The 57,671-nt window shown below is 35.0% G+C and carries 52 protein-coding genes (1 of these 52 cut by a window edge); 28 read left to right on the top strand and 24 right to left on the bottom strand.

Annotated features, from left to right (window positions below; genetic code table 11):
• From B0A66_RS03605 to B0A66_RS03560, 10 genes are all read right to left on the bottom strand, one after another.
• Positions 1 to 115, bottom strand: partial view of a beta-ketoacyl-[acyl-carrier-protein] synthase family protein gene (locus B0A66_RS03605; RefSeq protein ID WP_165766575.1) — the 5' portion only. It extends 1,130 nt beyond the left edge of the window; 115 of the gene's 1,245 nt are visible here — the first part of the coding sequence; its start codon is at positions 113 to 115; its stop codon lies beyond the left edge, outside the window.
• Positions 116 to 134: 19 nt separating this feature from the next.
• Positions 135 to 890, bottom strand: coding sequence for a 3-oxoacyl-ACP reductase FabG (gene fabG, locus B0A66_RS03600; RefSeq protein WP_089048484.1), 756 nt, complete (start codon positions 888 to 890; stop codon positions 135 to 137).
• A 65-nt stretch (positions 891 to 955) separates the two neighbouring features.
• Positions 956 to 1,834 (bottom strand): MBL fold metallo-hydrolase, encoded by an 879-nt coding sequence (locus tag B0A66_RS03595; protein ID WP_089048483.1) that lies wholly within the window; start codon positions 1,832 to 1,834, stop codon positions 956 to 958.
• Between the two features lie 12 nt (positions 1,835 to 1,846).
• Positions 1,847 to 2,839: a 3-oxoacyl-ACP synthase III family protein gene (locus B0A66_RS03590; RefSeq protein ID WP_089048482.1), complete on the bottom strand. Its 993-nt coding sequence runs from the start codon at positions 2,837 to 2,839 to the stop codon at positions 1,847 to 1,849.
• A gap of 7 nt (positions 2,840 to 2,846) precedes the next feature.
• The gene (locus tag B0A66_RS03585; protein ID WP_089048481.1) at positions 2,847 to 3,872 is read right to left on the bottom strand and encodes a diiron oxygenase; all 1,026 of its coding nucleotides are present in this window, start codon (positions 3,870 to 3,872) and stop codon (positions 2,847 to 2,849) included.
• Complete coding sequence (locus tag B0A66_RS03580; RefSeq protein WP_089048480.1) at positions 3,865 to 5,361, bottom strand: phytoene desaturase family protein; 1,497 nt, start codon at positions 5,359 to 5,361, stop codon at positions 3,865 to 3,867. Before B0A66_RS03580 ends, B0A66_RS03585 begins: the two co-directional genes overlap by 8 nt.
• Positions 5,362 to 5,415: 54 nt before the next feature.
• Positions 5,416 to 5,664 (bottom strand): acyl carrier protein, encoded by a 249-nt coding sequence (locus B0A66_RS03575; protein ID WP_089048479.1) that lies wholly within the window; start codon positions 5,662 to 5,664, stop codon positions 5,416 to 5,418.
• Between the two features lie 11 nt (positions 5,665 to 5,675).
• Positions 5,676 to 6,707, bottom strand: coding sequence for a 3-oxoacyl-ACP synthase III family protein (locus tag B0A66_RS03570; protein WP_089048478.1), 1,032 nt, complete (start codon positions 6,705 to 6,707; stop codon positions 5,676 to 5,678).
• The gene (locus B0A66_RS03565; RefSeq protein WP_123868199.1) at positions 6,697 to 7,599 is read right to left on the bottom strand and encodes a hypothetical protein; all 903 of its coding nucleotides are present in this window, start codon (positions 7,597 to 7,599) and stop codon (positions 6,697 to 6,699) included. Before B0A66_RS03565 ends, B0A66_RS03570 begins: the two co-directional genes overlap by 11 nt.
• 12 nt (positions 7,600 to 7,611) lie before the next feature.
• Positions 7,612 to 9,171 carry an AMP-binding protein gene (locus B0A66_RS03560; protein WP_089048476.1) on the bottom strand — a complete coding sequence of 520 codons (1,560 nt, stop codon included), beginning with the start codon at positions 9,169 to 9,171 and terminating at the stop codon, positions 7,612 to 7,614.
• 839 nt (positions 9,172 to 10,010) lie between these two features.
• On the opposite strand from B0A66_RS03560, the gene metG reads away from it, so the two are divergent.
• The 9 genes from metG to B0A66_RS03510 all read left to right on the top strand — a co-directional run bounded on the left by metG (position 10,011) and on the right by B0A66_RS03510 (position 19,148).
• Positions 10,011 to 12,068: a methionine--tRNA ligase gene (gene metG / locus B0A66_RS03555; protein WP_089048475.1), complete on the top strand. Its 2,058-nt coding sequence runs from the start codon at positions 10,011 to 10,013 to the stop codon at positions 12,066 to 12,068.
• Positions 12,069 to 12,847: 779 nt separating this feature from the next.
• On the top strand, positions 12,848 to 14,335 hold the full coding sequence (locus tag B0A66_RS03545; protein WP_089048474.1) for a hypothetical protein: 1,488 nt from the start codon (positions 12,848 to 12,850) through the stop codon (positions 14,333 to 14,335).
• 21 nt (positions 14,336 to 14,356) lie between these two features.
• Complete coding sequence (locus tag B0A66_RS03540) at positions 14,357 to 15,109, top strand: hypothetical protein (RefSeq protein WP_089048473.1); 753 nt, start codon at positions 14,357 to 14,359, stop codon at positions 15,107 to 15,109.
• Positions 15,110 to 15,143: 34 nt separating this feature from the next.
• The gene (locus tag B0A66_RS03535) at positions 15,144 to 16,049 is read left to right on the top strand and encodes a DMT family transporter (protein ID WP_089048472.1); all 906 of its coding nucleotides are present in this window, start codon (positions 15,144 to 15,146) and stop codon (positions 16,047 to 16,049) included.
• Positions 16,050 to 16,099: 50 nt separating this feature from the next.
• Positions 16,100 to 16,807, top strand: coding sequence for an HAD family hydrolase (locus B0A66_RS03530; protein WP_089048471.1), 708 nt, complete (start codon positions 16,100 to 16,102; stop codon positions 16,805 to 16,807).
• Positions 16,807 to 17,436 (top strand): chloramphenicol acetyltransferase, encoded by a 630-nt coding sequence (locus B0A66_RS03525; RefSeq protein ID WP_089048470.1) that lies wholly within the window; start codon positions 16,807 to 16,809, stop codon positions 17,434 to 17,436. Before B0A66_RS03530 ends, B0A66_RS03525 begins: the two co-directional genes overlap by 1 nt.
• A gap of 138 nt (positions 17,437 to 17,574) precedes the next feature.
• Entirely contained in the window at positions 17,575 to 18,093 is a 519-nt protein-coding gene (locus tag B0A66_RS03520; RefSeq protein ID WP_089048469.1) for a ferritin, read from the top strand.
• 80 nt (positions 18,094 to 18,173) lie between these two features.
• Entirely contained in the window at positions 18,174 to 18,359 is a 186-nt protein-coding gene (locus B0A66_RS03515) for a hypothetical protein (protein ID WP_089048468.1), read from the top strand.
• 96 nt (positions 18,360 to 18,455) lie between these two features.
• Positions 18,456 to 19,148, top strand: coding sequence for a DUF2461 domain-containing protein (locus B0A66_RS03510; RefSeq protein ID WP_089048467.1), 693 nt, complete (start codon positions 18,456 to 18,458; stop codon positions 19,146 to 19,148).
• A 284-nt stretch (positions 19,149 to 19,432) separates the two neighbouring features.
• Here B0A66_RS03510 and B0A66_RS03505 read toward each other — a convergent pair whose 3' ends face one another.
• Positions 19,433 to 19,765, bottom strand: a complete 333-nt coding sequence (locus tag B0A66_RS03505) for a single-stranded DNA-binding protein (RefSeq protein WP_089048466.1) — start codon at positions 19,763 to 19,765, stop codon at positions 19,433 to 19,435.
• 175 nt (positions 19,766 to 19,940) lie between these two features.
• Between B0A66_RS03505 and B0A66_RS03500 the strand changes: the two genes are divergently transcribed.
• The 3 genes from B0A66_RS03500 to B0A66_RS03490 are packed head-to-tail and all read left to right on the top strand — an operon-like array spanning position 19,941 to position 24,219.
• On the top strand, positions 19,941 to 21,470 hold the full coding sequence (locus B0A66_RS03500; RefSeq protein ID WP_089048465.1) for a carbon-nitrogen hydrolase family protein: 1,530 nt from the start codon (positions 19,941 to 19,943) through the stop codon (positions 21,468 to 21,470).
• Positions 21,467 to 21,814 (top strand): hypothetical protein, encoded by a 348-nt coding sequence (locus B0A66_RS03495; protein WP_089048464.1) that lies wholly within the window; start codon positions 21,467 to 21,469, stop codon positions 21,812 to 21,814. The genes B0A66_RS03500 and B0A66_RS03495 overlap by 4 nt, the downstream gene beginning before the upstream one ends.
• 11 nt (positions 21,815 to 21,825) lie before the next feature.
• Positions 21,826 to 24,219 carry a M28 family peptidase gene (locus B0A66_RS03490; protein WP_089048463.1) on the top strand — a complete coding sequence of 798 codons (2,394 nt, stop codon included), beginning with the start codon at positions 21,826 to 21,828 and terminating at the stop codon, positions 24,217 to 24,219.
• A gap of 58 nt (positions 24,220 to 24,277) precedes the next feature.
• Here B0A66_RS03490 and B0A66_RS03485 read toward each other — a convergent pair whose 3' ends face one another.
• The gene (locus tag B0A66_RS03485) at positions 24,278 to 24,673 is read right to left on the bottom strand and encodes a rhodanese-like domain-containing protein (protein WP_089048462.1); all 396 of its coding nucleotides are present in this window, start codon (positions 24,671 to 24,673) and stop codon (positions 24,278 to 24,280) included.
• Positions 24,674 to 24,819: 146 nt separating this feature from the next.
• Here B0A66_RS03485 and B0A66_RS03480 point away from each other — a divergent pair, with 146 nt between their 5' ends.
• From B0A66_RS03480 to B0A66_RS03440, 9 genes are all read left to right on the top strand, one after another.
• Entirely contained in the window at positions 24,820 to 25,722 is a 903-nt protein-coding gene (locus tag B0A66_RS03480; RefSeq protein ID WP_089048461.1) for a LysR family transcriptional regulator, read from the top strand.
• Positions 25,707 to 26,156 carry a GNAT family N-acetyltransferase gene (locus B0A66_RS03475; protein ID WP_089048460.1) on the top strand — a complete coding sequence of 150 codons (450 nt, stop codon included), beginning with the start codon at positions 25,707 to 25,709 and terminating at the stop codon, positions 26,154 to 26,156. Before B0A66_RS03480 ends, B0A66_RS03475 begins: the two co-directional genes overlap by 16 nt.
• 70 nt (positions 26,157 to 26,226) lie before the next feature.
• Positions 26,227 to 27,051 (top strand): NAD-dependent epimerase/dehydratase family protein, encoded by an 825-nt coding sequence (locus B0A66_RS03470; RefSeq protein WP_089048459.1) that lies wholly within the window; start codon positions 26,227 to 26,229, stop codon positions 27,049 to 27,051.
• 26 nt (positions 27,052 to 27,077) lie between these two features.
• Positions 27,078 to 27,554, top strand: coding sequence for a methylated-DNA--[protein]-cysteine S-methyltransferase (locus B0A66_RS03465; RefSeq protein ID WP_089048458.1), 477 nt, complete (start codon positions 27,078 to 27,080; stop codon positions 27,552 to 27,554).
• Between the two features lie 95 nt (positions 27,555 to 27,649).
• A complete protein-coding gene (locus tag B0A66_RS03460; RefSeq protein ID WP_089048457.1) occupies positions 27,650 to 28,363 on the top strand; it encodes a 3'-5' exonuclease in 714 nt (237 codons plus the stop codon).
• Positions 28,364 to 28,393: 30 nt separating this feature from the next.
• Entirely contained in the window at positions 28,394 to 29,833 is a 1,440-nt protein-coding gene (locus tag B0A66_RS03455; protein ID WP_089048456.1) for a nucleoside recognition domain-containing protein, read from the top strand.
• Positions 29,834 to 30,993: 1,160 nt separating this feature from the next.
• Positions 30,994 to 31,455: an IS200/IS605 family transposase gene (gene tnpA, locus B0A66_RS03450; protein WP_089048455.1), complete on the top strand. Its 462-nt coding sequence runs from the start codon at positions 30,994 to 30,996 to the stop codon at positions 31,453 to 31,455.
• 4 nt (positions 31,456 to 31,459) lie between these two features.
• Positions 31,460 to 32,209, top strand: coding sequence for a hypothetical protein (locus tag B0A66_RS03445; RefSeq protein WP_089048454.1), 750 nt, complete (start codon positions 31,460 to 31,462; stop codon positions 32,207 to 32,209).
• 72 nt (positions 32,210 to 32,281) lie between these two features.
• Positions 32,282 to 33,886: a fumarate hydratase gene (locus B0A66_RS03440; protein WP_089048453.1), complete on the top strand. Its 1,605-nt coding sequence runs from the start codon at positions 32,282 to 32,284 to the stop codon at positions 33,884 to 33,886.
• A gap of 64 nt (positions 33,887 to 33,950) precedes the next feature.
• Here the strand turns inward: B0A66_RS03440 and B0A66_RS03435 are convergent, their stop codons facing one another.
• Both B0A66_RS03435 and dinB read right to left on the bottom strand, forming a co-directional pair.
• Positions 33,951 to 34,445 (bottom strand): PAS domain-containing protein, encoded by a 495-nt coding sequence (locus B0A66_RS03435; protein WP_089048664.1) that lies wholly within the window; start codon positions 34,443 to 34,445, stop codon positions 33,951 to 33,953.
• Positions 34,446 to 34,548: 103 nt separating this feature from the next.
• Positions 34,549 to 35,631 carry a DNA polymerase IV gene (gene dinB / locus B0A66_RS03430; RefSeq protein ID WP_089048452.1) on the bottom strand — a complete coding sequence of 361 codons (1,083 nt, stop codon included), beginning with the start codon at positions 35,629 to 35,631 and terminating at the stop codon, positions 34,549 to 34,551.
• Positions 35,632 to 35,768: 137 nt separating this feature from the next.
• Here dinB and B0A66_RS03425 point away from each other — a divergent pair, with 137 nt between their 5' ends.
• Together B0A66_RS03425 and B0A66_RS03420 are read left to right on the top strand one after the other, a co-directional pair.
• The gene (locus B0A66_RS03425; RefSeq protein WP_089048451.1) at positions 35,769 to 36,503 is read left to right on the top strand and encodes a metallophosphoesterase family protein; all 735 of its coding nucleotides are present in this window, start codon (positions 35,769 to 35,771) and stop codon (positions 36,501 to 36,503) included.
• A 43-nt stretch (positions 36,504 to 36,546) separates the two neighbouring features.
• Positions 36,547 to 37,074: a DUF6646 family protein gene (locus tag B0A66_RS03420; protein WP_089048450.1), complete on the top strand. Its 528-nt coding sequence runs from the start codon at positions 36,547 to 36,549 to the stop codon at positions 37,072 to 37,074.
• Between the two features lie 81 nt (positions 37,075 to 37,155).
• Here the strand turns inward: B0A66_RS03420 and B0A66_RS03415 are convergent, their stop codons facing one another.
• The gene (locus tag B0A66_RS03415; protein ID WP_089048449.1) at positions 37,156 to 38,043 is read right to left on the bottom strand and encodes an SAM hydrolase/SAM-dependent halogenase family protein; all 888 of its coding nucleotides are present in this window, start codon (positions 38,041 to 38,043) and stop codon (positions 37,156 to 37,158) included.
• 210 nt (positions 38,044 to 38,253) lie between these two features.
• On the opposite strand from B0A66_RS03415, the gene B0A66_RS03410 reads away from it, so the two are divergent.
• Complete coding sequence (locus B0A66_RS03410) at positions 38,254 to 40,908, top strand: TonB-dependent receptor (protein ID WP_089048448.1); 2,655 nt, start codon at positions 38,254 to 38,256, stop codon at positions 40,906 to 40,908.
• 108 nt (positions 40,909 to 41,016) lie between these two features.
• Here the strand turns inward: B0A66_RS03410 and B0A66_RS03405 are convergent, their stop codons facing one another.
• The 6 genes from B0A66_RS03405 to B0A66_RS03380 all read right to left on the bottom strand — a co-directional run bounded on the left by B0A66_RS03405 (position 41,017) and on the right by B0A66_RS03380 (position 50,074).
• Positions 41,017 to 43,797 carry a M4 family metallopeptidase gene (locus B0A66_RS03405; protein WP_089048447.1) on the bottom strand — a complete coding sequence of 927 codons (2,781 nt, stop codon included), beginning with the start codon at positions 43,795 to 43,797 and terminating at the stop codon, positions 41,017 to 41,019.
• A 361-nt stretch (positions 43,798 to 44,158) separates the two neighbouring features.
• The gene (locus B0A66_RS03400) at positions 44,159 to 44,815 is read right to left on the bottom strand and encodes a 3-oxoacid CoA-transferase subunit B (RefSeq protein ID WP_089048446.1); all 657 of its coding nucleotides are present in this window, start codon (positions 44,813 to 44,815) and stop codon (positions 44,159 to 44,161) included.
• 105 nt (positions 44,816 to 44,920) lie between these two features.
• A complete protein-coding gene (locus tag B0A66_RS03395) occupies positions 44,921 to 45,622 on the bottom strand; it encodes a CoA transferase subunit A (protein ID WP_089048445.1) in 702 nt (233 codons plus the stop codon).
• A gap of 325 nt (positions 45,623 to 45,947) precedes the next feature.
• Positions 45,948 to 48,248, bottom strand: a complete 2,301-nt coding sequence (locus B0A66_RS03390; protein WP_089048444.1) for a penicillin-binding protein 1A — start codon at positions 48,246 to 48,248, stop codon at positions 45,948 to 45,950.
• A 10-nt stretch (positions 48,249 to 48,258) separates the two neighbouring features.
• Complete coding sequence (locus tag B0A66_RS03385) at positions 48,259 to 48,738, bottom strand: gliding motility lipoprotein GldH (RefSeq protein ID WP_089048443.1); 480 nt, start codon at positions 48,736 to 48,738, stop codon at positions 48,259 to 48,261.
• The gene (locus B0A66_RS03380; protein ID WP_089048442.1) at positions 48,722 to 50,074 is read right to left on the bottom strand and encodes a PSP1 domain-containing protein; all 1,353 of its coding nucleotides are present in this window, start codon (positions 50,072 to 50,074) and stop codon (positions 48,722 to 48,724) included. Before B0A66_RS03380 ends, B0A66_RS03385 begins: the two co-directional genes overlap by 17 nt.
• Positions 50,075 to 50,427: 353 nt before the next feature.
• On the opposite strand from B0A66_RS03380, the gene B0A66_RS03375 reads away from it, so the two are divergent.
• The 4 genes from B0A66_RS03375 to B0A66_RS03360 all read left to right on the top strand — a co-directional run bounded on the left by B0A66_RS03375 (position 50,428) and on the right by B0A66_RS03360 (position 54,645).
• On the top strand, positions 50,428 to 51,603 hold the full coding sequence (locus tag B0A66_RS03375; protein WP_089048441.1) for an ankyrin repeat domain-containing protein: 1,176 nt from the start codon (positions 50,428 to 50,430) through the stop codon (positions 51,601 to 51,603).
• Between the two features lie 31 nt (positions 51,604 to 51,634).
• The gene (locus B0A66_RS03370; RefSeq protein ID WP_089048440.1) at positions 51,635 to 52,978 is read left to right on the top strand and encodes an ankyrin repeat domain-containing protein; all 1,344 of its coding nucleotides are present in this window, start codon (positions 51,635 to 51,637) and stop codon (positions 52,976 to 52,978) included.
• Positions 52,979 to 53,050: 72 nt separating this feature from the next.
• Entirely contained in the window at positions 53,051 to 53,593 is a 543-nt protein-coding gene (locus B0A66_RS03365; protein ID WP_089048439.1) for a hypothetical protein, read from the top strand.
• Positions 53,594 to 53,613: 20 nt separating this feature from the next.
• Positions 53,614 to 54,645 (top strand): oxidoreductase, encoded by a 1,032-nt coding sequence (locus tag B0A66_RS03360; protein ID WP_089048438.1) that lies wholly within the window; start codon positions 53,614 to 53,616, stop codon positions 54,643 to 54,645.
• A gap of 80 nt (positions 54,646 to 54,725) precedes the next feature.
• Here B0A66_RS03360 and B0A66_RS03355 read toward each other — a convergent pair whose 3' ends face one another.
• Genes B0A66_RS03355 through trhO form a run of 3 tightly spaced genes read right to left on the bottom strand, consistent with a single transcriptional unit; the run spans position 54,726 to position 57,562 of the window.
• A complete protein-coding gene (locus B0A66_RS03355; protein ID WP_059116976.1) occupies positions 54,726 to 54,956 on the bottom strand; it encodes a ferredoxin in 231 nt (76 codons plus the stop codon).
• Positions 54,956 to 56,197, bottom strand: a complete 1,242-nt coding sequence (locus B0A66_RS03350) for a peptidase U32 family protein (protein WP_089048437.1) — start codon at positions 56,195 to 56,197, stop codon at positions 54,956 to 54,958. Before B0A66_RS03350 ends, B0A66_RS03355 begins: the two co-directional genes overlap by 1 nt.
• Positions 56,198 to 56,203: 6 nt before the next feature.
• A complete protein-coding gene (gene trhO / locus B0A66_RS03345) occupies positions 56,204 to 57,562 on the bottom strand; it encodes an oxygen-dependent tRNA uridine(34) hydroxylase TrhO (protein WP_089048436.1) in 1,359 nt (452 codons plus the stop codon).
• Positions 57,563 to 57,671 lie beyond the last annotated feature (109 nt).

Below are 57,671 nucleotides of genomic sequence, written 5' to 3'. Positions count from 1 at the left end.
GCTTCGTTAAATCTCTGACAGCACTTTGTCCGTTGAGTAATTTTTCCCAAAAGATTTCTTTATTACAGGACAATGGACTTACAATTCCCATTCCTGTTACCACAACTCTTTTCATTTCTCGCATTTTTGATTTCTTATAATGTTAATCCTCCATCAATGACGAAGGTCTGGCCTGTAATGTAATTGCTGTTTTCAGAACATAGAAATACTACCAAATTTGCTACCTCAGCTGTAGTTCCCATTCGCTTCATTGGAATCATCTGGTCTATCTTCTTTTTATCCTGTTCATTCATTTTTGCTACCATTTCCGTATCAATAAATCCAGGTGCTACTGCGTTTACCTGCAAATTAAATTTGGCAAATTCCATTGCAAGTGTTTTGGTTAATGAAATTATTGCCGCTTTGGTTGCGCCATAATTGGCTTGTCCTACTGCACCTCTTATTCCGGAAACAGATGATACATTAATGATTTTTGAATTTTTCTTTCTGATGAATGCTTTTATGACCGCTTTAGAAAGAAAGTAGGTTCCATTGAGATTGGTATCCATTACATCTTTCCACATTGCAGTTGTCATGCTAAAAAAAGGAGCATCTGCCGTAATACCCGCATTATTTACCAATCCGTATAAAGAACCTAAAGGTGATTTTTCTATTTCTGAAACCAAGGCTTTAGACTGCTCTTCGTCCTTAACATCTGCCTGATATAAAGCCGCTTTTCCGGGAAACTGTTGCAATAATTCCTGTAAAAAAAACATTGCAGTTTCTTTTCCGTAATTATATGTAAACGACACCGAAGCTCCTGCTGAAAGCAGTTGCAAAACAATTGCCTTCCCTATTCCTCTTCCTCCTCCTGTAACCAAAAAATGTTTGTCTGTTAAATCAATAAGCATATTAAAAAATTAAATATTATTTTAAGGAAACTATACGATGTTCTCCTTGTTTTCAACTCCGCTATTTAGATAAATGCCTCTGTTTGCAGGTTGTGCAGTAATACTTCTATACTCTTTCTGTATACATTATCCGGAATAAAAGAATGATCCATTTTTTTGTATTTTTTGGTAATCATATCGACCAATTGTTCCAATGATAATTTATTCTTGAGATCCGAAATAAGCTTTACGAATTCATCATAACCCCGTAAGCTATGAACGGCTGCCATTTCTGCATCAGAATCTGTAAGTACTCCGTTGTGTCCCAGTGCTATTACATCAGGTTTTAAAGAACTCAGTTTATTAATACTGTCAATAAATTTCCCTACATGATCGAATGCCAGTGGAAACCACTTTTTTTCGTCAATTTTTTCTCCTAACGAATCTGAAACAAAAAGAATATTGCTTTCTTTATGATACAAACTTGTAGAACATGAACTGTGTCCCGGTGTATAGATAATCTCCCATGTTCCTATACTGGTTTCTATTGGTTGATTGTCCTTTACAATTACAAAAGGAATTTCCTGCAGATCTGATGGAAACTCAATAATGTCTTTATCAAATATCACAGCATTTAACTGGCGTATCTTTTTTACATACTTTTCATTTCGGAAATTTTTTACTGCATCTTCAGAAGCATATAATTGTACATTTTCCAAATAAGGATAAATAGATTCTATCGCTCCACAATGATCGTAATGTGAATGCGTAATAAACCAATGCTTTATCAGTGATAAATCTGAAACATGATGTTTTAGTTGTGATATTACTATTGCTACATCTCGGGTTAACCCTCCTTCTACCAATGCATATTCATCATCCCCCTTGATGAGATATACAGGATTGGAGGGTGTCCCTAAAATGGCAAAATGATCTTGTACTGTGCCTACTTTGTTGATCCACATAATTTTTTCTTTTTAGAATTTATATAAAATGCTTCCCCAGGTTGCCCCTGAACCATACCCAATAATCAGAGCCAGTTTTCCTTCCCGTTCTTCTTGCGGAACTTCTGCCATATATTCACTTAGCGTAATAGGTAGAGAGCCCGAAGCTATATTTCCATATCTATCTACATTTATTCTGACTTTATCTCTTGGAATCTTTAGGTTCTCAATCAAAGCGTCCAAAATTCTCATATTAGGCTGATGCGGAATAATTACATCTATATCTTCAATAGTCAGTTTGTTTTTTTCTAAAGTCTGAAGCGTTATTTCTATCAGTTTTTCTACAGCATGACGAAACATGTTTTTTCCATTCATTCGAAAATAAGAACACGTATCCTCATCGCCATTAAATGTCTTTCCTGCGGTTCCGGGACTTTCTGTCCAAAGCAGTTGAAAATAGTTCCCATCGGCATGAATTGAAGAATCCAGAATTCCTTTATTTTTTTTTTCAGAGGCGCTCAATACAACTGCACCCGCACCGTCTCCTAACAAAATAGACAGGTTTCTGCCTTCATCAGAATAGTCCATTCTTTTTGACAAAACTTCTCCACAGCAAACGAGGATATTCTTGTATTTTCCTGTCGAAATAAACTGCTCGGCGATTGTCATTCCGTAAATAAGTCCGCTACATTGTGCCCTAATATCAAACACAGGAATATTACCTTTTAAGAATAATAAAGATTGTACTAAACACGCTTGCGACGGATCATGATAGTCAGGACTTAATGTATTGACAATTAACATATCAATATCTGCCGCAGAAAGTCCTGATTTTTGAATAGCATCATAACAGGCATTTGCCATAAGCATACTCGTACTTTCTGTTTCAGAAATATGATGTCTGGTATGAACCCCTGTTCGCTCTTCAATAAATTCTTCTGTTGTATTTATCCAGCTCACGATCGTTTTATTGTCTATAATTCGTGTGGGTAAAATATGTCCAAAGCCGGATATGATAGTATTCATTTTCTAATTAATTATAATTTTTATTCATGACATTGTCTATATCCAGATCTTTATCTGTTTTCCTCTTAAAGTATTCTACCGCCTCTTTTACATCTTCTTCGAATCCGTTCTCTTTCCATATTTTCATATTTTCGGCATTTTCCGGATCACATATTCCCAGTTCTACAAAATACCTCATCATAGGTGCAATAATTACAGCATTGATTTTCTTTCTATTTTCAGAATTTACTACAGTAGTTATTAATTGATTATAATCCCTAAATGCTCTATTTTCAAAACCAACACGAGCATATACTACAAGACTGGAAACTGCCATATCCAGCATACTTCGAATCATGGGTGCTGTAATTTCCTGTGCTTCCTTTATAAATTCAGGAACTATGTCTATAAATTCACGAATCATATTTTTACCCCACTCAATATGTCTTGCTTCTTCTTTATGATGCTCTACAGCAATAGCTCTGGACAAAACCGAAATTCCTTTGTCATTGCAGTCTTCCATTGCATTATTTTCTGCCAGCCATTCTATTAATATAGTCAGGTAAACTGCTTTAAGAGGAAATTCAGACATAGCTGCATTGTGGCTGTATATTTCTCTTAAATTTAAAGCGATAGGAAAGGGCGTAATTTTAAAATGAGTCATCGCTTTCCTAAAAACCATAGCGTGTACTATCTCTTCTTTACAGAAATGATGCATATAGGTTACCACATCCGGAAACTTTTTTAAAGTACCATGATTTATGATTTTCATATAATACTCGGATACCAGATTTTCAAAAACAATAAAAGTGTACCACCATGCTCCTGTTTCATATACAGAGAGCAAACGTCTTTCTTCTTCCGAAGCCATATCATAATAGCGTGTTCCGTATATCGCAATGTTTTCTCTCTTTTTTAACCACACTCCTTCAATAGGTTCATCCCAGGGATGATCAAGAAGAAGGCTCATCTGCTTTTTCTCAGAGGCTTTATTAAGTTTCTCGAGAAGAAGTGAGAATTTTGGACTTATTTTTTTTTTCTTTAAATCATCCATGTACTAATACTTTTTTGTTGTTTAGCAATAAGCCTTGAGTAAAACCAAAACACATCGCAGATTCATAACCTGGTCCAGACACCCAGCTGCTTACCAGTTTAATTTTTTGGTTAGGAAAATTATTGAGCAATCCAAGATGTGTTTTTGGTAATACTTTATAGGCAAATGCTGACCCTTGGGTCGATAATGTGTATTTATAGTTGGTTTTTGGTGTTGACGATTCTACGTAAATCAGGTTTCCTTCTAGTTTTGGAAAAGTCTGATATACTCTTTTAATGATTTGTTCCTGAACTTTCTCTTTTCGCTCTATATATTCTTTTTCTGAAAGAGGAAACCACTTATCGCCATGATCTAAAACGACAAACTGAATGATATAACCTCCCGAAGCATCGATTTTGTGATAATTGGTAACGCTGAGGGTAAGCATATCATAATAAGCATCTGTAAAAAAATCATCTTCGCTAAAATGGTCACCGGTATCTGATACTAAGAGAAATTCTGAACAAGTAATTCCTAATTCTTCTGGAGGAACAGACGTAACGGCATAAACACCAAAATGTCCCCAGCCAATTTTATAACTGTCTACTGTTTTCAAAAAACTATCTTCTACATTCTCTTTCCCCAACATCTTTACCACATCGTTTGGCGAACAAGTAGCTATAATTCTTTGTGCTTTTATTAGTTTTTTCTTTGTTCTCACCTGCATAAAATCTCCTTCATCTTCTATTTCGTAGACAGGATTTTTCTTCAAAATTTGTCCTCCACGATTTAAGAACTCTTTTAGTAAAACATCCGAAAGATGCTGACCTGTTCCTTTTATATACGACTGACCTCCATAAAATGCGGCATATAAAAAATGCAAAAAATAAAAGGCATTTACTTCGTGAGAAACTGCTCCCAAATAGATAGCTACAGCACTTAAAACTTCTACAATTTCTTCCCCTTTGAATAGTTTATTGTAATATTCTCTAGTGGTCAGTTTCGATAAAAAACGACTTTCTCTTAAAAGGTCTTTGTTTAGTTTGTACTCATCGAGCATCATTCTTGCAAACATATAATGCTGATAACCATGCGAAAGAATATCTTCAAATAGTTTTTCTATTCCCTGTGCTTCATCTGGAAAATTAAAAAGAAGCGTTTCCTTAATTTTTTCGGGATCTGAAGGAAGGGCAATAAACTTACCTCTAAAAACTATTGTAGTAAGTTCTTCATAAAAATGAAACTCATCGATTAATGATTGAAGCCCTAAACGATCTAAAGCATTCCAGAGATTACCTGAATCCTTATTTAACCCTGTAACTTTATGCTGACTGCAGTCAAAATGAAACTTTCTTTTGTTTCTGTAAAAACTGGTAACATAACCTCCAACTTTATGATGCGCTTCGCTAATAATAACAGAACGTCCTTCAGTTACAGCTGTCAATCCATACATCAATCCGCTAAGTCCTGCTCCTATAACTAATTCGTCACTGTGTAAAGTTTCAATCATATATCGATTTGTATTTTTTAATAAAAAGTCAGTATCATTAGATTATTCAAAAATCTAATTAGCCAGTTCTTCATTTAGTATTGCTACAATATCTTTTGGAGTCGTCATCTTTATCAAAATCTCTTCATCCAGACTTACTTCAAAATTTCGTTCTAATTCAACCAGAACTTCCAATCCCATCAAAGATGTTACACCCATCTCATTAGACAAGTCTGTATCCGGGCTTAAATCCTTAACATCACACTCTGCGATATCTGCAATAATTCCGTACACTTTTTCATAAACTTCTTCTTGATTTTCCATAATATTCTTTTTTAAAAATTAATATTCTCAATATTCCAGACTTGAGCTCCAAATCCCCAACCAATACTTGCCCCCGCTATTACGATAGTATTATTGGGACTTATTTTTCCATTCTTCAGCGCCGTATACAACGTCAATGGTGTTGATGCAGAACTTAAGCAACTGTATTTTTCTACCGTATTGGTATATTTGTCGCTTTTGATACCAATTCCCATCGCCCACATTTTTAGCAATAAAGGCGATGGCTGATGAAAGACAAAATGATCAATATCTTCCAAAGACAAATTGGCTCTTTCTATAGCTTTGAGCGCTACCACAGGTACATTTTGCGGAACAAAAGTCTGCATGAGAGCAGGTCCGTTTTCTTCTAATGTAAAATAGGGTCTAATCTCCTCCTTATTTGTATTTCCCAAAGGTGGCCTCCACTGCAGTGTCGCTATTTCATTATGCATTGGAATACTTTTATAATAAGCTGCCAGCATACTTCCTTTATTTTCTGATTGTCCCACAACAACAGCTCCTGATCCGTCACCAAATAATGTAGACGAAGATGATCGAAAGTCTGCTAAAATGGTAAACGTTTCTGAAGAACATACCAAAACATTTTTATACATTCCTGCTTCTACATAATCAGATGCAATTTGCAATGCTACCATGAATGAAATACAAGTTTGGTTGACTTCTAATGTCATTGTAGCATTACTGCATTGCAGTTCGGTTTTAAGATAATCTGACAAACCGGGGAAAATCCTTTCCGGATTTTTATCAGACCATCCTGTGATTGTACATGATGTTGCTATAATCAAATCAATATCCTTTACAGCAAGACCTGCCTTGTCAATCGCTTTTAGAGAAGCATCTTTTGCTAATACAGAACAAGATTCTCCTAATGCTGCATCAATCATGTAACGTCCTTTTATCCCCCAAAGACGTTCCCAGTTTTTAGGAACATTTGGAATCTCCGAAAAAGGAGGTGTATTGTTATCGCAATATTTTTGAGGAATAGAAATAGCAACACTTTTTATAGCCGACTTAATTTTCATTTCTTGATATTTTTAAAACAGAATAATAACATGAAAATGGATTAAATGACACGAAAGCGTAATGCTCTAAATTTTTAAATTCATTCCAGTTTTTTCTAACATTACACGGTATTGTATGCATGGCCAAAGACTCTCTTTCAGCATTACCCAAAATAGATCTCTCTGCATTATCTTCTCTATGCTCCTTAAACCAATAGTCCACAAGTACTGGTACTTCTTTTCCCTGCAAAGAATTCGTAATTACGTTCAGCTGTTTATTTATTTCTTTTACAACATCAGGATCGTAATTCCATTGCAATCGAAAAAGTAAATCTTTCTCCAGCAAATCTTTATTATTTGCATTGAACTCAAAACTTGCTTTTTTTAAAACAAAAGGCATTAGCGGATAGTTTTTCAGCATCAAACTTGCATCACTTTTTTTAAGGAGCATGATGCTTATACCATCTGGAATACTAAATCCGTTATAGTAATCTTTTAGCGTATTGGAGAATTTATTGGTTTGCAATAAAAGAGCGTATTTGCATTTTGTTTTGGTCATGAAATTGGAAGCGATTTGCATCATATTTCCCCAATCTGTATAAAATGTCTCGAAAACAAAAGCATTTTCTGCATCCAGACTTTTCTGAACATGATACCCAACTCCCGGAGCAGATGTATTTTTCTTAGCTGTTGTTTCATATAAACATATTGAAGAATTTATAATCACTCCTATTTCCGTAACATCAATATTATTTCTTTCTATAATTTCTTCGCAGATACTTTCAACCCATTCGTATAACATATTATCAGGTTCTGACTCATAAACATTACACCTATAACCCATTTTCATTTTCTCCATTTTACCTTTGATATTAAAACCCGGTATTTGGCAGATTACATCTATTATTTCCACTTAATTTTTAATTTACATTATCTCAACAAGATGCCTTTTGCTTATTTTTCCATTACTGTTTCTTGGAAGTTCATTTATAAACAAAATTTTTGACGGTAGCTTGTAACTAGACAAACTACATTTGAGTACTTTATAGATCTTATCCTGTACCTCTTTTTCTTCGGTTCCTTCCTTATTTACAACATATAAAATTGGAACATGAAACTCATTTTCATCCAAATGAGCCGTCAGTGTGCATTCGCTAACTTCGGGTATTTTGTTTAAAACAATATTTTCAATTTCCCAAGGACTAACCCAACGCCCATTTACTTTAAACAAATCGTCTTTTCTGCCATGATACAAATAAGTTCCCTGTTTGGTTCGCGAACATAAATCTCCGGACAAATACCATTCGTCTTTGTATTTTTCGTTGTTTGTTTTAGGCATATTCCAATAAGAGCTAAGTGTATTAACAGGCGGATATACACACATTTCTCCTATTTCGTCATAACCTTCAATTTCTCTCTCCGGATTATCTGTTTGGCATATTTTTACCTGGTACCCTTCTACCGGTATTCCTAAAGTAGTTTCATTGGTTTCAATAGTCCTGTAATCACACAAAAAGATGTGCCCAATTTCAGTAGAACCTATCCCGTTTACGATTGTCTTTCCGTAGCGTTCTTTCCATTTTTTCGTTATGGCATTCGGCAAATTTGCTCCGGCAGAAACAAATAATCGTATTTTGCTAAACTCTTTTGGAGAAAATTTCTCTTCGTTTTGCAAAATATCCAAATAGACTTTGGGTGTCGCAAAAAAAATAGTTGGCTTATACAGACAAATATTCATTTTCAAATTATCGATCGAAAACCATTCTTTATCTACAACTACAGAGGCTCCTATTAACAAGGGAAAAAACAAACTATTTCCGAGTCCATATCCAAAAAACATTTTAGCTATCGACAAAATGGTATCGGTACTACGAATCTTTAGTGTTTTTTTAGCAAACAAGTGTGTATTAAGCAACATAGTATAGTGCGTATGCTGAACAGCTTTAGGATTTCCATTAGTTCCCGACGTATATTGCCAAAAAGCTATTTTGTTGTTTTGCTCATAATCAAAGTTTAATTTTGAATAATCATCTGATACTTCCAGATATTTTGACAAATAACCGCTATCGAAATATTCATTTTTTGAAAAAAGATTGACAAGAACACAATCCGTAATAATATTGCTCGAATCACATATTACGGCATCCAGCCTAAGATATTGCGAATCATCTATAATAACACCAATTGCTTTTGAATCTTCCAGAATGTATTGCAGTTCGGCATCTTTAATTAACGGATTTACAGGAACAGGAATACAGCCAATAGCAATTAGAGCTAAAAAAGAATAAATAAACTCCGGAGAGTCTTTCATAATCAGAAGTACCCTTTGCTCATTAGTGAATTTTCCTGTTGCACGCAGGTTCATTGCCAATGCAAGTGTTTTATTCGTTATTTCTTTACCGGATAAACAATTTAAATCATACAATATCTGATGCTGATTATCTGATATTACTAAGTTTTTAAGAATCTTTTCTACTAGGTTCATGGTTCAAATTATTTGTGCTTTAAAAAATAATTAAGTTTTATCTCTTAAGATGTTTCATTCTGTCTGTTCAGAATCCAATACGTTTAAACAATTTGCAGCTATTTGAGTACTCCTACTGCTCTATTTTCAAAATCTAACGATGTAAGTGTTTTACAGATTGCTTTTATCAATATTTTTTCCTTTTAAAGAGAATTTAAACTCTACAAAAACGATGTAATTACTTTCAGTAAAATCTTTACAAAAGGAAACCAACAAATGTTTTGTTAAATTATTTATTCAAACATTTATCTTTCACAAAAGAAATAAATAAAATCGAAACAGCATAATATAATTCTTATTTTTTCAAAAAAACTTTAAAACACAAAGATTAATGTCCTGATTAATTGATTTTTAAAATTCTAATTTTTTCCTAATAGCTATTGTGTTTTACATATAAAAAAACCTAATATCACCGAATAAAGAAAAAAAATAACAGATTAGAACAGATTAAAAACTCATTTGAATTCTTTACCTTTTTCAAAATTTAAATCTCCAAGTTTAGAATTAAATTAAATAAAAATTGTTTTTTTACCTTTCATTACAGGTTTAATGGGTAATACCATTTATGTTATATGACTATGTTTTTATTTTCAAAATCATCCGATACGCTCTTTAAAACACGGAGTATTTCCTTCAAAGCATTGCTTATCAAAGCTTTTAACTTACTTCTATACTTATTCTCTTTAAAAATCTATTATTTGGAAAAGGAAAAGATTGAAACACAGAGCAAGATTAACTCCTGAAAAAACAATAAAACTCTCAATTCTATTGCTTATTTTTGCACTCAATAAAATTGAGTTATGACACAGAATCCTAAGAGATATACTATTACGGCGGCATTGCCTTATACCAACGGACCTATACACATTGGGCATTTGGCAGGAGTTTACGTGCCTGCGGATATTTATTCGAGATATTTACGTTTGCAGGGAAAAGACGTTGCGTTTATTTGCGGAAGTGACGAACACGGCGTTGCCATTTCTATGAAAGCCAAAAAAGAAGGAGTAACACCACAAGAAGTTATTGATAAATATGACGGCATTATTCGTAAATCATTTGCTGATTTCGGAATCTCGTTTGACAATTATTCCAGAACTTCTGCAAAAATTCACCACGATACTGCTTCAGAGTTTTTCAGAACATTATATGACAAAGGCGATTTTATTGAAGAAGTAACAGAACAATTATATGACGCAAAAGCGAATCAGTTTTTGGCTGACCGTTTTGTCGTAGGAACTTGTCCGAAATGTGGTAATGAAGAAGCATACGGAGATCAGTGCGAAAAATGCGGATCGACTTTGAATGCTACAGATTTAATTAATCCTAAATCTACCATTACCGGAGAAACTCCAATTTTAAAAGAAACAAAACACTGGTTTTTACCTTTAGACAGATATACTGAATTCTTGACAGAATGGATTTTAGTCGGACATAAAAACGACTGGAAACCTAATGTTTACGGACAAGTAAAATCATGGGTTGATGGCGGACTGGAGCCTCGTGCTGTAACGCGTGACCTTGATTGGGGAATTGATGTTCCGGTTGAAGGTGCAGAAGGAAAAAAATTATACGTTTGGTTCGATGCTCCTATCGGATACATTTCGTCTACAAAAGAATGGGCTGCCCGCGAAGGAAAAGACTGGGAACCATACTGGAAGGATGAAGACACAAAACTGGTGCACTTTATCGGAAAAGACAATATTGTTTTTCACTGTATTATTTTCCCTGCTATGCTTAAAGCAGAAGGAAGTTACATCTTACCAGACAATGTTCCTGCCAATGAATTCCTGAATTTAGAAGGAAACAAACTTTCTACTTCTAAAAATTGGGCGGTTTGGTTACACGAATATTTAGAAGAATTTCCGGAAAAACAAGACGTTTTGCGTTATGCCTTAACATCTAATGCTCCTGAAACTAAGGATAACGATTTTACCTGGAAAGATTTTCAGGCAAGAAACAATAATGAATTAGTAGCTATTTTTGGAAACTTCATTAATCGTGTTATCGTTTTAACCAACAAATATTACGATGGTTACATTCCAACACCAAATGAATTATCAGAAGTAGACGAAAATACTTTAGCAGAATTAAAAGCATATCCGGCTGTAATTTCAAGTTCAGTAGAACGCTACAGATTCCGTGAAGCTCTTGGTGAACTAATGAATGTTGCCCGCTTAGGAAACAAATATTTAGCAGACGAAGAGCCATGGAAGGTAATGAAAGACAATCCGGAGCGTGTAAAAACACAAATGTATGTAGCACTTCAAATTGCTGCTGCGTTGAGCATTCTTGTTAAACCATTTTTACCTTTTACTGCTGCTAAACTTTCAAGAATTCTTAAAAATGAAGGCAAACTAAAATGGAATGATGTTGCTGAAAATTCAGAATTAATTCCGGAAGGTCATCAAATTGGAGAAGCAGAATTACTTTTTGCTAAAATAGAAGACGAAGAAATTCAAAAACAAATAGATAAATTGGAAGCTACAAAAACGGCTAATCTTGCTGAAAACAAACAACCGGAACCTCAAAAAGAATTAATTCAATATGAGGATTTTGCCAAAATGGATTTACGCGTAGGAACCATTATCGAAGCAGAAAAAATGCCAAAAGCCAACAAACTTCTGGTACTAAAAATCGATACCGGAATTGATGTTCGCACGATTGTATCTGGAATTGCCGAAAGCTTTTCGCCAGAAGAAATCATTGGTAAACGCGTTACGGTTTTAGCCAACTTAGCGCCAAGAGCATTACGCGGTGTTGAAAGCCAAGGAATGATCCTTATGACAACAAACACAGAAGGAAAATTAGTATTTGTAAATCCGGATACTGATGCTCCAAATGGGGAAACGATAAATTAATATTTAAGATAACCCTTGCCATGATGCCCCTGCGGAAACTATGGGAAATGTATCCTTATGGGTATTTTTGCACATCTAAAGTGAGGGTTTTGTCTACCTGATATTTTCGATGATATAAAAGTTAAAAGATGTGCAATTGCACATCTTTTTTTTGTTCTAACCATTTATAATTGTAAGTTTGCCTCGACAAAATACCCTAAGGAGAGATCCTTAAACTTTATTAAAAGTTAACATAAGCGATTCCCTCGCCATGATGTCCCTATGGAAACTATGGGAAATCTATCCTTACGGGTATTTTGTCACATCTAAAGCGAGGGTTTCGCGCGTTTAATATTTTCGATTATGACAAAAGAAAATCAAAACACATCAGAAAATGATGTAATGCGTGCAATGGCAAAATTCCTTTCAGAAATTTGGTATGAAGAGGATTTTAGAGATTAACCCGAATATTTAACCGAAATTTTTGAGACCATTCTCTCAAGTGAAATGGGCGACGATCAGAATCTTCGAATACAAATGATCTGCGCGGTTAGAATCAGCAAATTGCTGGCAAAAACGCTAGGTTCTTTCTCTGATTTAGAAATCAGAGATGCCAGCCAAAAAATTCTGAATGCTTAAATACCACAAAAAAACTTGAGCTAGTTTATTGACTAGTTAATAACAGCGCGAATCCATTATTAATTAATTGATTCGCGCTTTTTCTATTTTAAAATGTCCTCAAAATTAACCTTGATTAACAAAAAAGTGGGATATTCGCCGAATAAACACAAACACACAAAATGATTAAAAAATTACTATTCGTATCACTACTTTTAAATAGTTTATTTTCATTCTCTCAAAATATTGTAAAAGAATTTGATTTAAAATTAAACAATAAAAGAGATTTTTTTCAGATCGTTAATGAAGATAAAAAAGAAGTAATTTTATTTTTAAATGACAAAGAAAAAGTGACATCATTTAGATTTGATGAAAAATTCAACATACAAGATTCTCTAACTTCATCAAGACCTGAAAAAAAGTATATCGAGATTATTGGATATCATAAAAATATAAATGATTACTTCGTTTTCTGGGGATCAAAAGACAGAAAAGAAATTAATTCTCAATATTTTAATTTCGCTACGAAAGAAACCAAGACAATTCTAATTAATTTAGAATTAAAAAAAGAAAGATTGATTAAGGCCATTACTATAAATAATAAGTTCTATTTGATCACTATAGTCAAGAACATGAATATATTAAAATTCTACGTTTCTGATGAAAACGGTAACTTAAACGAGAAAATTGTAGACTTATCGAACTTAAAATCCGCAAACAATTCAGATCAAAATGTGAATCTGCACAATATTCTACTTGAAGAATCTAAAGATCAATCAATGGAAATAATCCATAATGACAGTCCGCCTTCATTGGCTTTGAGTTCAAAGAAATTTAAGATTTATACATACAAAAGCGACGAAATTATTTTTACTTCTGATTATAATACCGACTTAACGACTATACTAAAAATTAATCTCAATGATTTTTCTGCTAATTTAAAATCGATCGAACAGCCTAAAATGAATCAACAACAATTTGATTCGAATATAACTAATTCAAATTCTTTTTTAATTGATGACAAAATTTTACAAATAAAAATAGATTTTACTGCTTTAATATTAACCATTAGTGATCAAAATGGAAACAAAATTAATCAGTACCAAACTTTGAGAGAGGAAGAAATAAGCTATAAAAATTCAGATGTTTTTCAGGAAACAGGTAGCATTCATAATAGAAGGGTTCTTGAAAAACCAAAACAATTTATACGAAAAATGAACAATTCGAACCCGGGAATATCTTGTTATAAATTAAATGGTTTGTATTATACCGTAATAGGAAGTTGTCAAGATATCGCTCAAAACGGTTCAATGGCAATAGGTCAAGGATTTGGTGTTGGTATGGGCACTGGTTTTGGTGGTTCTCTGTCTTTTGGCTTTACACCTAATTATACTATTACGAACTTAATTTCTTATCAAGATAAAAAGGTTGTTTATACCAATTGTTTATTTGATTCTAATTTTAATCATTTAACAGATAAAATTACAATCTCAGCATTTGAGAGAGCAAGAATTTTCGTAGAAGTGAGCGAGGAGATAAAAGAAGCTTCTCCAATATTTTCTAAAAGCCGGTACAAGGATTTAATAATTTTCAAATTCAACAAAGATTTATATATAGGAAATTATAACGATTACAAAAAAAAATATCAATTTTTTAGGTTTACCGAATAAAGTCAACCACGATTTATAATAATGACACAAAAAATAAAATTACGCTTTGTCTTTTTCATCTTGTTATGTTCAACTGCATCTCAGGCTCAATTTATTACGCCATTTGCAATTATAAACGACAAGGATGGTTTTGTAAATGTTCGGGAAAGTGATAATGTGAAATCTAAAATAGAAGGCAAAGTCTACAACAATCAGGTTTTTGAAGTTGCAGATCATCTTTCGGATGTATCTGAAGGTAGTGACTGGGCTTACATCATATATCCAGATACGAATCATAAAATTAATTCGTCAAATAAAATCGAGGAAGCATTATATGGGTACATTCATAGAAGTAGGATTCAATATCTGAATAAACTTCCAAAATTAAAAAAGAAAATTGTTTCAACAGACCAAGCAGAATTTAAGAATGAGGACGTTTCGATTTCAATAAAAACAGGAAAATTTATTCCTAAAGAACATCAGATCAAAAAGAAAGATGGTTTTGTGTATAAAATAGACAATCAAAATCCATGGGGAATTGATGGTCTTATTCCTGAAAATCTAAGCGAAATCAAAACCATAGAAATCACTACGAAAGAAAAGGTTGTTACTTTTCCAAAAGAAAATCTGATCGGAATTTTTAGTGTAAATTTTAAAAACACAGAAATTTACATTGGAAGTGATAAAATATTATATTTAACAATGTCTAACTCCGACGGAGCGGGCTCTTATAATATAGTATGGACAATCAATAACAATGCAATAACAAGTCAGTTTATCTTTAGGGATTTTTAAAACTCCAAAGACATAAATATCTAATTAACAGAACATGAAAATCACCAAACCACGATTAGCGCTTGTATGTGGAATACTCTGCATTTCGATTTTCCCAATATTGGTAAAACTTAAACTCACACCCGGATTAATTTCGGCATTTTATCGCATGGCATTTGCGGTAACGTTACTTTTACCTTATGTACTGATTACTGGAAATTTTAAACTTCCGAATACTAAATTTCTAATTTTGGCAGCGCTATGCGGAATCATATTTGCTTCTGATGTTGCCGTTTGGAATATCGCCATTCAGGATTCGAGCGCCACACAAGCTTCGTTGCTGACAAATCTATCACCTGTTTGGGTTGGAATTGGTTCTTTTTTTGTTTTAAAAATAAAACCCGCAACCAACTTCTGGATTGGAACTGTAGTTTCCTTAATCGGAATGATCACTTTGGTTGGTTTTAGTTTTTTTATCGAACTCAATTTTGATCACGCTTTTCTATTTGCGGTTTTGTCCGGATTATTATATTCTGTTTATCTCCTGATTAGTAAAAATGTTCTTTCAGAAGTAGACGTTTTATCCTTTATGACCATCAGTTTAATGGCGTCAAGTATTTATTTGGGTATTCTTTGTTATTGTCTCGACGAATCTTTTACAGGATTTTCCAACAACGGATGGTTTGTATTGTTGCTTCAAGCGGTAATTTGCCAATTGTGCGCATGGCTTTCTATAAGTTATGCTACAAAACACATGCGCGCCACCAGGGTTTCGCTTAGTTTATTGAGTCAGGCTGTAATTACATCGATATTAGCTTGGTTATTTTTAGAAGAAAAAATAACTTTACAAATGGTTTTTGGCGGCATCATTCTGCTTTTGGGAATTAGAATTACATTTTACGACAAAACAATATCCCTTAAAAACTTGTTTTCAAAGCAAAAAAACCAAACTCAACTTTAAGCCATTCCAAAACCTGAAACTTGAAACTTGAAACTTGAAACAAAAAAACTATGTTACATAAAAGCAAAATACCAAATCTAAAAGTAATCGCATTTGATGCTGATGATACACTATTTGTCAATGAGCCTTACTTTCAGGAAACGGAACACAAATTTTGTGCTTTGATGGAAGATTACCTTTCGCATCAGGGTATTTCGCAAGAACTATTCAAAATCGAAATCGACAACTTATACTTGTACGGTTACGGGATTAAAGGTTACATCTTATCGATGATCGAAGCCGCAATGAACATTTCGAACAATACAATTCCTGTTGAAGTAATCGCAAAGATCATTCAATACGGAAAAGAATTACTGGAAAAACCAATCGAACTTCTTGACGGTGTGGAAGAAACACTTCAGGCATTACAAGGGAAATACAAACTAGTTGTGGCTACAAAAGGAGATCTGAAAGATCAGCACAGTAAATTGCACCGTTCCGGTTTGGGCGATTACTTTCACCATATCGAAGTAATGTCAGACAAACAAGAAATCGATTATAAAAAATTATTAGGTCGTCTGGATATTGAACCACATGAATTTTTGATGATCGGAAATTCTTTAAAATCTGATGTTTTACCAGTTTTGGGAATTGGAAGTTACGCTGTTCATATTCCGTTTCACACCACTTGGGAACACGAAAAAATTAATTACAAAATAGAACACGAACATTTTAGTGCATTCGAAAAAATCACCGAAGTCGTGAACAACTTACTATAATGAAAACACTTTTAGATCTGGAAAACTGGAACAGAAAAGAACACTTTCTGCATTTCAGCAAAATGGAAGAGCCTTTCTTTGGCGCCACAGTAGAAATTGACTGTACAAAAGCGTACCAAAAAGCCAAAGAGCAAAACACATCATTTTTTATTTATTACCTGCACACAACATTGCAGGCGGTAAATGCAATTGAAAATTTTAGATACCGAATCGCTGACGGTCAGATATATATTTACGATCGTATTGATGCTTCGGCAACTATAGGACGTAAAGACGAGACTTTCGGTTTTTCATTAATGGAATACAATCCTGATTTTAAAACCTTTGAAAAAATAGTCTTAGCAGAAACAGAACGCATTCAAAATACAAGCGGACTTTTTACCAGAACATTTGATGCAGACAATCTGATCCATTTTTCGGCAATTCCGTGGCTTAATTTCACTTCGCTGTCTCACGCAAGAAGTTATACTTTTCCAGACAGCTGCCCTAAAATTTCTTTCGGAAAAATGACGACCTCAGAAACCGGAAAAAAAACAATTCCAATGTCAGTTCACGTTCATCATGGATTAATGGACGGTTTGCATCTGGGAAAATTTGTCGATTGCTTTCAGGAGCTTATGAATAAGTAACACAACATCATTAAATAATTGATTTACAGCTAACTTTACAAGCTTATTGTATTTAGTCTGAATCTGAATTGTTGTCCTGGCAATTGTGGAAGACCTTAATTGCTTAATTTTTTTTAACTTTACAAAAAACTAATAATTATGCTATCAAAAAATATAGAATCAGCTCTTAACAAACAAATCCGTATCGAGGCAGAGTCTTCACAAACTTACCTTGCAATGGCATGTTGGGCTGAAGTACACGGATTAGAAGGAATCGCTCAGTTTATGTACACACAATCTGACGAAGAACGTGCACACATGCTAAAACTAGTTAAGTATATTAACGAACGTGGCGGACATGCACAAGTTACAGATCTTAAAGCGCCAAAAACTTCTTACACAACATTCAAAGAAATGTTTGAAGCTCTTTACAACCACGAAATTTTTGTTTCAGAATCTATCAATGAATTAGTACATATTACTTTTTCTGAAAAAGATTATGCTACTCATAATTTCTTACAATGGTACGTAGCAGAACAAATTGAAGAAGAAGCTACAGCAAAATCTATCTTAGATAAAATCAACTTAATTGGTGATGACAAAGGTGGACTTTATTTATTTGACCGTGATATTCAGCAACTAACCGTTACAAGTTCAATTGCTATTAACCCAAAATAAAAAAAGTTAAATTTTATTTAGAATACATAAAAATAACTTTATTCTTTTATATTTGTCTCTGTTTTTAATACAGATGCAAATTGAGCAAGAAAGAAAAAGATAAGGACAAGAAAAAGGATAAAAAGAAAAAGAAGAACAAAGATATCCTTGACAAAATAAAGAAGTTGGAAAACTGCAAATCTTCTTGTTGCGAAAAATTCAAAAAAAGCGAGAAGAAACGTTGCTCCCGCTGTCCTATGTTTGACTTAATAAAGAAAACTGCTTAGAGATATATCAAAACCCACCAATGAATTTTGGTGGGTTTTTAGTTTAATAGCTTCTTTTAATCTTATTTTTAATTTTAAAAGAGCAAAAATCTAATTATGAAAAACCAAGTTACCATACCTAAATCAAGTCTTGATTTTTTACGCGAACTCAAAGAGAACAATAATAAACCTTGGTTTGATGAAAACAAATCCACCTACTTAGAGGAATTGAGCCACATCGAATCCTTTGCCGGAGCTTTGCTAGAGGAACTTTCTAAAACCGATGTTCTGGAAACAGCTTCGGGCAAAAAGAGCGTTTACCGAATTTATCGTGATATTCGGTTTTCTAAAGACAAAACTCCTTTTAAAACTTTTTGGGGAGGCAGCTTTACCCGTGCAACCAGTGCAAGACGTGGTGGTTATTATTTTCATTTAGAACAGGGAAACAGTTTTTTCGCCGGTGGTTTTTGGGGTCCAAATGCGCAGGATCTAAAACGAATCCGAACTGAATTTGCTCGTGATGCTAAACCAATGGAGGAAATACTGCAGTCTAAATCATTTGTGGAAACATTTGGTGCACTTCAGGGCGAACAACTTAAGACAGCACCAAAAGGTTTTGACAAAGATCATGAAGCTATCGATTTATTGCGTTTCAAACAATTTTTGATCATCAAACGTTTTAGCGACAAGGACGTACTGAGCACTAATTTTTTAGCACAGGCACTACAGACCTGCATCAACATGAGACCTTTTTTCGACTATATGAGCGAAATACTCTCAACAGATAGTAATGGTGGTTCTGTTTTATAATCGTACCAAAATAAAATAACCCGATCGGACAAGCGATCGGGTTATTTGAGTGTAATTAATTGAAATTGCAAGTTAATCTGATTATTAGACAAGCACTGTTATTGAAGTTCCATAGGAACGATTCATTTTGTAGCAACGGATTTTAATCCGTTGAATAGATACGTTCAGAATTAAAGTTCCATAGGAACGATCCATTTTTTTAGAAACTAACACAATATCGGTCGATCCTATGGATCTTTTTTAAACTACTCTTGCTAAAGACCAGAATAAATTCCGGCCCTACATTAGTTTCCTAGTAACAGAATCTCATTGACCACAACCTCTGTAATGTATTTCTTTTCACCGTTTTTGTCATCATAACTTCTGTGCGTCAGCTTTCCTTGTATCGCAACTTCTTTTCCTCTGGTAACGAACCTCTCGATAATGTCAGCCGTTTTTCCCCAGGCTGTTACACGATGCCATTCTGTTTGTTCTACTTTCTCTCCTTTGTCATTCGTGTACCTTTCATTTGTTGCGATTGTAAGATGCGCTAATTTTGTTCCGCTTTCTAAAGTTCTTACTTCCGGATCGTTTCCAACGTTACCAATTAACTGTACTCTGTTTTTCATTGCATTCATGGCGTATAATAATTAAATGTTCGTATAATGAATTCGTTTATCAAATTCGATAGTGCAAAGATGCGCTGCTTTACTTGGCATAATCGGTTGCAAATTATTTACTTTCGGTTGTAATTATTTGTAAGCGTTTGTAAATGGAATTTTTTTTATGTACATTTAACAGAAATCTTACTACATGCAGGCACAAATAAACAAAGTCGAATTACGAAATTTACTATTCGACGACTACAAGCAATTAAAAAACTCCATGGTCGAATCCTATCCGGAAATGGCCAATTCGTATTGGAGAGCAAATGACATCAAAAAACTACTTTCTATATTTCCCGAAGGACAATTGGTTATTCTGGTAGATGGAATAGTTGTGGGATCAGCATTATCGCTGATTGTCGACGAAAAACTGGTAGACAAACGACACAACTACAAACAAATCATTGGCGATTATTCTTTTTCAACGCACAATCCAAACGGAGAAATTTTATACGGAATCGACGTTTTTATTCATCCGCATTACCGAGGTTTGCGTTTAGGACGTCGTTTGTATGATGCCCGAAAAGAACTTTGCGAGCAATTGAATCTAAAAGCAATTGTTTTTGCAGGAAGAATTCCAAACTACGGACAGCACGCAAAAAAAATCACGCCAAAAACATACATCGACAAAGTAAAGCATAAAGAGTTACACGATCCTGTGCTTTCTTTTCAGCTAAGCAATGATTTTCACGTGTTACGAATCATCAAAAACTATCTGGAAGGTGATGAAGAATCTAAAGAATTTGCTGTTCTCTTAGAATGGAACAATGTGTATTATGATGAAAGTCCCAAATTAATTAACCTTGAAAAAAGCGTTATACGTCTAGGATTAATTCAATGGCAAATGCGTCAGCTCAATAATGTCGAAGAGTTTTTTGAGCAATCAGAATTCTTTATTGATGTTGTTTCCGGTTATGGTGCCGACTTTGCACTATTCCCTGAACTTTTTATTGCTCCGTTGATGGCAGATTACAATCATTTGTCTGAGGCAGAAGCTATTCGTGAACTGGCTCGTTATTCTGATCCTATTAGAAAGCGTTTTCAGGAATTTGCCATTTCATACAACATCAATATCATTACCGGAAGTATGCCTTACCTTGATAATGGAAACTTATACAATGTTGGTTTCTTATGCAAAAGAGACGGAACCTCTGAAATGTATACCAAAATTCACGTAACACCCAACGAAGTACAACATTGGGGAATGAAAGGCGGCTCTCAATTTAAAACTTTTGATACGGATTGCGGTAAAATTGGAATTCTAATTTGTTATGATGTCGAGTTTCCTGAATTGTCCAGAATTATGGCAAATGAAGGAATGAACATATTATTTGTTCCATTTTTAACCGATACTCAAAATGCGTATACCCGTGTAAAACATTGCTCGCAGGCTCGTGCCATCGAAAACGAATGTTATGTTGCCATTGCAGGATGTGTGGGTAACTTGCCAAAGGTAAACAACATGGACATTCAATATGCACAGGCTTCTGTGTTTACACCTTCTGATTTTGCTTTTCCAAGTAACGGAATAAAAGCAGAAGCTACTCCAAATACCGAAATGACATTGATTGTAGATGTCGATCTGAATTTACTAAAACAGCTTCATGAGCATGGAAGTGTGCGAATCTTAAAAGACAGAAGACATGACTTATACGAAATTAAAAAAATTGAGCAATGAAAACCTGTCTCGAATGTTCTGAAAAATTAGTAGGTCGTGAAGACAAGAAATTTTGCTCAGACAGTTGTCGCAATGCATACAACAATAAAATAAATAAGGACAGCAATAATTTTATGCGTAATGTGAATAATAAGTTACGCAAAAATTACCGTATTTTGTCTGAGCTAAACCCAGAAGGAAAATCAAAGGCTACGAGAGATAAAATGTTGAATAAAGGTTTTGATTTTGATTATTTTACCAATATTTTGCAGACCAAAACAGGCAATACTTACTATTTCCTGTACGATCAAGGATATCGCGCTTTAGAAAATGATTTTTTTATGCTTGTTAAAAAAGAAATTTAGTATATAGACCTATGAGAAAAAATCCAACTTCCATACTTGCCTTTCTAGGTGTTTTAGCAATTCTGGCTGTTATATACGCCACAATGATGCCTCAATGGGTTTCTAAAAAAGAAGATGCTCTTGCTGAATTTTCTACGGAACGGGCTTTAAATCAAGTTAAAATCATAGCTCAAAAACCACATTATGTCGGTTCTACTAATCACGAATTAGTAGCCAATTATCTTAAACTGGAACTTAACCGAATTGGTTTAGAAACAAGTATACAAGAAGGTTTTACCTTAAACGACAGAGGTCTTTTAGTAAAATCAAAAAACATTCTGGCTCGTATAAAAGGAACTGACAATTCAAAGGCGCTTTTATTACTGTCTCATTATGACAGCGCACCACATTCTTTTTCTAAAGGAGCAAGCGATGATGCATCGGGCGTAGCAACGATATTAGAAGGTATTCGTGCTTTCTTGTACGGAAGACAACCACACAAAAATGATATCATCATTCTTTTTTCTGATGCCGAAGAACTGGGTTTAAACGGTGCTGCACTTTTTGTGAATAAGCATCCGTGGGCAAAAGACGTGGGGCTGGTTTTAAATTTTGAAGCCAGAGGTTCTGCCGGGCCAAGCTATATGCTAATGGAAACGAACAAGGGAAATCAGGCACTCGTAAAAGAATTCGCAAAAGCAAAAGTTAAATATCCGGTATCCAACTCTTTGATGTACAGCATTTACAAAATGCTTCCCAACGATACTGATCTGACCGTTTTTAGAGAGCAGGGAAATATTCAGGGATTCAACTTTGCCTTTATCGACGGACATTACAATTATCACACGCAACAAGATGATGTACAGCATTTAAACAAAACAACTCTTACGCACCAGGGAAGTTATTTAATGCCATTATTGAAATATTTCTCCAATGTCGATTTAAATGCTACTGAGATCACAGAAGATAATGTTTATTTTAATGTGCCGTTTGGTTTCATTAACTATCCTTTTACATGGGTTTTCCCTATGACACTAATTGCTTTAGGGCTATTAGTTCTTTTCATTTTTATTGGAAAAGTAAAACTTCTAATCACTTTTAGAGAAATGTTCAGAGGATTTGTTCCTTTATTGGGTTCTCTTCTTATCTCTGGTTTGGTTACTTTATTAGGCTGGAACATTTTACTGGAGGCTTATCCACAATATTCAGACCTTTTAAACGGATTTACCTATAATGGTCATGCCTACATTGGTGCCTTTGTAACACTAAGCATCGCCATTTGTTTTGCTTTCTACCACCATTTTTCTGATGCAAAAATTACGATGAATCACTACGTAGCACCTTTGTTGTTATGGATTATCATTAATGCTTTTCTTGCGAATAGCCTGGCTGGTGCCGGATTCCTGATTATTCCGGTGTATTTCGGAGTTTTTCTATTTGCCATTTTTGTCATCACACAACATTACAGTGTTGGATTGAATTTACTGTTCAGTATTCCTGCCTTAGCCATTGTTGCACCTTTTATCGTGATGTTTCCAATTGGTTTAGGTTTAAAAATACTGTACGGAAGTGCCGTACTTACCGTTTTACTATTCGGATTATTACTTCCTGTTTTTGGTGTATTTGCCAGAAAAGGCATTTGGACAATGTTGTTTTTTCTAATCTCAATAGGATTCTTTGTTTACGCAGGTATTAATTCCGGTTACGAAGCAGGAAAAGCAAAATCAAACAGTTTGCTTTATGTTTATAATGCTGATACCGATGTTGCCGTATGGACGTCTTATGATACCAATTTAGATGATTGGACCAAATCGTATTTAGGAGAAACAAATCAAAAAGCCGTTGGACTTAACAGTCTTCCTATTTCGAGTAAATACAATACAGCGTTTAGTTATAGCGCTATAGCACCAAAATTCAATTTGCACAAACCTACTGTTACTTTTGTAAAAGACAGCGTAATTGGCAACAACAGGCATTTGAAAATACAAATCACACCAAACCGTAAGGTAAACCGTTACGATATTTATGCACATCCAAAAATGAATTTCTATAATTTTAAAGCAAATGGAGTATCGGCTTCAGGACAAAAAGGAAATCGTTTAATTCGCGATGATCAAAAAATACTTTGTTACTACGTCGTAGCCAATCAGCCACTTGTTTTAGAATTCTATATTCCAAAGACTTCCGTTTTTGATATGGACTTAATCGAAAGCTCCTTTGATTTAATGACGAATCCGTTGCTAAACGTTAAGCCTAGACAAGACTGGATGATGCCGACACCTTTTGTATTGAATGATGCCGTACTTATTCAGCAAAAAATTAGCAAGCAAACAAGAATACTTAATTCTGTCATTGCTCCTACCATTCCAAAAGACAGCACTGCTATTGCAAAAGACAGTTTAAAACCAATTGCTAAACCGGAATAAAAAACTACATTTCTACATAAACAAAAAGGCAAACCTAAATAAGTTTGCCTTTTTCTAATTAACATGCACATTCAATTTTCAAACCGGGTTTAGGATCGTTTTTGCCTTCGGTTGCATAACCATCCTGCTTCCACCATTCTATTCCGCCGATCAATTCTTTTACTTTAAAACCCAATCGCGTCATATTCAAAGCACCTTTTGTCGAAGCATTACAACCAATACCATCGCAATAGGTTACATACAAAACATTTTTGTCTAAATGTTGCGTACTTTCTACGGTCATTTCGCGATGCGGAATATTGATAGCTGTCGGAATATGTTCTGCTTCATATCCAAAATCTTTTCGGGCATCCAGAACAACAATATTTTCTCCGTTGCTTAAAGCTTCAAATAAATCCGAAGGATCCATTTCGTATGCCAATTTGTTTTCATAATGTTTAATCTGATCTTCCATCTTAATTATAATTTTACTAATTCGTTTTACAAACTTATACTAACACAACTTCCCATAAAAACGAAAACAATTCATGAAATTGATTACTTTTTTTCATACAAAAACCATCTAAAATTTTGTTCCTTTGTATCACTAACTCTTAGAAAATGGAAATACGTCATTTACGATTAATAAAAGCAATTGTCGAAGAAGGAAGTATTACCAAAGCGATTGACAAATTGCACCTTACACAATCTGCTTTAAGTCACCAGCTAAAAGAAGCTGAATATCAACTAGGAACACCCATATTTTTAAGAACAAATAAGAAACTGGTGCTAACCAAAGCTGGTGAAAAAATTTACGAACTCGCCAATGAAATTCTGGATAAACTTTCCCAAACCGAATCACAGATTAAACAAATGGTTTATGGTGAACATGGTGAAATAAGAATTAGTACAGAGTGTTTCTCCAGTTATCACTGGTTACCATCGGTTTTAAAACAGTTTCATCTTCTATATCCCAATGTAGATTTAAAAATCGTTACCGAAGCAACACATGTTCCATTGCAGAAATTAATAGAAAACGCAATCGACATTGCCATAATTAGCGATCCGATCAAAGATCAGAAGATTAAGTACATTGAACTTTTTCAGGATGAAGTTGTCATGGTGGTTTCTGAAAATCATTCTTGGGCTAACAAAAAATATGTCGTTGCAGAAGATTTTATCAACGAGCATCTTTTAATTCATTCTTTGCCAATGGAAACGGTAACGGTTCATCAATTCTTTTTAGGCCCGGCAAAAGTAACACCTAAGAAAATTACACCTTTACCATTAACCGAAGCATCACTTGAAATGGTAAAAGCAGATATGGGCATTATGTCAATGGCAAAATGGGCGTTGCAGCCACACTTAAATCACAATCCAATAAAAGCCATTAAAATTGGAAAGAACGGACTTAAAAGAAAACATTTTATTGCCATTCGGGAAAAAGAACAGTATCCCGACTACTTTTATCAATTTATTACTTTTTTACAAAACGAAATCAACCTTCAATGGAATATTCAATAAGAAGTTGCGAAGTTTCAGACCTTCCAAAATTAGTTATTCTCTGTCAAAAGCATGCCGAATTTGAGAAAGCATCTTTTTCCCCAACAGGAAAAGAAGAAGCATTAAAAAAAGCTTTATTTAGTTCACAACCAAAATTGTTTTGTCTGGTTGTTGCCGCAAACGAAACAATCGTAGGTTACGTATCGTATACTTTTGATTACTCCACTTGGGATGCCGCAACTTTTATGTACATGGATTGTTTATTCTTAGAAGAGGAAGCCAGAAGTTTTGGAATTGGCGACGTACTTCTTCAAAAATTAAAAAAAATTGGCACAGAGCACAACTGCGTCAACATACAATGGCAAACACCACAGTTCAACGAAAGAGCGATTAAGTTTTACAAAAGAATTGGTGCAACAGGCAAAGATAAAGTTCGATTTACACTAGATTTGTAGCATTTACGGGGCTTTAAGCAAATAACGCAATAATGTTGCATTATAAATATACAAGTTATAATTCAAAAAAATGACACAAATAAGTATTTTAGGATGTGGCTGGCTGGGTTTTCCTTTAGCAAAAACATTAATCGAAAAAGGATTCTCCATAAACGGATCAACAACTACGCAGGACAAACTTTCAATTTTAGAAGATGCAGGAATACATTCATTTTTGGTTGCGCTTGAAAGCGAAAGTATTTCAGATGCGATTGAAACATTTTTAGATAAAAGCGAAATTCTAATTATCGACATTCCTCCAAAATTAAGAGCTGCTAACTCTACTTCTTCGTCTACAAATGAAATGGTTTTCGTCAATAAAATTAAAAACCTAATTCCTTTTATCGAGAAATCTACCATTAAGAAAGTGCTGTTTGTGAGTTCAACTTCGGTGTATGGTGATGAAAACGGATTAATCACAGAAGAAACGATTCCGAATCCTGATACCGAAAGCGGTAAACAATTAACTATAGTTGAAAAGATTCTTCAGGAAAATGAGCATTTTGAAACCACCATTTTACGTTTCAGCGGATTAATTGGTGAAGATCGACATCCTGTAAAATTTCTTGCCGGAAAAGAAAATCTTGAAAACCCGGACGCACCGGTAAATCTAATTCACCAGCAAGATTGCATCGCCATTATTGAAGCAATCATAAAAAAGGCAAAATGGAACGAAGTTTTTAATGCCGCAGCACCTTTCCATCCCAGCAGAGCAGAATATTATACGCAAAAAGCAAAAGAACGTGGTTTAGAAGTTCCTGTTTTTAGCAATATAAAATCGAATATTAAAAAGGTGATTTCAAGCAGTAAAATTGAAAAAGATCTAAATTATCAATTTCATCTGGAACTGTATTAAAACCAGAACATCTTCAAATTATAATCATGGAAACAGCTTACATAAATTCACCTTTGGGAATCACCAAAATCACAGGAGACGAAAATGGTATCTCGGTAATTTCAGTTTCAGATGTTGGAATAAATGAAGTTTCAAAAGACATTCCCGATGTTTTACAAAAAGCTGTGTTGCAGTTAAATGAATATTTTGAAGGCAAAAGAACTGATTTCGATCTTAAACTGAATCCTCAAGGAACTGAATTTCAGCAGAAAGTATGGAAATCATTATTAGAAATTCCGTACGGAAAAACAGTTAGTTACATGGATCAGACTAAAAAATTGGGAGATGTAAAAGCAATTCGTGCGGTAGCATCTGCAAATGGTAAAAATCCGTTATGGATTGTTGTTCCCTGTCATCGCGTTATCGGTACCAATGGATCTCTAACCGGTTATGCTGGAGGTTTATCGAGAAAAAAATGGTTACTGGAACACGAAAATCCAACCACACAACAAAGTTTATTCTGATTTAAGCTTGAAAATGCAACTCATTTCCGAATTAAAAACTAAATTGTACTTTCAACTTAAAGCCAAAATAGCTAAAATAAAATACGCCTAAAATAATGATCGAAAAAGTAAACCTTAACAATATCCTTTTTCTCGATATCGAAACTGTTCCCGAAGAAGAAAACTTCAATTCGCTTGACGCTGAAATGCAATCGTTGTGGGATCTTAAAACGCAATACCAACGAAAAGAGGATTTTACTCCGGAAGAGTTTTACGAACGTGCGGGGATTTGGGCTGAATTTGGAAAGATCATTTGTATTTCGGTTGGCTATTTTACGATCAAGGGAGATATTAGAAATTTCAGAGTCACTTCCTTTTTTGGAGAAGAAAAGACAATTCTTAAAGACTTTTCTAATTTGATTGGCAATCATTTCAACAAGCCGCAACATATCATGTGTGGTCATAATTCAAAAGAGTTTGATATTCCGTTTATCGCACGCCGAATGATTATCAATCAAATGCCAATTCCTGATAAACTGAATTTATTTGGCAAAAAACCTTGGGAGATTCCACATTTAGATACTTTAGAATTATGGAAGTTTGGTGATTACAAACATTTTACATCGTTAAAATTACTAACCAAAATCCTCGGAGTTCCTTCTCCAAAGGGCGATATAGACGGAAGTCAGGTTGCCCACGTTTTTTATGTAGAAAAAGACATTGACAGGATCGTAACATACTGTGAAAAAGATACAATTGCCGTCGCACAGATTTTTCTTCGTTTGCGTCGGGAAGATTTATTGATTGACGATGAGATTATTCATGTCTAAAAATAATTACATTTACAAAAAATTACAATTATGGTATTGAGCAGATTTTGGTTAACGATTTTTATTTCTTCGATTGTCTTTATTGTAGTCAGTTTATTTACGGCTAACACGTATACAATTGATTCTGTTTTGAATGGAAAAAAAGACGACCCAATTTTAGTCGCTGAAAAGTATACCGAACAATTACCGTCTTTCATTAAAGACAGCATTAAAAAAGCGCCAAACCAAACTATGATTATCAATCGTGACACGCTAAATGCGGACACGACTTATGTATATAAAAACAAAACCGTAAAAATTTACAGCGGTCTTCAAAAATCAGATGGTTTATTACCAACCTGTAAAAGCACTCTGGTAGATTTAATTCTGCCGCTTATCGCCTACTTAGCTTTTTTCTGCGGATTAATGGAATTGCTTATCGTTTCCGGAGCTTCCGGAAAATTAGCAAAAGGATTAAGTCCTGTTTTTGTAAAAGTATTTCCGAGTATTCCTCAAAATCACCCTTCGATTTCATACATGACTTTAAACTTTGCTGCCAATTTCTTAGGATTAGATTCCGCTGCGACACCTTTTGGATTGAAAGCAATGGAAAGTTTACAGGAAATAAACCCCGAAAAAGATAAAGCGAGCGATGCACAAATTATGTTTATGTGCCTGCATGCTTCAGGATTAACACTAATCGCTACTTCTATTATCGGATATCGTGCTGCCGCAAATGCAAGTAATCCGGCCGATGTCATGTTGCCGTGCATCATTACGTCATTCATTGGTACAATTGCTGCTTTCTTAATTGTGGGAATCAAACAAAAAATCAATTTTAGAAGTGCTTCACTGTTAATTGGTTTAATAGTTTTAATTGCTGCCATTGTTGGTTTGTTAATGTACGTAAACCATTTAGATTTAATTGGTAAAAACTCCTTCACTTCTAACCTTTCCGGATTAATTCTGCTTTCGATCATTGTTTTTACCCTGATCTTTTCATTCCGACATGAGAAAAAATTCAAAGAGGCGGAAACTACTGTTTTCGACACTTTTGTTGTTGGAGCTAATAATGGTGTAAAAACAGGAGTTACCATTTTCCCTTATGTTCTGGGAATGCTGGTTGCAATTTCGCTATTCAGAAACAGCGGTTTATTCGAAATTATCAGTGACGGAATCGGATTTGTTTTCGCAAATATGGGAGTGAGCAAAGAAATTACAAATGCTTTACCTGTAGCCATGCTTCGCCCTTTTAGCTCAGCAGGATCACGAGGATTCTTAATCGATTCTATGAATACTTTTGGCGCTGATTCTTTAACAGCAAGATTGAGCAGTATTTTTCAATGTAGTGCTGAGAGTACTTTTTATGTAATTGCAGTTTACTTTGGTTCTGTAAATATCAAAAATACCCGCTACGCTTTAGGCACAATGCTTTTAGTAGATTTGATTTGTGTTATTACAGCAATATTTGTAGCGACGTGGTTTTTTTAAATTTAAATTATTAAACAACAAAAATCAAAAGTTCCGGAGGAACGAAAAATATTGTAGCGACGGATTTTAATCCGTCAATAAAAAAACCACCACATCTAAAGTTCCATAGGAACGATTCATTTTTTGAGATAATCACATTGCTAAGATTGACCCAAAACATGAACCGATCCTATGGATCTCTTTTTTAAATGCACGTAAATATGACCGGATTAAAATCCGGTCCTACAATATCGGTCGAGACGATGGCTCTTTTTCAATTGGTTTTTAAAATCATAACAACAAAATCAAAAGTTCCAGAGGAACGAAACATATTGTAGCGACGGATTTTAATCCGTCAATAGAAAGACCACCACACATAAAGTTCCATAGGAACGATCCATTTTTTGAGATAATCACATTCCTAAAGATTAACCCAAAATATGAACCGATCCTATGGATCTCTTTTTCTAACCCGCATAAACATAACCGGATTAAAATCCGGCCCTACAATATCGGTCGAGCCGATGGCTCTTTTTCAATTGGTTTTTAAAATCATAACAACAAAATCAAAAGTTCCAGAGGAACGAAACATATTGTAGCGACGGATTTTAATCCGTCAATAAAAAGGTCATCACGCATATAAAATTCCATAGGGACGATCCATTTTTTGAGATAATCACATTCCTAAAGATTGACCCAAAATATGAACCGATCCTATGGATCTCTTTTTCTAACGCGCATAAACATAACCGGATTAAAATCCGATCCTACAATATCGGTCGAGCCGATGGCTCTTTTTCAATTGGTTTTTAAAATCATAACAGCAAAATCAAAAGTTCCAGAGGAACGAAACATATTGTAGCGACGGATTTTAATCCGTCAATAGAAAGACCACCACACATAAAGTTCCATAGGAACGATCCATTTTTTGAGATAATTACATTTCTAAACATCGACCCAAAACATGAACCCATCCCATCGATCTCTTTTTAAATGCGCATAAACATGACCGGATTAAAATCCGGCTCTACAATATCGTTCGAGCCGATGGCTCTTTACAATTGTTTTAAAAAATCACGTAAAATCAAATGTGTAGTAGCAGATCATTTTAACCTTCAAATTATATAATTATGTCGTCTTGAAATTATACGTTTTCATTATTTTGTAAATAAACATTCAACATGGCAAACACATATTATCAAATTTATATTCAGATCGTTTTCGCAGTACAATATCGAAATGCATTACTTGAAGAAACTTGGAGACCAGAACTATTTGCCGTAATTGGGAATCTAATCAACGAAACTGGCTGTAAAACAATCATCATAAGTGGTGTTGAAGATCATATTCATTGTTTATTAGCACTTAAACCAACAGTTACTATTTCAGATTTAACTAAAACAATAAAAGCAAAATCTTCCAAATACATTAATGAGAATCAATTAACAAAAATTAAATTCTCGTGGCAAAACGGTTATGGAGTATTTTCATATAGTCAATCGCAACTTGACAATGTTTATAAATACATTGAAAATCAAAAAGAGCATCACAAAAAACAAAATTTCAATGATGAATATTTAAACTTTCTGAATAAATTCAACATTGAATACGAAGAAAAATATACTTTTGAAGCTCTAATGTAATTTTATGAAAATAAAAAATCTCTTTCTTTTTCTGGTTTTGACTATCGTCAGTTGTCAAAAGGATCAGAAAAAAACGCAAACAAAAAACACTTTAATTGCTGAAAATACACAAATCGCAGAAGTTGAGAAAAAAGGAACCGAAGAGCGCATCTTACATATCGATACCATTAAAATTTCTGAAAACAAAAATGATGTAGTCAGTCATGTTTTTGCGAATTTAATGAAGCAGGAAGCAGATAAGAACAGCATTGTAACGTCAACTTTCAGGCTGGATTTTTTTAAGGGTAAAACCAAAATTTCATCTTCAACGGTAGCCATTCAATATTATGAAAAGAACTCAGAATGGGGCGGTTCATTGGGCTTGAGCAATTCATCAACTAAAAATTCTTCTTTCATAAAAATTGAAACGGGTTATCCTGCTTGTGGATATACTTTTTCTAATTATTTATTTTACCTCAAAAATAACAACTTACAGCTTGTGCATGAATGGGAAGCAATGTCAGATGGCGGCTGGGGAATCTGGACAGAGTTTATAACGGATGATTTAGACAAGGATCCTGTGAAGTTCTATTGCAAAACGGTGTCTCTTGAACCTGACGATAATGATACAGAAGATTCGGGCGTTTTAAAATATTCTGATTCTACTTTATTTTCATTACAAGGAAATAAATGGAAAAAGAAACTTCTTTCTGCTAAAGAAAAGCCTTATTTTGAAAAAAAGACCACTGCTACAGCCTTTTACCAACAAGATTAAACTTCTTTAAAGCAAGCTAATTCAAATTCTTTCTTAGGTAAATAATCTTTAACTTTGTAAAAAAACAAAGCAATGATTGATTTTATATACCAAGATCCTTATCCGATTTTAAAGGATGATACGCAGTACCGCAAAATTACTTCTGATTTTGTAAAAGTAGAAAAATTTGGAGAACGTGAAATTCTTACCGTTGATCCAAAAGGATTAGAATTATTAGCTGAAGAAGCTTTAACAGATGTTTCGTTCATGCTTAGAACGACACATTTACAAAAACTAAGAAAAATTCTTGATGATCCGGAAGCAACAGACAATGATCGTTTTGTGGCTTACAACTTGCTTCAAAATGCTTCTGTAGCAGCCGAAGGACAATTACCAAGCTGCCAGGATACCGGAACGGCAATCGTAATGGGGAAAAAAGGGGAAAACATTTTTACTGGTGTTGATGATGCTGAGTGGTTGAGCAAAGGAATTTTTAATACATACCAAAAACGTAATTTACGTTATTCGCAAATTGTTCCGATTTCGATGTTTGAAGAAAAAAATTCAGGATCGAATCTTCCGGCGCAAATTGATATTTATGCTAAGAAAGGAACTTCGTATGAGTTCTTGTTTATGGCAAAAGGAGGCGGATCTGCCAATAAAACCTATTTATACCAACAAACGAAGTCATTATTGAATGAAAAATCAATGGATGCTTTTGTTCGTGCGAAAATCAAAGATTTAGGAACTTCTGCCTGTCCTCCTTATCACTTGGCTTTAGTGATCGGCGGAACTTCTGCGGAAGCGAACTTAAGTGCTGTTAAAAAAGCATCTGCCGGCTATTACGATAATTTACCTACTTCAGGAAATATGGCGGGTCAGGCTTTTCGTGATTTAGAATGGGAACAACGTGTACAGCAAATTTGCCAGGAAAGTGAAATTGGTGCTCAGTTTGGCGGTAAATACTTTACGCATGACGTTCGTGTGATTCGTTTACCACGTCACGCGGCTTCTTGTCCGGTTGGATTAGGGGTTTCTTGTTCTGCGGATAGAAACATCAAAGGAAAAATTACCAAAGACGGAATCTTTGTTGAACAACTGGAAGTAAATCCAAAACAATTTTTGCCGGAAACAGCACCGCACTTAGAAGCTCCTGTAGAAATTGATCTTGATATGCCAATGGCTGATATGTTAGCTAAATTGTCGCAATACCCTATTAAAACGCGTTTAAAACTAAGCGGAACTGTAATCGTAGCCCGTGATATTGCACATGCAAAAATTAAGGAATTATTAGAGGCTGGTAAACCAATGCCGGAATACTTCAAAAATCACCCGGTTTATTATGCTGGTCCTGCAAAAACTCCGGAAGGAATGGCTTCAGGAAGTTTTGGACCTACAACAGCTGGTCGTATGGATGTGTATGTTGATGAATTTCAAAAACATGGCGGTAGTATGATTATGCTGGCAAAAGGAAACCGCACGAAACAAGTTACAGATGCTTGTAATAAATATGGCGGATTCTACTTGGGTTCTATTGGAGGTCCAGCAGCAATTTTAGCACAAGATAATATCCTAAAAGTAGAAGTAGTTGATTTTGAAGAATTAGGAATGGAAGCGGTTCGTAAAATCACCGTTAAAGATTTCCCTGCTTTCATTATTACCGATGATAAAGGAAATGATTTTTTCGAAAATCTTTAGGCTTTAGGCTTTAAAAAACAAAAACCGCCTGACGGCGGTTTTTGTTTTTTGTTTATATCAATAACTATGCACTTTTCTCTTCTTTTTCAAAGGCAATAAAATGAGACAATTGCCCTTTTAAGTTAAATACCGGTACACCGCAAATCTTGCAATCGTATACTTTGCCATTTTTTTTATAGTTCTTAACCGTTTTTTCAAAAGGTACTTGTAATTGAATCGCTTCTCTAATTTCGTTTAAAGTAGTTTCTGAAGTATCAGGACCTTGAAATATCTTTGGTGTTTTTCCTAAGATTTCATTTTCGGTATATCCTGTCATTTTTTTTATTCCTGTTGAAGCAAAAACTATTTTTAACTCTAAATCAGTAATAACTACAACTTCCTCCTTTAACCGCTCCTGAACATCCAGACTTTTGTCATCCCAATGAAACTCGGTTGAAATTTGCTTCACTTTCTTAAGATCAGAAAAAGCTGACTTTAATTCATTAACTCGTTCATAATGAAAATCCCATGACAAAATTGGAACTGAATTCCGATTGTTATTTTCCTCTGCATTAGTCATTTTCCTTACAATTAATAGATTGATAGATAATTCTTCCTCAAAGGTAGAGTAAATTCCAGCACAAAAAATGAATTGTCTTTTTTTAACGTATAGTTTAGATTCATTAAAAACCAAACTTTAACTGTACTACAACTGCTTTTTTTTCTTCTGTATTTAAGTTACTTAACGAAATCCCTAAGAGACGAACGGAATCTTTCATGCGTTCCTGATACAATAATTCTTCAACAGTTTCGAGGATCAGGCTTTTATCTGAAATAAAATAAGGCAAAGTTTTGCTTCGGGTTTGTTGGGTGAAATCGCTGTACTTGATTTTTAATGTAACGGTTTTACCGGATATGTTATGTTTTTTTAGCCTTCTTTCTAAAGAAACGGCTATTCGGTCGAGCTGCTCCAGCATAAAAATTTCTGAAGAAAGATTAACATCAAAAGTATGTTCTGCTGCAACAGATTTGGTAATGCGTGATGCTTTTACTTCACTGTTATGAATACCGCGAACTACTTTGTGATAGTAGCTTCCCGACTTTCCGAAATGCTTTTCCAAAAATTCTATTGATTTAGTCTTAAGATCTGCTCCTGTAAAAATGCCGAGTTGGTACATTTTCTCCGTGGTGACTTTTCCAACACCATAAAACTTACGGATAGGCAATTCTTCCAGAAAAGGTAGAACCTCGTCCGGATTTACTGTTTTTTGCCCGTTTGGTTTATTGAAATCACTGGCAATTTTAGCTACAAACTTATTGACAGAAATTCCAGCTGATGCCGTTAGACCAACTTCGTTTAAAATACGCAGTCTAATTTCCTGAGCAAGCAGGCTCGCGCTGGGGTTTCCTTTTTTGTTTTGCGTAACATCAAGATAAGCCTCATCCAGCGAAAGGGGTTCGACCAGATCTGTATAATCATGAAAGATTTTGTGAATTTTAGCTGAAATTTCTTTGTAGCGATCAAAACGAGGTCGCACAAAAATAATTTCGGGACAATACTTTTTGGCAAGAACACCGCTAATAGCACTTCGAACTCCAAATTTCCGCGCTTCGTAACTTGCCGCAGAAACGACTCCTCTATTCTCTGACCCACCAACAGCAACGGGTTTTCCGCGCAAAGCAGGATTATCCATCTGCTCTACCGAAGCATAAAAAGCATCCATATCTATGTGGATTATTTTTCGATATGTAGGCGTTTCAGACATGATACAAATTTAAAAAAGGAAAGCAGGAATATCAGATTTAAACAAGCATAAATATAATCTCTTTTAAAGATTTTTAACTTAGTGATTTTAAACAAATCATTTTCTTTATTTTTGTAGTAGACACGAAATAGAATAAAATGCGAACATTTGTTATAGGCGATATACACGGCGGATTACTCGCACTTGAGCAAGTGTTGAAAAAAGCCGAAGTAACCACAAACGATACTCTTATATTTTTAGGCGATTATGTTGACGGATGGAGCCATTCTGTAGAGGTAATTGATTTTTTAATTGAATTAAAAACGAAACAAAACTGTATTTGCATTAGAGGCAATCATGACCAGCTTGCTTTGGATTGGTTACAAGACAGATTTGAAGACTTTGATCAGGAAACATGGTTCAAACATGGCGGTCAACCAACAGTTGAAGGTTATTCTAAAATTTCTGGTGATAGAAAAAAAGCGCATATTGAATTTTTTCAAAATCTACAGGATTATTATCTGGATGATCAAAACCGTCTTTTTGTGCATGCCGGTTATACGAATTTAAGTGGTGTTCAATACGAATTTTTTTCAAAATTATTCTATTGGGACAGAACACTTTGGGAGTCAGCCCTCGCTTTAGACCCCAACTTAAAACCAGATGACTTATACTATCCAAAACGTTTTACCGTTTACAAAGAAGTTTTTATTGGACATACTCCGGTAACCAGAATTGGTCAGACTGTTCCGGTTCATAAAGCTTGTGTATGGAATGTTGATACTGGCGCGGCTTTCAAAGGTCCGTTGACCATTATGGATGTTGACACAAAAGAATACTGGCAGAGCGATCCGTTAAACGAATTGTATGCAAACGAAAAAGGTAGGAATTAAACACTACTTTTACATTTTTAACAATAATTAATATTTTAATTTTATGAAAAAGGTCATTACATTTTTATTTTTAGTATCATTCGGAATCACACAGGCTCAACAGGCTTTTACAGGAAAAGGTGATACAAAAGTTAATGTGGGTGCTAATTTACAAGATGGTGGTTCAGGAATTCAAGGATCTATTGACTTTGGACTAGGCGAAAACTTCTCTTTTGGATTTGTAACAAATTATTTATTAGGTGTAGATAATTTTAATGGTTTCTATCACAATAACCCAACTCCGTATAATGACTTAAAACCTAAGTTTCAGGATCGTTTTGATGCTAAAGCGAGAATTAATGCTAATCTAAGCAGTGTAATCGGTGTTAAGGAGCTTGATGTATATCCTGGTTTAAGTTTAGGTCTGCGTAATTTTGGTGGTCACGTTGGTGGGCGTTATTTCTTTACTGATGGATTTGGTGTATTTACAGAGATCGGATTTCCAATCGCAAAATACAGCGCTAATAATGACGTATTTGATCATTTAAACAATCAGGTAACGTTTAGTTTAGGTGCTTCATTTCACTTGTAATACTATTGCAACATTGATGCAAAAACATAAAAAAAGCGTTCGCATTGCGAACGCTTTTTTTATTTTAATTTCGTAATCTCCTTATTTGCTTACGATTATACTCCAATCAGCTCCGCTGTACGTTTTATGTTTTTCTGAGAAATTACCTTGATTTACGGCAAGTGAAAAATTCAATAGACTGTTAAAATAACAAACGTCTGTTCCTATTGCCACTTCACCAAAGGTGTTTACTAATTTCAACTTTCCTTCATATACTTTTTTAGTACCATTGAAAACCTGAACTTTAAGAAAATCTCCTGCCTTTACATCCAAATTAGCAAATGTCTTTTTATCGATATTTGTCCATACGTTTCCAAACTGAATATCTAAAATCGGGATTCCGCCTTTTACAATTCCTTTTTCAAAAATGGGTTTTTGGTATTCTATTTTTACCACTTCATTTGGCAATTTTGGACCCACTTCTTCAAACTTGATCGTTTTAGATGCTAAACGTGCTCCAGTAAATGCATAAACATCACGACCGTGAAAAGTATATGATTCGTTAGAATTCTGACGACGGTTTTTTACCTCATCAATTTCACGAACTTCCTGAATGCCTAACTGTTCTGCAATTAAAGTCAATGTTCCGTTATCAGGCGTTACAAAATAATGTCCCGATTTTGTTTGCAACACAACAGAATGACGTGCTGTACCAACACCAGGATCACAAACAGAGACAAATACAGTTCCTGCCGGATAGTATTGAGCAGTTTGTGATAAACGATATGCTGCTTCCCAAATATTAAACGCCGGAATTTCATGGGTTACATCAAATATTTTCAAATCAGGAGAAACACCAACTGCAACTCCCTTCATAGCAGATACTGCTCCGTCTTTCAATCCAAAATCAGATTGAAAAACTAATACATTGTTTTGAGCGAAACCGCTAAAAGTAATCGCAGACAAAAAAAGTAGTAACCTTAATTTCATTTTTTCTCTTTTTAGAATTTATGCAAAGGTATTTCATTAAATCTAAAAATTGACAGGAAGAATTTATAAAAAACACTATTTTATAAATCAATTTTGGTTTTTTACAATTACATTTGCATTTTATTCATTACCCTATGTAAATACTAGACAATTAGTCTTTTGCTTTACAGTGCATACAAATTTTACGTTATACAAAACCAAACTTATCCTATGAGAAAGAAACTAAAAATTGCCATTACAGCAATTTTCACTTTATCAAGTACTTTGTTTTTTGCACAAAGTCATGAGATTAAGGGAACTATTATCAGTGACAACGGAAATCCGTTAGAATTTGCAACCATTCTGGTAAAAGGAACTCAAACCAGCACAACGAGTGATGCTTTAGGGAAATTTACGATAACGGCTTCAAACAATACGCCAACATTAATTGTTTCTTTATTCGGCTACCAGACCAAAGAAGTTGTTGCCAAAGATCCTGTTATTGAAGTGCAATTGCTTTTTGAAAGTAACAGCCTGGACGAAATTGTCGTGGTGGGAAGCAGAAATCCAAATAAGAGCAAACTCGAAACGGCAGTTCCTGTAGATGTAGTAAATCTGGCAAAAATTAGAAATACTTCTCCGCAAACAACAACGAATGATATCTTAACGTACTTGATTCCTTCTTTCAATTCAAACAGACAATCGTCTGCTGACGGAACAGAACATATTGACCCTGCTTCTTTAAGAGGTTTAGGACCAGATCAGGTTTTGGTTTTGGTAAACGGAAAAAGAAGACATACTACGTCATTAGTAAATTATCAAAATACTGTTGGAAATGGTTCTGTTGGTACTGACCTTAGTGCTATTCCGGCATCGGCTATCAAAAGAATTGAAGTTTTACGTGATGGAGCGGCCGCACAATACGGTTCAGATGCTATTGCGGGTGTGATCAATTTGGTATTGAAGGATAATGCAGGACTAGAAGCGAATGCAACATATGGCAGTACTTCCAGAAATGATGGTCAAACGACAAACATCAATTTAAACTATGGTTCTAAAATTGGAAACAATGGTGGTTTTATCAATGTAACGGCTGAGTTTAATGATCGTCAGAAAACGAATCGTTCTAAAAATCACAACCTGATTATTTTTGATCAATCTGCTAATAACAATTATTTTGCTTATGATTTTGCCGATGATCCTGCGCAATCACGTCAGTTTGACGATAATTTATTGGCTCAAAACGGATTAAAACGCGATGATTTTAATTTCCAGATTGGAGATGCTAAAATTCAAAACATTCAGGGTTTCTTTAATGCGGCTATACCATTAAACGATCAGATCGAATTTTACGCTTCCGGAGGTGTCAGCCACAGAACCGGAACCGGATACGGTTTCAGACGTTTGCCTAGCGAAACCGAAAGTGTTGTCGCTTCTCTTTTCCCTTTTGGTTTTCAACCGGAACTAAACTCTGTTGTAACGGATCTTTCGTCTTCTTTTGGATTCAAATTTAAATTTGGAGAATGGAAATTAGACTTGAGCAATACAATTGGTCAGAACAAATTTGTTTACGATGTTTCTAACACCAATAACTTTTCATTAGGAGATAATAGCCCAACTGATTTTAAAGCGGGAAATCATTCTTTCCTTCAAAACACCGTAAATGCAGATGCCTCCCGATTGTACAAAGATATCTTCAATGGATTGAATGTTGCCTTTGGAGCTGAATATCGTTTTGAAAAATACAAAATCGTTCCAGGTGAAGAGGCTTCTTACATTGATGGGGGTGCGCAATCATTCCCTGGATTTTCTCCTTTGAATGAGGTTGATAAAAACAGAAACAGTGTTGGCGTTTATGCTGATGTTGAAGCTGATATTACAGAAAAATTCTTAGTGGGAGTTGCAGGACGTTATGAAGATTACAGCGATTTTGGAAATACAATTAACGGAAAATTATCTGCCCGATACAAAATTCTTGACAATCTATCGGTTCGTGGTGCTGTGAGTACTGGCTTTAGAGCGCCATCTTTGCATCAGCAATACTTTAATAATATCGGTACTGACGTTGTCGACGGACAAATCCTGAATTCGGGTATTTTTAGAAACGACAGCGAAGTTGCACAACAGCTTGGAATCCCTAAATTAAAAGAAGAAACTTCCAGAAATTATAGTTTTGGAATCATGTATTCTCCAACCAAACAATTGCACATTACGGCTGATTACTATCACATTAGAATCGATAACCGAATTATCCTTACCGGTAATTTAGGAAATGATGCCTTTGGGGAGCCAGTTCCTGAACTTCGCGATTTATTTGCTAATTACGGCGTACAGACTGGTCGTTTTTTTACGAATGCGATCAACACAACGACAAACGGACTTGATGTGGTAATTGACTATGATGTAAATGTTGGAAAAGGTAAAATGAACTTTTCTTTACTTTACAATTACAACGACAACAAAGTTGATGATCAGCTGAATAACATTCCTGCTTTATTTGCAGGTCAGGAAGATGTTTACTACGGACCACAGGAAAGAAGCTTAATTGAAACCAATACGCCAAAACATAAAGGAACTTTTGCTGTAAATTACAGTCTGGATAAATGGAATTTCTTATTAAGAAACACTTACTTTGGACAAGTGGTTCGTGATGGATTTCCTTTTGGAGGTATTCAGAAGCACGATGGAAAGGTAGTAACGGATATGACTGTTGCTTACAAGCTTACGCCAAAAATTCAGGTTGCTTTAGGAGCGAACAATTTGTTTGACATTTTTCCTGACAGACAAATTTATGAAAACAGCTATTACAACGTATTCCAATACGCGCCTGTACAAATGGGAACTACCGGAGCTTATTATTTCGGAAGATTAAGTTTTACTTTATAATATTTAAAGAGAACATACTTTTGCCTTGAGCAAAAACACTTTACCGCATAAACAAGAAAAACCGCCTAAGAAAACTAGGCGGTTTTTGCTTTTAACTAACACAAAATATTATTGCTTAACAAACTTCTTAACGAGTTTTCTAACACCATTATCTAATTCAAAAAAGTAAACTCCTGCAGAAAAATTACTTACATCAACGTAATTATCTGAAGAAAGAATTCCTGAATCTAGTTCCTGTCCTATAGTATTCAAAATTCTATAACCATATACACCAGGCTCAGCTGGTACAATATTTAAATCTCCAGCTGTAGGATTTGGATATAAAGTGAAAGCAAAAACTTGTGCTGCTGTGGCTACATCGCTCACGATTTCCTGAGTTACAATTGCTCCTGAAGCTGTAATGTTTACAGAATAATCTTCTACTTGTCCGTAAGAGAAAGCCTCACATGAACCCGGAATTCCGTTGTACTTCATAGAAACTCTTAATCTTGTTGTTCCTAAAGTTGCTGTTGCCGGAATAGTAATAGTTCCAGTTACCGGAGTTGTTGTTGAAGTTGCTTTTGTCCAAACAGTTTCGCCTGAATCTGCAAAATCACCATCTTGGTTATAATCAATAAAAACAGCATAACCTTCACTATACGTCGTAGATGTCCATGACGGTGTAATGGTTATAGTATACGCCGTTCCTCTTGCAGCGTTTGTAGAAATAGATGTAAAGTTTTCATAACCCGCTGATCCTGTAGAAGTATTATTGATTGTACCAAATACTACTTTTCCAATTCTTTCATCTGCAGTACTATTTCCCTGAGATGTACAATAGCTCACACTATTAGCAAGCGTAGTCACATTTACAGCGTTGCTTGATGCAGAAAGATTTCCGGCTGCATCTTTAGCTTTTACTGTAAAAGTATAAGCTGTTAAAGCTGACAATCCTGTTACGGTGTAGCTCGTTGTTGTAGATGATCCTAAAAGTGTTGTTCCTTGGTAAATGTTGTAACCTGTTACGGCAACATTATCTGTAGATGCTGTCCATGTTAGATTTGTTGTTGTTCCAGTTGTACCAGAAGCCGCTAAAGATGCCGGCGTTGTTGGTGCTGTAATATCTGTCGATGCTGAATAAGCCGCTCCTACTCCAATAGCATAAAATGCATTTGTTGTTGCAATCACCTCAGCAGAACCTGCTCCGTATAATTCGATAGCCGATTGAATACCAAAAGTACGTGCATTTGCAAAAGTGGAGTTAGCACCCAAATAAAGACTTTCTAAACGATATGCAATTTTCTCTGCTTTCGCGATTGTGATTCCGGTTACGCTGTATGAACTTCCGATATCATTCGTTCCTGTTTTTCCAACAGACAGAATATAAAACCAGTGATTTAATACTCCTGAATTGGTGTGAACACCACAATAATCATTATTTCCGGTAGGTGTACAATTTACATTAATCCAGTTGGTTCCTCCGTAAGTATCCGGTTGCCCTTCTGCTTTTGGATTACTCATAGAACGCAAAGCTACGTGACCGCTTCTTCTTTCAATATCTTCACCTACCAGCCAAATCTGTTTTGTTGGTGCTGAACGGTTTTCAATACAAGCCGCCCAAATATCAGAGAAAGCTTCGTTCATTGCTCCCGATTCTCTTTGATAAGCAAGATTTGCAGTATACGTACAAATAGCATGACCTATTTCGTGTCCGGCAACATCAAGTGAAGTCAGAATATCAAAACCTCCTGTTCCGCTTCCGTCTCCGTACGTCATTACACTTCCGTTCCAAAATGCATTATTATTACTTGAATATCCGGCAGCAATCAAATTGTAATGTACATAACTTCTAATTTTTGCACCGGCATTATCAAAACTATTTCTTCCGTGTACGGCTGACCAGTAATCATAAGTCATTTCAGCTCCCCAATGTGCATCGAGTGCTCCATTGTCTTTATTGGTATTGTTATATTCTGCTGCTGTCCAGTTATTATCAGCATCTGAAAAATTGGTTGTTGGATACGTTGCTGTTCTGGCAGAATTATACGTTTGAACACCACCTCCACGAGTTCCATCTAACAAAATGTATGATGATCCGCTTAAAGTAGTTTCAATAGTTTGAGTTCCGCTATAACGTGTAGCCGCGGTTCCCGCAACAAGTGCTGATTTAGCTGCTGCTATTTCTGCATGTTTATGAGCAGAAGTTTTCTTTGCACCATGGCTATGCTCTCCAAGATGTTTGATCGTTGCATTATAAAACAAGGCTTTTCCTGTTTCAGCATCTATATAAAGATCACCACGGCTTACTGGATTTGTAGCATAGATATCAAATTTATACGCTAAACGTACGATATCACTTTTTCTTTCCTGGCCTTGTTCTTCCATTGCAGGCAGAAGTACCAGTTCTCCTTTTGGTTTTTCATATCCTAATGCAGCGGCATCTGCAGGAGATTCCCACAAGTATTTTTGAGCACCTGTATGTGCTACTGCTCTGTTAAAAGCTGCCTGACTGGATAATTTAGGTGTTGTTTTTACATTTTCAAGATTGTAATATTCTCCGTTCATCGAAACTACTTTCCCCTCTTTTGAATGTAAAGTATAATTAGCAAATTCAACTTTTATTCCTTGTTCATACAACTGAAACTTTTCATGTGTATATCCTTGCTTGTCTGATTCTGTTCTGATTTTAGAGAAAATCTGGTTGTCTTTTAAGCCCAATTGCTCTTTGAAGATTTTTTGTGACTCTGAGCCTTTGTAGGTTGACTTATCACTGAAGGTAATTAAATTCGGTTGCCCGTTTTCTGAAACACTCTTTTGACTAATCCGTTTGTCAGTAATCTGCGCAAATGCAGAGAAAGAGAAAGTAAGCACAACCGCAGTTGTAATCATTTTTGGTAATTTTCTTTCCATAATAAATGTTTGTTTTGAGTTTGGTTAAATTAATTACAAATAAATACTCAATAGTAAGTAAATACTTAATTCAAGGTTAAAGGTATTTTGTTTTAATCACTTAATCGATGAAATTTGCCGTTAATCGATGAAATGCAATCCTTTTTACTTTAAATTCACATTTATTTAACATTTTGTAAGAATTAATCAAACAGAAGCCCCAAAAACTCATTTTTATACTTATTTTTAGACAATTTGAATTATTAATACTTACAAATAAGTACTAAACCTTAATTTTATACTCACATAGTCATTTAAATTTATCCTACAAAAAAAGCCAGCCTTATAAAAAGCTGGCTTTGAAGTATTTTTTAAGAAAGTATTACCTGATATCCATTTCAGGAATTTCACCTTCAATTATTAATTCTGCTTCTGTCGAAGCTATAATATGCTCCACAGAAATACCTGGCGCGCGTTCTAAGAGCTTAAAACCATTTTTAGTCACTTCGAGCACTGCCAGCTCAGTTACAACCTTTTTTACACATCCTACACCCGTTAATGGCAAGCTGCATTTCTTTAATATTTTAGATTCTCCAGCTTTATTAACATGCATCATCGCTACAATAATATTTTCTGCAGAAGCTACCAGATCCATAGCGCCTCCCATTCCTTTCACCATTTTACCCGGAATCTTCCAATTGGCGATATCACCATTTTCAGAAACTTCCATAGCACCAAGAATAGTCAAATCTACTTTTTGGCTGCGGATCATTCCAAAACTAAAAGCAGAATCAAAGAAACTTGCACCCGGAAGTGTAGTAATCGTTTGTTTTCCTGCATTTATAATATCGGCATCTTCTTCTCCGGCAAAAGGAAAAGGTCCCATTCCCAGAACACCGTTTTCACTCTGAAACTCTACAGCAATATCTTCTCTGACGTAATTGGCTACCAAAGTAGGAATTCCAATTCCTAAATTAACAAAGTATCGGTCTTTTACTTCTTTAGCAATTCGTTTTGCAATATCTTCTTTTGTCAACATATTTTTTAATGTTCAATTATTAATGTGTCAATTAGAAAATTAGATAATTCTTTAGATCGCGAAAAGCAAGCATTATCTAATTATCAAATTATCTCAATTATCAAATTAAGCTCTTTGTCTTACCGTTCTTTGCTCGATACGTTTTTCAAACTTCTCCCCCTGAAAAATACGTTGTACCATAATTCCGGGAATATGTATTTGATTCGGATCTAAAGTTCCAACAGGAACCAGCTCTTCAACCTCAGCAATTGTAATTTTTGCCGCACCCGCCATACAAGCGTTGAAGTTTCTGGCAGTTCCTTTAAAAATAAGATTTCCCGCTTCGTCCCCTTTCCATGCTTTAACAATAGCAAAGTCCGCCTTGAAGGCTTCTTCCATAATGTGCATTTTACCGTTGAACTCACGAACTTCTTTCCCTTCCGCTACTTCTGTTCCGTAACCGGCTGGCGTAAAGAAAGCCGGAATTCCAGCCTGAGCTGCACGGCAACGCTCTGCTAATGTACCTTGTGGTGTAAGCTCAACGTCTAATTCACCCGAAAGCATCTGACGTTCGAACTCAGCATTTTCTCCCACATACGAAGAGATCATTTTCTTTATTTGCTTTTTCTGTAACAACAATCCTAATCCAAAATCATCTACACCTGCATTATTCGAAATACAGGTTAAATCTGAAATAGTGGTATTTACCAAAGCTTCAATTGTATTTTCGGGAATTCCGCACAAACCAAAACCACCAAACATAATGGTCATTCCGGTTTCAACTCCTGATATAGCGTCCTGAACGTTATTTACTTTTTTTGTTATCATAACAAACTGTCTTTATTGTGGTATAATTTTGATAAAAATAAGATTTTTAGATTTATAAATAACGATTTCGTAAAAAATATAATTCGCTGATTTTATAATTAAAAACATAATGAATACTAATCTGCTCTTTTTAAAACTATCTCTGTCTTTGCTATTGATCCTATAATACCTAACAGGTTTTGGAAACCTGTTAGGAAAGCATAAATTAAGTAGCTTGCCCTTATAAAAATCAGCTTAATTACGTCTATAACAGAAAAATCCTTTTGTATTTTCTGAATTTCAGAAGTTACAAAAGGATTTTATAATATTAGAAACGAAAACTTTTTTACAATTCGAATTCGTCTGTATTTTGTTCTGTTTGTGTAGTGTCTTTAATTTTTGGAGCACTGTAACAATCTACTTTGATAGAAAGGTTCGCCGGACGCTCAAATTCTGATTTAGAAACCTGAAGTCCTTTGTCTGCATAACAAAGTTTCATGAAGTAACCCCAAACCGGCAATGCTGCTGTTGCTCCTTGTCCGTAGGTTAAACTTTTAAAACGTGCTGAACGGTCTTCACAACCAACCCAAACACCTGTTACTAAGTTAGGCACCATTCCCATAAACCAACCATCTGACTGGTTTTGTGTTGTTCCTGTTTTACCTGCAATTGGATTTTTGAACAAATATGGATATCCTGTCCAACGCTTATCTCCACTTCCACCGCCTTGCGTACGTAAACGTGCACCAGAACCTGTTTCAGTTACACCTTGAAGTAATTTGATTACTGCAAAAGCAATATCTTTATTTAATACATCATGCGATTCCGGAATTGGTTCGTAAATAACCTCTCCGCTTTTGTTTTCGATACGGCTTAAGAATTGTGGTTTTACATACACTCCTTGATTGGCAAATGTGCTGTATGCTCCAACCATATCTTCAACTGTAATATCTACAGCTCCTAATGCAATCGCCGGTTGAGCCGGAATTTTAGTTTTAACACCTAATTTTTTGGTAAGTTCTACCACAGCTTCAGGACCTGTTCTGTCAATTAATTTAGCAGAAACGGTATTGATAGAACCTGCCAAACCTTGTTTTAAGGTTACCATTCCGCGGTAACTATGATTAGAATTTCGTGGTTCCCAATCTGCAGTTACATTGTGGCGTCCTTTACGAATTATAAAGGGTCCGTCAAGAATGGAATCGCAAGGTGACATATTCAGTTGCTCGATAGCGGTTGCATAAACAAAAGGCTTGAATGTAGAACCAACTTGTCTTGCTCCCTGACCTACGTGATCGTATTGAAAATATTTGTAATTAATACCTCCAACCCATGCTTTAATGTTTCCGGTTTGTGGTTCCATTGCCATTAAACCTGATTGCAGGAAGTGTTTGTAGTAACGAATTGAGTCAAGCGGTGTCATGATCGTATCACGTTCTCCTTTCCAGGTAAACACGCGCATTTTTGTTTTTACTTTGAATGAATTAATAATATCTTCTTCGCTTTTATCTAAATCTTTTAAGATTGCCCAACGAACAGAATTTTTCATTGCCTGCATCATAATTCTGTCTGTCTCAGCTTGAGTGATATTCACGAAAGGTGCATTTTTATTTCCTTTCATGTCAATAAAAAACTGCTGTTGCAGGTTTTTCATGTGCGCGTAAACTGCTTCTTCAGCATATTGCTGCATTCTAGAATCGATAGTAGTGTAGATTTTCAAACCATCTTTGTAGATATCATAATCTGAACCGTCTGGTTTTTTATTCTCTGCCATCCATTTCTTCATGTAGTCACGAAGGTACTCTCTAAAGTAAGTTGCCGTTCCTTCACGGTGGCTTTCTAACTTAAATTTCAATGCGATTGGTAATGCCTGTAATCTTTCTTTTTCAGCATTAGAGATCATTTTGGCTTTAACCATTTGAGAAAGCACTACATTTCGACGGTTTTTTACTCCTTCCGGGTTTCTAACCGGATTGTATAATCCTGAGTTTTTGAACATCCCAACCAAAATAGCAGACTCGTCGGTAGATAAGTCCTTGGGATCTTTTGAGAAATACGTTTGTGCCGCAGAACTCACTCCAACAGAATAATTTCCGAAATCATAAACGTTACAATACATCGCCAAAATTTCATTTTTGGTATATTGTCTCTCCAGACGAATCGCGATAATCCATTCTTTTATTTTTTGTACTATCCTGAAAGGCAAAAACTTAGACCCTTCACCATGAAACAATTGTTTAGCTAACTGTTGGGTTAGTGTACTTGCTCCACCGTTTGTTCCTAAACTAAATACAGCTCTCAAAGTACCACGACCGTCAATTCCGGAATGCTCATAAAAACGAGCATCTTCGGTAGCAACTAATGCTTCGACCAGATTTTTTGGTAAGTCTGAATATTTAAGCTGCGATCTGTTTGTTTTAAAATACTTTCCGATAACAACGCCATCAGATGAAATAATTTCGGTAGCTAAATTGGAGTCCGGATTTTCCAAATCTTCAAAAGAAGGCATGGAACCAAATAATCCCCATGAAGCAAATAAAAAGAAAGCCAGACCAGCTGCGAGACTGAAAGCAAAAACCTTCCAGAATTTCTTTTTATAGTAGTTGATATCTTTACTCGTTTTTTGATTGTTTTTTGTAGTAGCCATAACTATTTATCTAATCTTTTTTTTCAATTCTAAAACCTACGTCAGTAATACCTTCTAAAGACTCAACACCAGCAACTTTGCCAGATTCTCTGACAGCCTGCTTGATATGCACTTTATAATTTCCTCTAAACTTAACATCTGCTCGGTAAAACAGCTTACTTTCTTTGATATCAGTAAAACCGTTTCCTAACAAAGATCCATCCGGATTAGCCATTTGGTACTCTAAAGTATCTACTTTGGTAAAACCGTTTGGTGTTTCGAGAGATACAATCAAAAACAAATTATTGAACGCATAATTGTTGTTGTCTCTTAAGTTTACAAATAAATTGTACTTTTTCGTAGAATCTAAAACTGGCAAATCGAAAGTTATAATGCTGTCTTTGTGCCAGGCACTTCCAACAGATTTATACTCATCGAATACTCTTTTTTTATCGCAGGAAAAAAGTAGTATCGCTGCCAAAATAAGAATCCCGCTATTTTTTATTCTCATTTTTAGTAATAATTATAGGTTTTCTTGGTTCAGCTTTTTTAGTATCATCTGAATTTTTGTTCTTATTCTGATGATTTGGCTTATTGTTAGATCTATTATTCTGCTTGTTCGGATTGTTATTATTTCCTCCCGCAGGTTTATTGTTGTTGTTATTATTATTCGCCTGCTGTGGTTTGTTAGGCGTCGCTACAATTGCTGCTTCAGCATTTGGCTTACGCTTGCGGCTTGGTTTTTTCTTTCTCTTCGGCTGATCAAAACGTGTTAAGCTTTCCTGACCCATTGCATTGTTAAAATCCTTTTCCGGTTCCAGAACTACTTCAATAGCAAAATCTTCTAACGAAGAAACTTTGTTTTTCTGTTTATTTTCGGCAATAATTTCTTTAACCTGATCGATTTTTAAAACGTGCCAGTTCGCAAAATTATTTGTGTAAGCAAACCACATTAAGCCTTTAAAGATATCTTGTTTTTGGCAAATAGCATCTCCTTTTTCTGTTACCAATTTGGTATCGTAATCAGGGAAATCTTTAAGTGCGTCCATGTAAGTGTCTAACTCATAGTTCAAACAGCATTTTAATTTTCCGCATTGTCCTGCTAATTTTTGCGGGTTTAGCGAAAGTTGCTGATAACGCGCTGCTGATGTATTTACACTTCTAAAATCTGTTAACCAGGTAGAACAGCATAATTCTCTTCCACAAGAACCAATTCCACCCAAACGAGCAGCTTCCTGACGAAAACCTACTTGCTTCATCTCTACTCTTGTACTAAATTCTTTTGCAAAATCTTTGATCAAAAGTCTAAAATCGACTCTGTCATTTGCCGTGTAGTAAAAAGTCGCTTTAGATCCGTCTCCCTGAAATTCAATATCCGAAATTTTCATTTCTAATTTATGCTGAATTGCCAATTCACGTGCACGAACTTTCATTGGTTCTTCGCGATCACGCGCTACAGACCAAATGTCAATATCTTTTTGAGATGCTTTTCTATAGATTTTTGGAACTTCATTGCTTTCGTGATTTACACCTTTTTTCTTCATTTGAATTTTTACCAATTCTCCTGTAAGTGTTACAATTCCAATATCATGTCCTGGTGATGCAACAGTAGCTACAATATCACCAATACTTAACGTTAATTTCTCTGAATTTCTAAAAAATTCCTTTCGTCCGTTCTTAAAACGTACCTCAACACAATCAAAAATCGCCTCTCCATTAGACGGACTCATGTTAGCAAGCCAGTCAAAAACCGTCAATTTATTGCAGCTATCGGTGCCGCAAGTCCCATTATTTTTACAACCCTTTGGTGCGCCACCATCAGAAGTTGAACAACTTGTACATGCCATAATTATATATGTAGTGCTACCAAAATGTAGCTTAAGTTCATAAACGTTTGATCGGTAAAGATAGTATTTTTTTTATTTTGCTTTTTATCGATAAAAACTAAAGGGGTGTTAAATAAAAATACTTATCGTTTTTTGCACTCAAATCCTTGACAAATTCTGTTTCTTTTTCTTCTTACTGAAAAAAAAATTCCTTTATGAAAGCTTATCCTGTCTGTTTTGTTCCCTAAAAAGCTATTTTAAATTTTTATGCTGAAATATATTTGTCATTTTTATGTTTTACCTTACAGCATAATTTGTGAAGACTAATTATGTCTTCTATTCATGTTTATTTTTCATCTTAAATACCACTTATAATGCAAAACCAGATTGAAAGTTTCCTTTTTCAGGGAAAATTTGACGAGGCTAGAGAATGCCTAAATAACGGAGAAAACTTTAACGACCAATATCTTAAAAACAACTTTTCTCAGATCGCAGCCAAAATTATTGAAGCCAGAGAAATCGACTTTATTGAAAAATTGATAAAAGCCGGCTTTATTGAAACGGACATTTATGAATTGGATAGTTTTGATCAGTCGATTTTTAATCCCTTGACGAGATCTTTAAAAGATGACGATGATTCGCTTTCTTTTTTCAAAGAACTGATGTCGAAAATGGATAATCTGAATGATGAAATCAGCGATAAAACTTTATTGGGTTACTTTTTTGAAAAAGGAGCATCTCCAAAAATAATAAAAATACTTATTGAGGATTTTGGAGCCAATACGCAGTATAAAAACAATGCCGGCGAAAATTTCATTTATACGATACTCAACACTTATGGTTTAGAAACAGAGAAAGTAAAAGAATATATTTCTTTGCTTCTGGACAATGGCGTTGACATTAACGAAAAAAACATCGTTGGTACAACTCCTTTGCTTTGTGCTGTTAAAAGAAACAGAAAAGAACTCATTTCTTTTTTATTGGAGAACGGCGCTGATCCTAACGAAACGGACAATCAGAACAATACCGCTTTTTATTACGCTGTTGCAGAACAGTTCTCGTATGATATGTACGATGCTTTAGCTTCTATTTCTTCACCTGATTTTAATATTGTGAACAAAGACGGACGTACTTTATTAACTACTTTTATCAGTTCTGTTTCGGGTTCATCAACAGATATTACATTTTTAGAACGTTTATTGTCAGATGGTGCCGATGTCAATTTCTGTGCCCAACATTACGGACAGCCAAAATCAGGAATTGACTTTATTGCAGAAAAGAAATCAGATATCCTGAAATCGGTTTTAGAGCATGCTTCTTTGGAGGTAAACGAACAAGACAATAACGGAAATACTATTTTGCACAAGGTTTGCGCCTACAATGTCAATTATGATGCTGAAGCGGCAAAAGAAACTTACCGAAAAGTAAAATTATTACTGGATCAGGGCGCTGATATCTCGATTACCAATGATAAAGACGAAACCGCTCTAATGCTAGCATCCGGAGATAATCTGAAAATTAAGACGGTTGAACTTTTAATGAAACAATAAAACGATTCTTTACTTTTAAAAAATTATATACATGTCAATGTCATTTATACTTGCCTGCGAAAATGGTAATAGAAAAATAGCCGAATTATTACTTCAAAACAAAGAAGTAGATGTAAAATATACCGACGAAAGAGGAAGAACCGCTTTGCATTATGCTGCACATCGTGGTTATCTTGATATCGCAAAAATTCTAACCGAAGATGGTGCTGATATTAACTATGAAGATCATCAGGGAGAAACACCTTTGTACTTCGCTTGTTTGCAAAAACAAAAACAAACTGCCTTGTTTCTTTTAGAGAATGGCGCAGAAATTACTAAAAATGATAAATACGGAAACAGTCTGCTGCACTTGGTGGTTCAGACGGCTCAAATCGATATTGCAACAAAGTTGCTTCAAGCCGGGGTTGATGTTAATTTACTGAACAACAACGGAGAAACACCGCTATTGTTGGCTTCTGCAAAACTGAATCGCGAAATTATTCAATTGCTTTTAGACAATGGTGCGGATATAAGTGTTACGGATAAACAAGGAAATACACCTTTATTTTACGCTTGCTATACAAAATCGGTTCCAATGGTTACATTGCTTTTGGATAACGGAGCTGATGTAAATCACTCCAATCATGCCGGTGAAAATCCGCTTTTGATTGCTTGTTACGAAACGAATCGAATGCTGGCAAAATTATTAGTCGAAAGAGGTGCCGATGTATTTACTTCTAACAATAATGGTTACTCACCAATTTGGTACGCTTGCGCGAATAATCAAAAAGAGATTGTTGCTTTGTTTTTAGAAAACGGCGTTGATGTTAATTTCAGCAAACCCGTTGCGCAAGACACTTCGTCTATGAACGATTATCTGGATTGGATTGTGAGTGCAACGAACATTTCAAACGATTCTAGTTTTACGCTAAACAGTTCTTATAACTACGGTGGAGAAAGCCTTTTGCATGTTGCAACTAAAAAAGGCAATTTAAGCATGGTCAAATTACTGATTGATGCCGGTGCCAACATCGACATTCAGGACGAATCGGGAAATACGCCTTTACACTACAGCGCAGCAAACGGAAAGAAGGATGTTGTAAAATACTTGCTCGAGAACAAAGCCGATGCTTCAATTGTAAACGTAAAAGAGCAAAAAGCAATTGATTATTCGAATGTTAAAGGCTTTAATGAAATTACAGAACTTATTCTAAAATTCGCTCCTTCGGGAACTGTGGTAACGCCAATTCAGAAAGAGGAACCTCAAAAAGCAGCTTCAGGAAGTTCTATGGAAGAAAAGAAAAAAGCATTATTAGATCTAAAAGAACTTTTGGATGCCGGGATTCTGACTTCTGAAGAATTTGAAAGTGAAAAAAGTAAAATTTTAAAAGGATAATGCAGCATCAAAAGTTGACTTGGCACAACCATCTAAACAATTATACTGCTATATTTTAAACAAACTTAAAAAATGAAAAAGATTTTAAAAAATTCCATTCTATTAATTGTATTCCTTACAACAACAATATCTTTTACTTCATGTACAGATCTTACCCCAGAAAAAACTTTTGAGATAGCCGCTTTAAATTCTAACTTGCTGGCTCGATTTGGCGGTAAAGAAATTAGCAACAAACTCGAATCCGAACCTCAGGTTTATGATGAAACTCAAAAAAAAATGGTTTCATCTACGTACTACGATAGTTTTAAATACGGCATCACTAATTTAGAAGCAAGTTTTAAAACAATTCAGGACATAAAAGAAGATGATGATAACCAAGAAATGGTTCAGGCATCAAAAGATCTATTTTCCTATGCTATTGCAAAACAAAAAGACGGATATCTGAAAATTGCTAAGATGAAAGACGAAAATGCTTCACCGGAACAACTGCAAAAAGCAATTGCAGATTTTGATGCTACTACTCAAAACGAAATAGACCTAAGGTTTACCAAACTGATGAATACAGCAAAAGCTTATGTCGAGAAGCACAACATCGACGCCAAATTTGGTATTTAATTCTTAAAATTACTAAACCTATGAGATTACTTTACATTTCACTTGCGAGCTGTCTTTTTCTTAGTTGTACCAATAAAAAGACATCAGATCAACAAAAAACTACTTCACCAAAAAAGACTGCGACAGAAAAAACAACTGCTGCTGACACTTTAACGGAAACGGAAACTGATGATTATTTAACACCTCCCAAATCTGATATTCGGGTATACGATTTAAGCCAATTCGATTCTCGTGTATTAATCTCCCTATCAGATGATTATGTATTAAGTAGTCATAAAGATTCACTTGCTATTCCTGATCTTAAAAATTTTGAAGAAGAAGAGTCGCAATACCTTCCGTTGGGTTTAAAATATAAAAAGGTAATGATGTCAAAAATGAGAATAGCGGAAACAGATAGTCTTTTTATTTATGATTATTCAGCAAATATATTAAATGCTTTTGCAGTAAAAGACTTAAATGCGGCAGCTTATATCAATATTTACGGAGCTGAGTGGCCTTATGAAGCATCAGATTATATGATTGGGTTTGAAGTGGAGAAAAAATTATTAAAAATTCCTGAATCTAATTACTATACTAGTTTCGTTTGCATTGGCCCAAAGAATCCGTTTGCGATGAAAAAACTGCAAACTATAAAATGGAAAGAAATTGCAGCTTCAAAAATACCATCAGTACCCGTAAATCCAAAATACGACAGGTTCATGAAAGGTACTACTAAAAAAAATGTCTACTCTTATACTAATGGAGATCTTCAGTATTTCCTTCAGGATTATGCTGAAAAAGGAGATGTGACAGGAAGAAGATTACTTGTTGAAAACAAAACAACGCATGAGATTGTTTTTGAAAATTACTATTATAACGACGAAGGCGGTGCGCTTACTCCTTTAAACTTTATTAATCCAGATGGTGAAATTCATCAATGGACTGGAAAATTGTTTAAAAACAAACCTGACGTAGCATTTGGCTTTGAATATGCTTCTTTTGGCTGTTCCACTATTCCATTTATCTCTAAAACGGAACCCGTGATTTTCAGAAGTTGCGATAACAGACATTAATTGCAAAATCATTATACAAGAAAACCCTATTCTACTAGATAAAAGAATAGGGTTTTCTTGTTTTTATTACTGTTGGTAATCTACGTTTCTTTGACAGTTATAATTTTGACAGGACACGCTTTTGCTGCCAATTCGCAGCTTTCTACAATGGTATGATTGGGTGATTTTAACGTAAAGAAGCCTTTTGCGTTTTGTGAATGAATCAAAACAGATTTACCGTCTTTTTTTGACATCTGAAAATGAACCGGATCCATTTCGACACAGTAATTACAGCCTATGCATTTATCTCTTTGCAATGTTACGATTACCATTACGCCTCTACAATTTTATATAATTTATCCGACATTCGAATTCTGAATGGCAGTTTAAAAGTACAATCGTCTCCTTTTGTTGCTTTATCAGCTACTTGATCATTGACAAACATTTCGTCGATAATCATTTCCTGAGCTCCGGTACTTGGTCCTGTTACGAGAATTTTATCTCCAATTTTAATGTCATACGCTTCGATCTTAAATTGTCCCACTTCTGCTTTCGGAAAGAAATGCGTTCCTTTACCCACATATACTTTCTTTTGGGTTGCAGCAGATCCCGGAATATCGCTCCACTCTCCTAATTCCTGACCCAGATAATAGCCGGACCAAAAACCACGATTGTAAACAGTGTTCAATACTTCCATCCACACCGCAACTTTTTCTTTCGTAAATGTTTTGTCGTAATAAGCATCAATAGCTTCTCGATATGTTTTTATTACTGTTGCCACATATTCCGGTGCACGGCCACGTCCTTCGATTTTTAAAACCTGAATTCCGGAATCCATTACCTGATCCAGAAAATCAAGTGTACACAAATCTTTAGGTGACATTAAGTATTCATTATCGACTTCGATCTCAAAACCGGTTTCCTGATCGATAACGGTATATTTTTTACGACAATTTTGTTTGCAGGCACCACGATTTGCAGAGGAGTTATGCGAATGTAAACTCAAATAACATTTTCCTGAAACTGCCATACACAAAGCACCATGACCAAAAATTTCGATTTCGACTAAATTTCCGTTTGGTCCTTTGATCTGTTCTTTCTCTATTTGTTCGGTGATTTTCTTCACTTGACGTAAGCTCAATTCACGGCTTAAAACCATTGTATCAGCAAACAAACTATAGAATTTTATGGTTTCAATGTTTGTTACGTTCAACTGAGTTGAAATATGTACTTCCATCCCAATTGTCCTTGCCATTGCAATTACGGCTTGGTCCGATGCAATTACGGCTGTGATATTAGCTTCTTTGGCTTTGTTCAATAATGTCTTTACGACAGATAAGTCATGATCGTAAATAATCGTGTTCAATGTCAGGTAGCTTCGTACGCTTTTTTGCTCACAACGTTTAGCTATTTCCTGTAAATCATCAATGGTGAAATTTACGGTTGAACGCGCACGCATGTTGAGTTGTTCTACTCCAAAATAGATGGAATCGGCACCATTATCAAGCGCAGCCTGAAGCGACTCAAAGCTCCCGGCAGGAGCCATAAGTTCAATTTTATTCGTCGATGTCATGATAAACTATTTTAAAACTTTATATATTTTATCTGACAATCTGATTCTGAAGGGAACTTCAAAAGTAACTTTATCTCCAATTTTAGCAGTTGTAGTAGCTGCTCCGTCTACGATCATTTTATCTAATGTCAATTCCTCATTCCCGGTAGTTGGTCCGGAAACGATAATGGTATCACCTAGATTTAACTCTTGATTTTCAACTGTAAATTGTCCTACCTGAGCTTTTACATAATAATGTTCTGCTTTTCCGATAAGTACTTTTTTTACTTTTACTTTTTGACGAATATCAACTGGTTTATCAGCAGTAGCTAAAGCTTTATTTGGCAGGTCACCAGAGTGTTTGAACTTCAAACTATCTGATTTTCCTTTTCTAAACACTTTATTACCAACTTGTTTTCCGGTTCTTAATCGCACCTGATCTACCAACGGCATGTGGATTACTTCAAGACATTCTGTTGAACAGCAGTTTTCCATTGCTGCTTTACAATCATCACATTGAATAAACAATAAATGACAACCATCGTTTTCACAATTGGTGTGATTATCGCAAGGTTTTCCGCATTGGTGACATTGCGAGATAATATCGTCTGTGATTCTTTCGCCAAGACGGTTATCGAATACAAAGTTTTTTCCAATGAATTTACTTTCTAGACCTTCTGCTTCAATCTGTTTTGCATAATTGATGATTCCGCCTTCTAACTGAAATACATTTTTGAAACCCTGGTGTTTAAAATAAGCACTTGCTTTTTCGCATCGAATACCTCCGGTACAATACATCACAAGGTTTTTATCTTCTTTATGATTCTGAAGTTGTTCGTTTATGATTGGTAAACTTTCTCTAAACGTTTCTACGTCTGGAGTAATTGCGCCTTTGAAATGTCCAACTTCACTTTCGTAATGGTTTCTAAAATCAACTACAATGGTATTTGGATCATCAAGAATTTCATTGAATTCGGCAGCTTTTAAGTGAACGCCAATATTGGTTACATCAAAAGTCTCGTCATTTAAGCCATCGGCTACAATTTTATCTCGGACTTTAATGGTTAATTTTAAAAAGGAATGATCGTCATGTTCTACCGCTTCATTCAATCGTATGCCTTTCATGAAGTCGTACACTTCAAGGGTTTCTCTAAAAGATTCTAAATTATCTTCCGGAATACTCATTTGAGCATTTATTCCTTCGGTGGCAACGTAAATTCGGCCTAAAGCATCGAGCTTGTTCCAGGCTAAGAATAAATCATCGCGAAATTTTTTGGGATCTTGAATTTTGGCATACGCATAGAAAGACAACGTTAGTCGTTGTTTACCGGCATCATCGATCATGATGGCTCTTTCTTCTGCGCTTAAAGTGTTATACAGTTGCATGCTATAAACTATTTTAAGTGAGAAATTATTTTATGAGGGGCAAAGGTAAGGAAAAAGGGGAAAAGAACAAAGGGCTCTTTTATTAGGAGCAAAGGCTCAGAGGTTCAAA

The sequence above is a fragment of the Flavobacterium hercynium genome (genome assembly GCF_002217285.1).
GTDB lineage: Bacteria > Bacteroidota > Bacteroidia > Flavobacteriales > Flavobacteriaceae > Flavobacterium > Flavobacterium hercynium.
Note: the sequence above shows the minus strand (reverse complement) of the source record. Positions and strands in the feature narration are given on the sequence as shown.

Bases quoted from the DNA above. Each gene is read 5' to 3' on its own strand.
- fabG (WP_089048484.1), bottom strand. From the start codon at position 890: ATGCTTATTGATTTAACAGACAAACATTTTTTGGTTACAGGAGGAGGA.
- B0A66_RS03595 (WP_089048483.1), bottom strand. From the start codon at position 1,834: ATGTGGATCAACAAAGTAGGCACAGTACAAGATCATTTTGCCATTTTA.
- B0A66_RS03590 (WP_089048482.1), bottom strand. From the start codon at position 2,839: ATGAATACTATCATATCCGGCTTTGGACATATTTTACCCACACGAATT.
- B0A66_RS03585 (WP_089048481.1), bottom strand. From the start codon at position 3,872: ATGGATGATTTAAAGAAAAAAAAAATAAGTCCAAAATTCTCACTTCTT.
- B0A66_RS03580 (WP_089048480.1), bottom strand. From the start codon at position 5,361: ATGATTGAAACTTTACACAGTGACGAATTAGTTATAGGAGCAGGACTT.
- B0A66_RS03575 (WP_089048479.1), bottom strand. From the start codon at position 5,664: ATGGAAAATCAAGAAGAAGTTTATGAAAAAGTGTACGGAATTATTGCA.
- B0A66_RS03570 (WP_089048478.1), bottom strand. From the start codon at position 6,707: ATGAAAATTAAGTCGGCTATAAAAAGTGTTGCTATTTCTATTCCTCAA.
- B0A66_RS03560 (WP_089048476.1), bottom strand. From the start codon at position 9,171: ATGAACCTAGTAGAAAAGATTCTTAAAAACTTAGTAATATCAGATAAT.
- metG (WP_089048475.1), top strand. From the start codon at position 10,011: ATGACACAGAATCCTAAGAGATATACTATTACGGCGGCATTGCCTTAT.
- B0A66_RS03545 (WP_089048474.1), top strand. From the start codon at position 12,848: ATGATTAAAAAATTACTATTCGTATCACTACTTTTAAATAGTTTATTT.
- B0A66_RS03540 (WP_089048473.1), top strand. From the start codon at position 14,357: ATGACACAAAAAATAAAATTACGCTTTGTCTTTTTCATCTTGTTATGT.
- B0A66_RS03535 (WP_089048472.1), top strand. From the start codon at position 15,144: ATGAAAATCACCAAACCACGATTAGCGCTTGTATGTGGAATACTCTGC.
- B0A66_RS03530 (WP_089048471.1), top strand. From the start codon at position 16,100: ATGTTACATAAAAGCAAAATACCAAATCTAAAAGTAATCGCATTTGAT.
- B0A66_RS03525 (WP_089048470.1), top strand. From the start codon at position 16,807: ATGAAAACACTTTTAGATCTGGAAAACTGGAACAGAAAAGAACACTTT.
- B0A66_RS03520 (WP_089048469.1), top strand. From the start codon at position 17,575: ATGCTATCAAAAAATATAGAATCAGCTCTTAACAAACAAATCCGTATC.
- B0A66_RS03510 (WP_089048467.1), top strand. From the start codon at position 18,456: ATGAAAAACCAAGTTACCATACCTAAATCAAGTCTTGATTTTTTACGC.
- B0A66_RS03505 (WP_089048466.1), bottom strand. From the start codon at position 19,765: ATGAATGCAATGAAAAACAGAGTACAGTTAATTGGTAACGTTGGAAAC.
- B0A66_RS03500 (WP_089048465.1), top strand. From the start codon at position 19,941: ATGCAGGCACAAATAAACAAAGTCGAATTACGAAATTTACTATTCGAC.
- B0A66_RS03495 (WP_089048464.1), top strand. From the start codon at position 21,467: ATGAAAACCTGTCTCGAATGTTCTGAAAAATTAGTAGGTCGTGAAGAC.
- B0A66_RS03490 (WP_089048463.1), top strand. From the start codon at position 21,826: ATGAGAAAAAATCCAACTTCCATACTTGCCTTTCTAGGTGTTTTAGCA.
- B0A66_RS03485 (WP_089048462.1), bottom strand. From the start codon at position 24,673: ATGGAAGATCAGATTAAACATTATGAAAACAAATTGGCATACGAAATG.
- B0A66_RS03480 (WP_089048461.1), top strand. From the start codon at position 24,820: ATGGAAATACGTCATTTACGATTAATAAAAGCAATTGTCGAAGAAGGA.
- B0A66_RS03475 (WP_089048460.1), top strand. From the start codon at position 25,707: ATGGAATATTCAATAAGAAGTTGCGAAGTTTCAGACCTTCCAAAATTA.
- B0A66_RS03470 (WP_089048459.1), top strand. From the start codon at position 26,227: ATGACACAAATAAGTATTTTAGGATGTGGCTGGCTGGGTTTTCCTTTA.
- B0A66_RS03465 (WP_089048458.1), top strand. From the start codon at position 27,078: ATGGAAACAGCTTACATAAATTCACCTTTGGGAATCACCAAAATCACA.
- B0A66_RS03460 (WP_089048457.1), top strand. From the start codon at position 27,650: ATGATCGAAAAAGTAAACCTTAACAATATCCTTTTTCTCGATATCGAA.
- B0A66_RS03455 (WP_089048456.1), top strand. From the start codon at position 28,394: ATGGTATTGAGCAGATTTTGGTTAACGATTTTTATTTCTTCGATTGTC.
- tnpA (WP_089048455.1), top strand. From the start codon at position 30,994: ATGGCAAACACATATTATCAAATTTATATTCAGATCGTTTTCGCAGTA.
- B0A66_RS03445 (WP_089048454.1), top strand. From the start codon at position 31,460: ATGAAAATAAAAAATCTCTTTCTTTTTCTGGTTTTGACTATCGTCAGT.
- B0A66_RS03440 (WP_089048453.1), top strand. From the start codon at position 32,282: ATGATTGATTTTATATACCAAGATCCTTATCCGATTTTAAAGGATGAT.
- B0A66_RS03435 (WP_089048664.1), bottom strand. From the start codon at position 34,445: ATGACTAATGCAGAGGAAAATAACAATCGGAATTCAGTTCCAATTTTG.
- dinB (WP_089048452.1), bottom strand. From the start codon at position 35,631: ATGTCTGAAACGCCTACATATCGAAAAATAATCCACATAGATATGGAT.
- B0A66_RS03425 (WP_089048451.1), top strand. From the start codon at position 35,769: ATGCGAACATTTGTTATAGGCGATATACACGGCGGATTACTCGCACTT.
- B0A66_RS03420 (WP_089048450.1), top strand. From the start codon at position 36,547: ATGAAAAAGGTCATTACATTTTTATTTTTAGTATCATTCGGAATCACA.
- B0A66_RS03415 (WP_089048449.1), bottom strand. From the start codon at position 38,043: ATGAAATTAAGGTTACTACTTTTTTTGTCTGCGATTACTTTTAGCGGT.
- B0A66_RS03410 (WP_089048448.1), top strand. From the start codon at position 38,254: ATGAGAAAGAAACTAAAAATTGCCATTACAGCAATTTTCACTTTATCA.
- B0A66_RS03405 (WP_089048447.1), bottom strand. From the start codon at position 43,797: ATGGAAAGAAAATTACCAAAAATGATTACAACTGCGGTTGTGCTTACT.
- B0A66_RS03400 (WP_089048446.1), bottom strand. From the start codon at position 44,815: ATGTTGACAAAAGAAGATATTGCAAAACGAATTGCTAAAGAAGTAAAA.
- B0A66_RS03395 (WP_089048445.1), bottom strand. From the start codon at position 45,622: ATGATAACAAAAAAAGTAAATAACGTTCAGGACGCTATATCAGGAGTT.
- B0A66_RS03390 (WP_089048444.1), bottom strand. From the start codon at position 48,248: ATGGCTACTACAAAAAACAATCAAAAAACGAGTAAAGATATCAACTAC.
- B0A66_RS03385 (WP_089048443.1), bottom strand. From the start codon at position 48,738: ATGAGAATAAAAAATAGCGGGATTCTTATTTTGGCAGCGATACTACTT.
- B0A66_RS03380 (WP_089048442.1), bottom strand. From the start codon at position 50,074: ATGGCATGTACAAGTTGTTCAACTTCTGATGGTGGCGCACCAAAGGGT.
- B0A66_RS03375 (WP_089048441.1), top strand. From the start codon at position 50,428: ATGCAAAACCAGATTGAAAGTTTCCTTTTTCAGGGAAAATTTGACGAG.
- B0A66_RS03370 (WP_089048440.1), top strand. From the start codon at position 51,635: ATGTCAATGTCATTTATACTTGCCTGCGAAAATGGTAATAGAAAAATA.
- B0A66_RS03365 (WP_089048439.1), top strand. From the start codon at position 53,051: ATGAAAAAGATTTTAAAAAATTCCATTCTATTAATTGTATTCCTTACA.
- B0A66_RS03360 (WP_089048438.1), top strand. From the start codon at position 53,614: ATGAGATTACTTTACATTTCACTTGCGAGCTGTCTTTTTCTTAGTTGT.
- B0A66_RS03355 (WP_059116976.1), bottom strand. From the start codon at position 54,956: ATGGTAATCGTAACATTGCAAAGAGATAAATGCATAGGCTGTAATTAC.
- B0A66_RS03350 (WP_089048437.1), bottom strand. From the start codon at position 56,197: ATGACATCGACGAATAAAATTGAACTTATGGCTCCTGCCGGGAGCTTT.
- trhO (WP_089048436.1), bottom strand. From the start codon at position 57,562: ATGCAACTGTATAACACTTTAAGCGCAGAAGAAAGAGCCATCATGATC.